The sequence below is a fragment of the Methylobacterium komagatae genome, assembly GCF_042661665.1.
Classification (GTDB): domain Bacteria; phylum Pseudomonadota; class Alphaproteobacteria; order Rhizobiales; family Beijerinckiaceae; genus Methylobacterium; species Methylobacterium komagatae.
The window spans coordinates 618,866-676,536 of the sequence record NZ_JBHSWN010000001.1 but is presented as its reverse complement, the minus strand read 5'-3'; the positions used below and the strand labels follow the sequence as shown (position 1 = coordinate 676,536).

At 67.5% G+C, this 57,671-nt stretch carries 47 protein-coding genes, 1 tRNA gene and 6 pseudogenes (2 of these 54 running past the window's edge); 42 read left to right on the top strand and 12 right to left on the bottom strand.

Features of this window, described 5'->3' with window-relative positions; all coding sequences use genetic code 11:
* Positions 1–135: the beginning of a VOC family protein gene (locus ACFQE0_RS03380; protein ID WP_378967055.1), read on the bottom strand. Its footprint begins 309 nt before the window's first position; only the first 135 of its 444 coding nucleotides appear in the window; its start codon is at positions 133–135; the stop codon falls past the left edge of the window.
* 113 nt (positions 136–248) lie between these two features.
* Between ACFQE0_RS03380 and ACFQE0_RS03375 the strand changes: the two genes are divergently transcribed.
* On the top strand, positions 249–914 hold the full coding sequence (locus tag ACFQE0_RS03375; protein ID WP_378967053.1) for a L,D-transpeptidase: 666 nt from the start codon (positions 249–251) through the stop codon (positions 912–914).
* 3 nt (positions 915–917) lie between these two features.
* Here the strand turns inward: ACFQE0_RS03375 and ACFQE0_RS03370 are convergent, their stop codons facing one another.
* On the bottom strand, positions 918–1,106 hold the full coding sequence (locus ACFQE0_RS03370) for a hypothetical protein (RefSeq protein ID WP_378967051.1): 189 nt from the start codon (positions 1,104–1,106) through the stop codon (positions 918–920).
* Positions 1,107–1,258: 152 nt separating this feature from the next.
* Between ACFQE0_RS03370 and ACFQE0_RS03365 the strand changes: the two genes are divergently transcribed.
* Positions 1,259–1,771, top strand: a complete 513-nt coding sequence (locus ACFQE0_RS03365; protein WP_378967048.1) for a thermonuclease family protein — start codon at positions 1,259–1,261, stop codon at positions 1,769–1,771.
* Positions 1,772–2,066: 295 nt separating this feature from the next.
* Here the strand turns inward: ACFQE0_RS03365 and ACFQE0_RS03360 are convergent, their stop codons facing one another.
* The gene (locus ACFQE0_RS03360; RefSeq protein WP_378967046.1) at positions 2,067–2,975 is read right to left on the bottom strand and encodes a LysR family transcriptional regulator; all 909 of its coding nucleotides are present in this window, start codon (positions 2,973–2,975) and stop codon (positions 2,067–2,069) included.
* 138 nt (positions 2,976–3,113) lie between these two features.
* Between ACFQE0_RS03360 and ACFQE0_RS03355 the strand changes: the two genes are divergently transcribed.
* The 7 genes from ACFQE0_RS03355 to ACFQE0_RS03325 all read left to right on the top strand — a co-directional run bounded on the left by ACFQE0_RS03355 (position 3,114) and on the right by ACFQE0_RS03325 (position 13,108).
* Positions 3,114–4,628 (top strand): ABC transporter substrate-binding protein, encoded by a 1,515-nt coding sequence (locus tag ACFQE0_RS03355; RefSeq protein WP_378967044.1) that lies wholly within the window; start codon positions 3,114–3,116, stop codon positions 4,626–4,628.
* Positions 4,629–4,641: 13 nt separating this feature from the next.
* Entirely contained in the window at positions 4,642–5,556 is a 915-nt protein-coding gene (locus ACFQE0_RS03350; protein WP_378967041.1) for an ABC transporter permease, read from the top strand.
* Entirely contained in the window at positions 5,556–6,509 is a 954-nt protein-coding gene (locus ACFQE0_RS03345) for an ABC transporter permease (protein ID WP_378967039.1), read from the top strand. The genes ACFQE0_RS03350 and ACFQE0_RS03345 overlap by 1 nt, the downstream gene beginning before the upstream one ends.
* A 49-nt stretch (positions 6,510–6,558) precedes the next feature.
* Positions 6,559–7,980: a M20 family metallopeptidase gene (locus ACFQE0_RS03340; RefSeq protein WP_378967036.1), complete on the top strand. Its 1,422-nt coding sequence runs from the start codon at positions 6,559–6,561 to the stop codon at positions 7,978–7,980.
* 2 nt (positions 7,981–7,982) lie between these two features.
* Complete coding sequence (locus ACFQE0_RS03335; protein ID WP_378967034.1) at positions 7,983–9,605, top strand: ABC transporter ATP-binding protein; 1,623 nt, start codon at positions 7,983–7,985, stop codon at positions 9,603–9,605.
* Positions 9,606–9,768: 163 nt separating this feature from the next.
* Positions 9,769–12,432: a PAS domain-containing protein gene (locus ACFQE0_RS03330; RefSeq protein WP_378967032.1), complete on the top strand. Its 2,664-nt coding sequence runs from the start codon at positions 9,769–9,771 to the stop codon at positions 12,430–12,432.
* Positions 12,410–13,108 carry a response regulator gene (locus ACFQE0_RS03325; protein ID WP_378967030.1) on the top strand — a complete coding sequence of 233 codons (699 nt, stop codon included), beginning with the start codon at positions 12,410–12,412 and terminating at the stop codon, positions 13,106–13,108. Before ACFQE0_RS03330 ends, ACFQE0_RS03325 begins: the two co-directional genes overlap by 23 nt.
* Positions 13,109–13,488: 380 nt before the next feature.
* Here the strand turns inward: ACFQE0_RS03325 and ACFQE0_RS03320 are convergent.
* The 4 genes and pseudogenes from ACFQE0_RS03320 to ACFQE0_RS03305 all read right to left on the bottom strand — a co-directional run.
* Positions 13,489–13,776 (bottom strand): annotated as a pseudogene (locus tag ACFQE0_RS03320) (EthD family reductase); the annotation flags it as partial.
* A 33-nt stretch (positions 13,777–13,809) separates the two neighbouring features.
* Entirely contained in the window at positions 13,810–15,141 is a 1,332-nt protein-coding gene (locus tag ACFQE0_RS03315; protein WP_378967028.1) for an NAD(P)/FAD-dependent oxidoreductase, read from the bottom strand.
* Between the two features lie 116 nt (positions 15,142–15,257).
* The gene (gene maiA, locus ACFQE0_RS03310; RefSeq protein WP_378967026.1) at positions 15,258–15,905 is read right to left on the bottom strand and encodes a maleylacetoacetate isomerase; all 648 of its coding nucleotides are present in this window, start codon (positions 15,903–15,905) and stop codon (positions 15,258–15,260) included.
* Between the two features lie 95 nt (positions 15,906–16,000).
* The gene (locus ACFQE0_RS03305) at positions 16,001–16,864 is read right to left on the bottom strand and encodes an outer membrane protein (protein WP_378967024.1); all 864 of its coding nucleotides are present in this window, start codon (positions 16,862–16,864) and stop codon (positions 16,001–16,003) included.
* A gap of 289 nt (positions 16,865–17,153) precedes the next feature.
* On the opposite strand from ACFQE0_RS03305, the pseudogene tuf reads away from it, so the two are divergent.
* The 15 genes and pseudogenes from tuf (at position 17,154) to greA (ending at position 37,073) form a co-directional block, all read left to right on the top strand.
* Positions 17,154–18,343, top strand: a pseudogene (gene tuf / locus ACFQE0_RS03300) (elongation factor Tu).
* A gap of 136 nt (positions 18,344–18,479) precedes the next feature.
* Positions 18,480–18,556: transfer RNA gene (locus ACFQE0_RS03295), tRNA-Trp, on the top strand.
* Positions 18,557–18,726: 170 nt separating this feature from the next.
* Positions 18,727–19,023 (top strand): preprotein translocase subunit SecE, encoded by a 297-nt coding sequence (gene secE, locus ACFQE0_RS03290; RefSeq protein ID WP_378967022.1) that lies wholly within the window; start codon positions 18,727–18,729, stop codon positions 19,021–19,023.
* 42 nt (positions 19,024–19,065) lie between these two features.
* A complete protein-coding gene (nusG, locus tag ACFQE0_RS03285) occupies positions 19,066–19,599 on the top strand; it encodes a transcription termination/antitermination protein NusG (RefSeq protein ID WP_378967020.1) in 534 nt (177 codons plus the stop codon).
* A gap of 127 nt (positions 19,600–19,726) precedes the next feature.
* Positions 19,727–20,176 (top strand): 50S ribosomal protein L11, encoded by a 450-nt coding sequence (rplK, locus tag ACFQE0_RS03280; RefSeq protein ID WP_238248985.1) that lies wholly within the window; start codon positions 19,727–19,729, stop codon positions 20,174–20,176.
* 10 nt (positions 20,177–20,186) lie between these two features.
* Positions 20,187–20,885, top strand: coding sequence for a 50S ribosomal protein L1 (rplA, locus tag ACFQE0_RS03275; protein WP_378967018.1), 699 nt, complete (start codon positions 20,187–20,189; stop codon positions 20,883–20,885).
* A gap of 149 nt (positions 20,886–21,034) precedes the next feature.
* Complete coding sequence (locus tag ACFQE0_RS03270) at positions 21,035–22,678, top strand: B12-binding domain-containing radical SAM protein (RefSeq protein WP_378967015.1); 1,644 nt, start codon at positions 21,035–21,037, stop codon at positions 22,676–22,678.
* Between the two features lie 978 nt (positions 22,679–23,656).
* Positions 23,657–24,175 (top strand): 50S ribosomal protein L10, encoded by a 519-nt coding sequence (gene rplJ / locus ACFQE0_RS03265; RefSeq protein WP_378967013.1) that lies wholly within the window; start codon positions 23,657–23,659, stop codon positions 24,173–24,175.
* A 51-nt stretch (positions 24,176–24,226) separates the two neighbouring features.
* Positions 24,227–24,607 carry a 50S ribosomal protein L7/L12 gene (gene rplL / locus ACFQE0_RS03260; protein ID WP_378967011.1) on the top strand — a complete coding sequence of 127 codons (381 nt, stop codon included), beginning with the start codon at positions 24,227–24,229 and terminating at the stop codon, positions 24,605–24,607.
* Positions 24,608–24,849: 242 nt separating this feature from the next.
* Positions 24,850–28,974, top strand: a complete 4,125-nt coding sequence (gene rpoB / locus ACFQE0_RS03255; protein ID WP_378967008.1) for a DNA-directed RNA polymerase subunit beta — start codon at positions 24,850–24,852, stop codon at positions 28,972–28,974.
* Positions 28,975–29,143: 169 nt separating this feature from the next.
* A pseudogene (gene rpoC, locus ACFQE0_RS03250) lies at positions 29,144–33,351 on the top strand (DNA-directed RNA polymerase subunit beta').
* Between the two features lie 251 nt (positions 33,352–33,602).
* Positions 33,603–34,613, top strand: a complete 1,011-nt coding sequence (locus tag ACFQE0_RS03245; RefSeq protein WP_378975237.1) for a cell wall hydrolase — start codon at positions 33,603–33,605, stop codon at positions 34,611–34,613.
* A gap of 282 nt (positions 34,614–34,895) precedes the next feature.
* Positions 34,896–35,477 (top strand): hypothetical protein, encoded by a 582-nt coding sequence (locus ACFQE0_RS03240; RefSeq protein WP_378967006.1) that lies wholly within the window; start codon positions 34,896–34,898, stop codon positions 35,475–35,477.
* Between the two features lie 89 nt (positions 35,478–35,566).
* Positions 35,567–36,553, top strand: coding sequence for an acrylyl-CoA reductase (NADPH) (acuI, locus tag ACFQE0_RS03235; RefSeq protein ID WP_378967004.1), 987 nt, complete (start codon positions 35,567–35,569; stop codon positions 36,551–36,553).
* Positions 36,554–36,596: 43 nt separating this feature from the next.
* Complete coding sequence (greA, locus tag ACFQE0_RS03230; protein WP_378967002.1) at positions 36,597–37,073, top strand: transcription elongation factor GreA; 477 nt, start codon at positions 36,597–36,599, stop codon at positions 37,071–37,073.
* Here the strand turns inward: greA and ACFQE0_RS03225 are convergent.
* Positions 37,063–37,947, bottom strand: a complete 885-nt coding sequence (locus ACFQE0_RS03225; RefSeq protein ID WP_378966999.1) for a LysR family transcriptional regulator — start codon at positions 37,945–37,947, stop codon at positions 37,063–37,065. The genes greA and ACFQE0_RS03225 overlap by 11 nt on opposite strands.
* 119 nt (positions 37,948–38,066) lie before the next feature.
* On the opposite strand from ACFQE0_RS03225, the gene wrbA reads away from it, so the two are divergent.
* On the top strand, positions 38,067–38,663 hold the full coding sequence (wrbA, locus tag ACFQE0_RS03220; protein ID WP_378966997.1) for an NAD(P)H:quinone oxidoreductase: 597 nt from the start codon (positions 38,067–38,069) through the stop codon (positions 38,661–38,663).
* A 173-nt stretch (positions 38,664–38,836) separates the two neighbouring features.
* Here wrbA and ACFQE0_RS03215 read toward each other — a convergent pair whose 3' ends face one another.
* Positions 38,837–39,835, bottom strand: a complete 999-nt coding sequence (locus ACFQE0_RS03215; protein ID WP_378966994.1) for an L-threonylcarbamoyladenylate synthase — start codon at positions 39,833–39,835, stop codon at positions 38,837–38,839.
* 122 nt (positions 39,836–39,957) lie between these two features.
* Between ACFQE0_RS03215 and ACFQE0_RS03210 the strand changes: the two genes are divergently transcribed.
* From ACFQE0_RS03210 to yciA, 11 genes and pseudogenes are all read left to right on the top strand, one after another.
* Positions 39,958–41,697, top strand: a complete 1,740-nt coding sequence (locus tag ACFQE0_RS03210; RefSeq protein ID WP_378966992.1) for an acyl-CoA dehydrogenase — start codon at positions 39,958–39,960, stop codon at positions 41,695–41,697.
* Positions 41,698–41,707: 10 nt separating this feature from the next.
* Positions 41,708–42,466, top strand: coding sequence for an enoyl-CoA hydratase-related protein (locus ACFQE0_RS03205; RefSeq protein WP_378966990.1), 759 nt, complete (start codon positions 41,708–41,710; stop codon positions 42,464–42,466).
* Positions 42,467–42,505: 39 nt separating this feature from the next.
* Positions 42,506–43,315, top strand: coding sequence for an SDR family NAD(P)-dependent oxidoreductase (locus ACFQE0_RS03200; protein WP_378975235.1), 810 nt, complete (start codon positions 42,506–42,508; stop codon positions 43,313–43,315).
* A 231-nt stretch (positions 43,316–43,546) separates the two neighbouring features.
* A pseudogene (locus tag ACFQE0_RS03195) lies at positions 43,547–43,950 on the top strand (helix-turn-helix domain-containing protein).
* 143 nt (positions 43,951–44,093) lie between these two features.
* Positions 44,094–45,272, top strand: a complete 1,179-nt coding sequence (gene metK, locus ACFQE0_RS03190) for a methionine adenosyltransferase (protein ID WP_378966988.1) — start codon at positions 44,094–44,096, stop codon at positions 45,270–45,272.
* A gap of 7 nt (positions 45,273–45,279) precedes the next feature.
* Entirely contained in the window at positions 45,280–46,032 is a 753-nt protein-coding gene (gene trmB / locus ACFQE0_RS03185) for a tRNA (guanine(46)-N(7))-methyltransferase TrmB (RefSeq protein WP_378966986.1), read from the top strand.
* Between the two features lie 133 nt (positions 46,033–46,165).
* The gene (locus tag ACFQE0_RS03180; protein WP_378975233.1) at positions 46,166–47,872 is read left to right on the top strand and encodes a sensor histidine kinase; all 1,707 of its coding nucleotides are present in this window, start codon (positions 46,166–46,168) and stop codon (positions 47,870–47,872) included.
* Between the two features lie 250 nt (positions 47,873–48,122).
* On the top strand, positions 48,123–49,664 hold the full coding sequence (locus tag ACFQE0_RS03175; protein WP_378966984.1) for a DEAD/DEAH box helicase: 1,542 nt from the start codon (positions 48,123–48,125) through the stop codon (positions 49,662–49,664).
* Between the two features lie 93 nt (positions 49,665–49,757).
* The gene (locus ACFQE0_RS03170; RefSeq protein WP_378975231.1) at positions 49,758–49,943 is read left to right on the top strand and encodes a YegP family protein; all 186 of its coding nucleotides are present in this window, start codon (positions 49,758–49,760) and stop codon (positions 49,941–49,943) included.
* 136 nt (positions 49,944–50,079) lie between these two features.
* Positions 50,080–50,217: a hypothetical protein gene (locus ACFQE0_RS03165; protein WP_378966982.1), complete on the top strand. Its 138-nt coding sequence runs from the start codon at positions 50,080–50,082 to the stop codon at positions 50,215–50,217.
* Between the two features lie 8 nt (positions 50,218–50,225).
* Positions 50,226–50,636, top strand: a complete 411-nt coding sequence (gene yciA, locus ACFQE0_RS03160; protein WP_378966980.1) for an acyl-CoA thioester hydrolase YciA — start codon at positions 50,226–50,228, stop codon at positions 50,634–50,636.
* Here the strand turns inward: yciA and ACFQE0_RS03155 are convergent.
* A complete protein-coding gene (locus tag ACFQE0_RS03155; protein ID WP_378966978.1) occupies positions 50,629–51,198 on the bottom strand; it encodes a superoxide dismutase family protein in 570 nt (189 codons plus the stop codon). The genes yciA and ACFQE0_RS03155 overlap by 8 nt on opposite strands.
* Positions 51,199–51,292: 94 nt before the next feature.
* Here ACFQE0_RS03155 and ACFQE0_RS03150 point away from each other — a divergent pair, with 94 nt between their 5' ends.
* The 4 genes from ACFQE0_RS03150 to ACFQE0_RS03135 all read left to right on the top strand — a co-directional run bounded on the left by ACFQE0_RS03150 (position 51,293) and on the right by ACFQE0_RS03135 (position 54,713).
* Complete coding sequence (locus ACFQE0_RS03150) at positions 51,293–52,024, top strand: TlyA family RNA methyltransferase (RefSeq protein ID WP_378966976.1); 732 nt, start codon at positions 51,293–51,295, stop codon at positions 52,022–52,024.
* A complete protein-coding gene (locus tag ACFQE0_RS03145; protein ID WP_378966973.1) occupies positions 52,021–53,256 on the top strand; it encodes a class I SAM-dependent RNA methyltransferase in 1,236 nt (411 codons plus the stop codon). Before ACFQE0_RS03150 ends, ACFQE0_RS03145 begins: the two co-directional genes overlap by 4 nt.
* Positions 53,257–53,310: 54 nt before the next feature.
* Positions 53,311–53,577, top strand: a complete 267-nt coding sequence (locus ACFQE0_RS03140; RefSeq protein WP_378966971.1) for a hypothetical protein — start codon at positions 53,311–53,313, stop codon at positions 53,575–53,577.
* 131 nt (positions 53,578–53,708) lie between these two features.
* Positions 53,709–54,713: a magnesium transporter CorA family protein gene (locus ACFQE0_RS03135; RefSeq protein WP_378966968.1), complete on the top strand. Its 1,005-nt coding sequence runs from the start codon at positions 53,709–53,711 to the stop codon at positions 54,711–54,713.
* 290 nt (positions 54,714–55,003) lie between these two features.
* On the opposite strand, the gene ACFQE0_RS03130 is transcribed toward ACFQE0_RS03135, so the two are convergent.
* Together ACFQE0_RS03130 and ACFQE0_RS03125 are read right to left on the bottom strand one after the other, a co-directional pair.
* Entirely contained in the window at positions 55,004–55,435 is a 432-nt protein-coding gene (locus ACFQE0_RS03130; protein WP_378966966.1) for a CBS domain-containing protein, read from the bottom strand.
* 140 nt (positions 55,436–55,575) lie between these two features.
* Positions 55,576–56,393 (bottom strand): annotated as a pseudogene (locus ACFQE0_RS03125) (rhomboid family intramembrane serine protease).
* Between the two features lie 284 nt (positions 56,394–56,677).
* Between ACFQE0_RS03125 and ACFQE0_RS03120 the strand changes: the two are divergent.
* Positions 56,678–57,285, top strand: a pseudogene (locus ACFQE0_RS03120) (PAS domain-containing protein).
* Positions 57,286–57,387: 102 nt separating this feature from the next.
* Positions 57,388–57,671, top strand: the beginning of a protein-coding gene (locus ACFQE0_RS03115) for a PilZ domain-containing protein (RefSeq protein ID WP_378966964.1). It continues 352 nt past the right edge of the window; 284 of the gene's 636 nt are visible here — the first part of the coding sequence; its start codon is at positions 57,388–57,390; the stop codon falls past the right edge of the window.

Genomic DNA, 57,671 nt, shown 5'->3' with positions numbered 1-57,671 from the left:
CACGTCCCGGTAGAAGGCGTTCGACCGCTCCCAGTCGCTGACGTGGATCACGCAATGGTCGAGATGGATCGCCGGTCGCAGATCGAGCGGCGGCGCCTCGATGGTGTTCTCGGGCTCGATCTGGGTCTCGGGCATGGGCGCCTCCTGCCGGTAGGGACGATCTAGGGCGGAAGATGCGGCGCAAAAGCTACATCGGCGCGGGCGGGATCGGGTTAGGCAAGCAAATCAAAGTTGAAGAAGGAAAGGTCATGGCCGCAACGCGCCCGAACAACCGTCACCGCATCAGGACGGCATGTCTGGCGTTGCTGGCCGCCCTGCCACTCGGCGCCTGCCAGACCCGTCAGGCGCAGCTCGCGCAGGATGACGATTCGGCCTGGTACATCGGCGCGAAGGCCGACAAGCCCTTCGACATTCCCCTGGTCGATACCGGCCGGCTCGATCCGAAGTACCGTCGCCAGACGGTCGCCTATACCGGCCTGGAAGCGCCCGGCACCATCGTGGTCGACATCGACCAGCGGCAGCTCTTCCTCGTGCAGGAGGGCGGCACGGCCCAGCGTTACGGCGTGGGCGTGGGTAAGGCGGGCTTCTCGTGGAAGGGTGAGGCGCGCGTCGGCCGTAAGGGCGTGTGGCCGGATTGGAGCCCGACCCCGACCATGGTCTCGCTGCATCCCGATCTGCCGCGGACCCGCAAGGGCGGCCTCGATAACCCCCTTGGGGCGCGGGCGCTGTACCTCTATCAGGGCAACCGCGACATCCTGTTCCGCATCCACGGAACGAACGAACCGTGGAGCATCGGCGAGCAGATGTCCTCGGGCTGCGTGCGCATGCTGAACGAGGACGTGGCCGATCTGTTCGAGCGCGTGCCCGTCGGCACCCGCGTCATCGTCAAGCGCGGCGGTCGCGACCGCGTCTGATTCTTAGCTCGATGGGCGGGCCGAGGCGCGCGGCGCATCGGCCTGCGATCCGTCGCTGCCCAGCACCGTCGCCGCCGTAAGACCGCCGCGCCGCCCCTCGTCCGGGTTCGGCGGGCCGATGACATGCGCGGTGGCGACCATGAGAGCCAGGGTCGCGGCGAGGCCGTAGGCGAGGGTGGTGAGCGTCCGCATGCAATCTTAACGGACCGCCAATGGCACCGTTCCCGCCGGGGCAACGCCGTCTTCCGGTTAAGTCAACGTTTCGACAAAACCGCCACAAACATCGTCCACGGACTGTCGCTTCCGGCGTCAGCCCGACAAGCAGTGTGGATCTGGACCTTTCAATGCGGAGATTTGTTCTCGCCCTCGCCCTCCTCGGTTGCGCCCCCTGTGCCGCGGAGACCCTTGCTGGTCCCGCCACCGTGGTGGACGGCGACACGCTCGAGCTCCGCGGAGTCCGCGTCCACCTGTATGGCATCGACGCGCCGGAGGAAGGCCAGTTGTGCGAGACCGCCGCGGGCCGCTCCTATCCCTGCGGACACGAAGCCACCCGCCTGCTTCGCAAGCGGATCGGGGAGGGGCCGGTGACCTGTGAAGCACACAAGCCTGACGCGAAGGGGCGGGCCCAGGCGACCTGCAAAGTCGGCGGTGAGGATCTGTCGGCGTGGCTCGTGAGCCAAGGTTATGCGCTCGCCAGCCGCTCGGTCTCGACGACCTATGTCCGGCAGGAAGCGCGCGCCTGGGCGACCCGCAAGGGAATCTGGGCGGGCACCTTCGAGCCCCCGTCCGATTGGCGCCACGACCGGCTCCGTATGGAGGCGACGGCCGCGCCGGGCGTCGAGCGGGCGACACGCTAGCTTAGGGGAACCCGACCAGGGCTACAGCCAGGATCAGGAGCACGAGGCCGCTGCCCATCAGGAGAAGCGCGGCCCGGCCCGTCTCATCCGTCCGGCGGCCCGCGCCTTCGCTCACCGGATCAATCCGGCGAGCATGGCGGTGCAGCCGAAGCAGAACGATACCAGGGCCGCTGCGAGCAGGGCCCAGTCGATCCGACGCGATCGGGTGCCGTCGTATTCGTCTTCGAGCATCGTCCCGTTCTCCGTGCGATCAAAGTGGGACGGGCATGTTTCCAACCTATGTCGGCGGATCATCTCACGCGGGCGTGTCCAAGGGCGGCGGTAGGGCTGCCCGAATGCGGCTGACGAACGCCTGGACAGAGCGGGGCAAACGCCGCCCGCGTAAGGATTGAATCTGGATTCGCCGGGTCAGCGGCACCCGCGAGCGAATCGGCAGGCTGACGATTTCGTTGTGGCGAAGGGGCGTCTGCACCGGCAGGGCCGACATCAGCGCGAGCCCGCGCGAGCGGCGCACGAAGGGCAGAAGCGCCGACAGGACGTTCGCCGTCAGCACCGGCTCGACCACGATCCCTTCCGCCTGACACGCCGCGTCGAAGACGAGCCGCACGGTCGTGTCCCGCGTCGGCAGAGCGAGGGGAAAGTTCAGCATGTCCGACAGCGAGAGTTCCTGTTCCTTTGCCAGTGGATGGTGGGGCGCGGCCAAGGCGATCATCTCGACCGTGCCGTCGTAGAGGACATCCACCCCCTCCACCGGTGCCATGGCGAAGGTGATCGCGATATCCGCCTCACCCTGCGCGACGAGATGGGTCGCCTGGGCCGGAGGCAGCATCGTCACCTCGAAGCGGATGCCCGGATAGTCGGCATGGAAGTCCGCGATGACGGTGGGGATGATGTCGAGGGCGAAGCCCTCCGAGCAGGCGACCCTGACCCGGCCCCTCGCCAATCCCTCGATCTCGCGGATCTCCATGACGACCTGATCGGCCCGTACCAGCACCTGATGAGCGTGGCGGGCCAGAAGCTCGCCCGCGGGGCTGAGCGACATGCCGCGCGGCAGGCGCTCGAACAGCACGCAATCCAGTTCGGCTTCGAGGTTGGCGATCTGGCGGCTGATCGCCGAAGCGGCCACGTTCAAGGTGGACGAGGCGGCCGCGATGGAGCCCGTGCGGGCAACCGTGAGGAAGTAGCGCAGGCTCGTCGTCTGCATTCCGCCTCCGTTGCCGCTTCGGCAATGCTCCCTTCGCTAAATTGTACTTGTTGCGAAGGCTTCTGCACAACATGCTGGCAAGGTCAAAAATTCAGCAAACGAGACCGCCCCGAAACCCCAGTAGGGAAGCCGATTCGAATGCTTGTACGCACCCTTGCCGTTGCCTTTGCCGCGAGCCTCGTGGCCGGACCCGCCCTCGCCGGTAAAGCGAACGACACGTTAGTCTACGCGTCCGATTCGGAGCCAGAGAACGTCAGCCCCTACCATAACAACCTCCGCGAGGGTGTTATTCTGGCGCGAAACTGCTGGGACACTCTGATCTACCGCAACACACAAACCGGCGCTTACGAGCCGATGCTCGCCACGAGCTGGAAATGGGTCGACGATACGACCCTCGATCTAGTGATCCGCGAAGGCGTTACCTTCCACAACGGTGATCCACTCGGTCCCGAAGATGTGGCCTTCACCTTCAACTATGTCCTGACGCCCGAAGCGCGCACCGTGACGCGCCAGAACGTGGACTGGATGAAGTCCACCGAGGTGACGGGCCCGCATTCGGTCCGCATCCACCTCAAGCAACCTTTCCCGGCGGCCCTGGAATATCTTGCGGGACCGACGCCGATTTTTCCGGCCGCCTATTTCAAGAAGGTCGGCCTCGACGGGTTCGCCAAGGCGCCCATCGGCAGCGGGCCCTACAAGATCACGGCGGTCGAGAACGGCCGCAGCGTGAAGATGGCGCGCTTCGATAAGTACTGGGACGGCAGCCCGCTGGGTAAGCCGAAGATCGGCAAGCTCGAATTCCGCATCATCCCCGATGGCGAGAGCCGGATGGCCGAATTGATGACCGGCGGGGTCGATTGGATCTGGCGGGTGCCGAGCGATCAGGCCGACCAGCTCAAGGCCGCCCCGAACCTCACCGTGCTCAATGCCGAGACGATGCGAGTCGGCTTCCTTCAATTCGATACCCTCGGCCGGGCCAAGGAAAACTCGCCCCTCAAGGATGTGCGCGTCCGGCAGGCGATCTCCTACGCCGTCGATCGCAAGGCGATGGTCGACAACCTCGTGCGCGGCAATTCCCGCGTGATGAACTCGCTCTGCTACATTGAGCAGTTCGGCTGCACCGATCAGGGCGTGACGCGCTACCCCTATGATCCGGCCAAGGCCAAGGCGCTCCTGAAGGAAGCCGGCTATGCGAATGGCTTCGAGATCGATCTCGGCGCCTATCGCGAGCGGGACTATGCCGAGGCGGTGATCGGCTATCTGGGTGCAGTCGGCATCAAGGTGCGCCTGAATTACCTGCGCTATGCCGCGTTCCGTGATGCTCTGCGGGCGGGCAAGGTCTCCATCGGTTATCAGACCTGGGGCTCGTTCTCGGTGAACGACGTCTCCGCCTTCGACGGCGTCTATTTCCGCGGCGGCGAAGAGGATCTGACGAAGGATCCGGAGGTCATCACCGATCTCCAGACGGGCGACACCTCCCTCGATCCGGAAAAGCGCAAGGCCGCCTATGCCAAGGCGCTGGGGCGGATCGCGGCGCAGGCCTACGCCCTGCCGATGTTTTCCTACGCCACCAACTACGCCTTCACATCGGACCTGAACTTCACCGCCCAGCCCGACGAGGTTCCGCGCTTCTACGCGGCGTCGTGGAAGTAGTGGGGCGCGGGCCATGATCGCCTTCACGATCCGGCGCATCCTCGTCGCCATCGCCGTCGCCTTCACGGTGGCCGTGGCGAGCTTCCTGCTCCTGCACCTGTCGGGCGATCTCGCCACCTCCATTGCCGGTCCCGACGCCTCGGGGCCGCAGATCGAGCAGATCCGCCGCGATTACGGGCTGGACCAGCCTCTGGTCACGCAGTTCCTGGCTTGGGGGTGGAAGGCGCTTCACCTCGATTTCGGCAACTCGTTCTACTTCCGCGAGCGGGTGATCGACCTGCTGGCCGCCCGGCTGCCGATCACGCTCTTCCTCGGTGTCATCGCGCTGGCCGTGGCGCTTCTGGTGGCGATCCCGCTGGGCGTGGTGGCGGCGGTGCGCCGCGATACCTGGATTGACCGGCTCGCCCTCTCGGTCTCGGTGCTGGGCCAAGCCATGCCGAGCTTCTGGTTCGGCCTGACGCTGATCCTGATCTTCTCCGTGAACCTTCGCTGGCTACCGGTCTCGGGCAATGCGACGTGGAAGCACTTCGTCCTGCCCGCCGTGGCGCTCGGCTACTACGCGATGCCCGCCGTGATGCGGCTCACGCGGAATGGCATGCTGGAAGTCCTGTCCTCCGATTACGTCCGCACGGCCCGGGCCAAGGGCCTGCCCCCGCGCAAGATCCTGATACGGCACGCCCTGCGCAACGCCGTGATCCCGGTCATCGCGCTGGCGGCGGTGCAGTTCGGCTTCATGCTCGGCGGCTCCATCGTGATCGAGGCGGTGTTCTCCCTCCAGGGACTCGGGCAGCTCGCCTGGGAATCCATCGCCCGCAACGACTTCCCCGTGGTCCAGGCGATCGTGCTGGTGCTGGCGATGATCTACATCGCCCTGACCCTGGCCGCCGACCTGCTGAACGCGCTCCTCGATCCGAGGCTTCGCCAGTGATGACCCTGCCCCGCGACTCCGCGGCCCTCGCCGCAGCCACCCTGCCGCAGGAACCGGAGGCGCAGGTCGCTCCGGTCCAGGCTCCCGCCGCCATCCACTCACCCGGTGCTCTGGCGCTGCGCCGGGGCCTGCGCCACGGGGGATGCCTGATCGGCGGCGGCCTCCTCGCTCTCATCGTCCTGGCAGCGCTCACCGCGCCGCTCATCGCGCCCCACGACCCCTATGCCCAGGACGTGTCCCGGCGGCTGATCCCGCCGATCTGGCAGGCCAAGGGCACCTGGGACCACATCCTCGGCACCGACAAGCTCGGGCGCGATTATCTTAGCCGCCTGCTCTACGGCAGTCAGATCTCGCTGCTGATCGGCATCTCGGCCGCCCTGATCTCCGGGATCATCGGTACCGTTCTGGGGGTCTGCGCCGGCTATTTCGGCGGCCGGGTCGATGCTGTGGTCAGCTACATCGTCACCACTCGCCTCGCGCTTCCCGTGGTGCTGGTCGCGCTCGCCATGGCCTCCCTCGTGGGCGGCTCGCTCAAGGTGGTGGTGCTGGTGCTGGGCTTCCTGCTCTGGGACCGCTTCGCCGTAGTCGCCCGTGCGGCCACGCAGCAGATCCGCAACCAGGATTTCATCAGTGCGGCCCGCGCCTCCGGACTCACCTCCCTGCGGATCGTCCTGCAGGAGATCCTGCCGAACATCGCCAACGCCCTGATCGTGGTGGCGACGCTGGAGATGGCCCACGCGATCCTGCTGGAAGCCGCCCTGTCCTTCCTCGGCCTCGGCGTCCAGCCGCCGCTGCCCTCGTGGGGTCTGATGATCGCGGAGGGCAAGCAGTACATGTTCTTCCAGCCCTGGGTGATCACCATCCCCGGCGTGGCGCTGCTCATCCTCGTGCTCGCCATCAACCTCCTGGGCGACGGCCTGCGCGACGTCACCGCCCCCGAGGCCCGGAACTGAGCGGCCCCCGCTCGTTCGTCTGCCCCTCCGACTTTCCCCGAGACAAGCCATGACGCGCGACGACGCCATTGCCAGGGCCACGGCCGATTTCGACGCGGGCGGTTACCTCGGCCTCCTGCGCGAGGCGGTGGCGATGCCGACCGAAAGCCAGAAGCCCGGCCAGGACGAGGCCCTGCACGCCTATCTCGCCCGCTTCCTGGATCCGCTCACCGAACGCCTCGGCTTCCAGGAGCGGCGAATCCTGCCCAACCCGGATGGCGTCCACGGCCCGCTCTTCATCGCCAGCCGCCAGGAGGGCGCGGACCTGCCGACCGTGCTCATCTACGGCCACGGCGACACGGTGCGGAACTACCCCGAGCAATGGCGCGAGGGCCTCGACCCTCTGGCCGTGACGGTGGAGGGCGACCGCTGGTACGGGCGCGGCACGGCGGACAACAAGGGTCAGCACATCCTCAACCTCGTGGCCTTGGATCATGTGATCCGGTCACGGAAGGGTCGGCTCGGCTTCAACGTGACGTTCATCGTGGAGATGGGCGAAGAGCTGGGCTCGCCGGGCCTGCGTCCCTTCTGCCGGGAGCATGCCGAGGCGCTGGCGGCCGACGTGCTGATCGCGTCCGACGGGCCGCGCCTCAGTGCCGAGCGGCCGACCCTGTTCCTCGGCTCACGCGGGGCGTTCAATTTCGAGCTGGCGGTCGAGCTGCGCGACGGCGGCCACCATTCCGGCAATTGGGGCGGCCTGCTGCGTAACCCCGGTACGGTGCTCGCCAATGCCATCGCCTCGCTGGTCGATGGGCGGGGCACCATCCTCGTGCCGGGCTTGCGTCCGCCACCGATCCCGCCGGGCGTGCGCGCCGCCCTCGCCGACATCCGCGTCGGCACCGATCCAACCGCGCCGACAATCGATGAGGATTGGGGCGAGCCGGGCCTCTCCCCCGCCGAGCGGGTCTTCGGGTGGAATGCCCTCGAAGTGCTGGCCTTCCGCACCGGTGATCCGGACGGGCCGGTCAACGCCGTGCCGCCTCATGCGAAGGCGACCTTGCAACTGCGCTTCGTCGTCGGCACGGAATGGCAGTCGCTGATCGAGAACGTCCGCACCCATCTCGACGCCCACGGCTTCCCCATGGTCGCGGTGCGTCCGGCGAGAGGGTCCGAGGTGTTCATGGCGACCCGCCTGCCGGTGGAAGATCCGTGGGTGACCTGGGCACTCGGCTCGATCGAGGCGAGCAGCGGCAAGGCGCCCGCCCTGCTGCCGAATCTCGGCGGATCGCTGCCGAACGACGCCTTCTCCGAGATCCTGGGCCTGCCGACCCTGTGGGTGCCCCATTCTTATCCCGCCTGCCAGCAGCACGCCCCGAACGAGCACCTGCTCGGCTCGCAGGCGCGGGAATCGATGGCGATCATGGCGGGCCTGTTCTGGGACCTGGGCGAGGATGGGCCCGCCATCTTGCGCCGCCGCACCGAGGGAGCCTGACCATGTCCGAGCCCGAACGGTCCGCCGCCATCGTCCGCATCCGCGACCTGACCATCGCCCTGCCGAAGGGGGCCGACCGGCCCTACGCCGTCGAGGGGCTGAACCTCGATCTCGAGGCGGGCAAGATTCTGTGCGTGGTGGGTGAATCGGGCTCGGGCAAGTCGATGAGCGCCTATGCGCTCACCGGCCTGCTGCCGCGCTCCCTGAAGGCCGCGCGCGGCTCCATCACCTTCGAGGGCCGCGATCTCCTCACCCTCGGCGAGACGGAGTGGCGCGATCTGCGCGGACGCCGCGTGGCGATGATCTTCCAGGAGCCGATGACGGCCCTGAACCCGGTCATGCGCATCGGCGACCAGATCGCGGAGATGTACGAGGCGCACGGCCTGTTCACCAAGGCCGAGCGCCGGGAGAAGGTGGTGGCGCTCGCCACCGAGGTCGGCCTGCCGAACCCGCAGGAGATCGTGCGGGCCTATCCGCATCAATTGTCCGGTGGCCAGCGGCAGCGGGCGATGATCGCCATGGCGCTCGCCCTCGAACCCTCGGTGCTGGTGGCCGACGAACCGACCACGGCCCTCGACGTGACCACCCAGGCGCAGATCCTGAAGCTGATCCGCGAATTGCAGCAGCGACGCGGGATGAGCGTGATGTTCATCACCCACGATTTCGGCGTGGTGGCCGACATCGCCGACGAGGTCGCCGTGCTCCAGCGGGGCAGGCTGGTGGAGGCGGGGCCCGCCGCGCAGGTCCTGCACGACCCGCAGGCGCCCTACACCAAGAAGCTGCTCGCGGCCGTGCCGACGCTGAACCCGCCGAAGCGCGAGCCGCTCGACGGCGCGCCCGTCGCCCTCTCGATCAGCGGCTTGCGGAAGACCTACGTCACCAAGGCCCGTCTGTTCGGCCCGCCCCGCGTGGTCAACGCGGCCAATTCCGTCACCTTCGACGTACGCCGGGGCGAAACCCTGGGGCTCGTGGGCGAATCCGGTTCCGGCAAGTCGACGACGGCGCGCCTCGCCATTCGTCTGATCGAGCCCGATGGCGGGACGATCCGGGTCGGCGACCTCGACTATTCGGCCCTGAAACCCGCCGACCTGCGCAGCGAGCGCCGCCGGATCCAGATGATCTTCCAGGATCCCTTCGCCTCGTTAAATCCGCGCCGCACGGTCGGCCAGATCATCACCGCCGGGCCCATCGCCCATGGCGTGCCCGGAAAGCAGGCCCGCGCCAAGGCCGAGGAACTGCTCGCCCTGGTCGGCCTCGATCCTACGGCCTACGACCGGTATCCCAACGCCTTCTCCGGCGGCCAACGCCAGCGCGTCGGCATCGCCCGCGCCCTCGCGATGGAGCCGGATGTGCTCGTCGCGGACGAGGCGGTCTCGGCCCTCGACGTGTCGGTGCAGGCGCAGGTTCTGGATCTTCTGGAGGACCTGAAGAAGCGCCTGTCGCTCGCCATGCTGTTCATCACCCACGATCTGCGCGTCGCGGCGACAATCTGCGACCGGATCGCGGTGATGCATCGCGGCGCGGTGGTGGAGATGCGTCCCACGGCGGACCTCTTCGCCTCGCCGCAGCACGATTACACCCGTAACCTGCTGGCGGCTGTCCCGGGGGCGCAGGCGGCCGAGTAGCCCGGCGTGGCAGTACCTGTCATTCGCCAAGCCTAAGCAATTTCCCTCGACCGTGCTGCTGTCGTCCTTCCGTCTCGTGCGGCGGGCCGATATTGAGGACGGGCGTCGCCGTACTGCATGGCACGCGGCGGAAGTCTGGCGGGGACAGGGTAGGTCGCAGCCCATGAGGCACGACATCGAACAGCGTCCCGGCGAGAGCGACGTCACGCCCGGGCGCGACGAGGCCGCGCGGGTCGAGGCGATGGCCGCGCTCGGGCTTCTCGGCACCGCGCCGGAGCCGCATTTCGAGGCGGTCTGCCGGGTGGCCAAGCGCATCTTCGGCGTCGCGGGCTCCTTCGTCGCCCTGATGGGTGACGAGAAGGTCTGGCTGAAGACCCCCTGCGAGTTGATCCCCACCACCGCGCCGCGGCGGCAGACCTTCTGCCATTTCACCGTCGAGAAGGGCGTGCCCATCGTCGCCCGCGACACCTGGGAGCATCCCGATTTCAAGGACCTCGCCGGGGTCAGGGGCGAGCGCGGCATCCGCTTCTACGCCGGCATCCCGCTCGCCCTCGAGCCCGGATTGCCGGTTGGCACCTTCTGCCTCGTCGATACGCAGCCGCGTGACTTCACCGAGGATGAGGAAGCCACCTTCTCCGATCTCGCGGAAACGGTGATCGCCCATCTCCGGCTTGCCCTGGTCAAGGCCGAGCGCGCCAAGGTCGATGCGGTGGTGGAGGAGCGCGAAGCCGTCATCCTCAAGCAGAACGGCGAGATCGAACTGCGCGCCCGCGCCCAGGAGAGCGCCGACGCGCAGCTGATGATGGCCGAATGGCTGGCTTCGATCGGCACGTGGAACCTTTCCCTCGCGGAAAAACGGGTCGCGTGGTCGCCGGGCCTCTACCGGATCTGCGGGCTCGACCCCGCAGAGTCGCCGCCCGACTTCGAGCGACTGGCGAGCCTCTACCATCCGGACGACCGCGACCGCGTGAGGGCGCTGGTGCGGGAGACGCTCTCCTCCGGCGGCTCCTTCGCCTATGAGGCACGGATCCTGCGGCCGGATGCGACCCTGCGCGATGTGGTGGTGCGCGGTGTGGCCCAGACTGATCCTGACGGGGCGGTCACGGGTCTGGTCGGCGTTCTCATCGACGTCACCGAGATGCGCCGGGTGCAGGATGCCGTCCGCCGCAGCGATGTGCGCTATCGAGGCCTCGCGGAGAGCCTGCCGCTCCTCGTCTGGACGATGCGGGTCAGCGACGGCGAGGCGACCTACCTCAACGCGCAGTTCCGCACCTATTACGGCCCGATCGGCGCGAGCCGCGCGGAGCGCCTGTCGCGCAACCATCCGGATGACGCCCCCGCCATGGAGGCCGCCTGGACCAAGGGGCTCGCCAGCGGCGTCGGCTATTCCGGCCAGTGGCGGATCCGCCGTCATGACGGCGTGTACCGCTGGCACCAGATCTCGATCTCGCCCATCCTGCTCGATGCCAACGGGGACATCCTCGAATGGCTCGGCACGGCGCTCGATGTCGATGACATCGTCACCGCGCGCATCGCCGTAGAGGATGCACGCCAATTGCTCGGCCTCGCCCTGGAGGCGGCGGGCGCAGGCACCTGGGATTGGGACATGCAGACCGGCGTGGTCTCCCTCGATCCCGCGAGCGCGCGGATGCATGGGCTCGATTGTCCGGCGAACGGGCCGCGCCTCCTCAGCGCCGCGACCTGGACGAGCCTGCTCAATCCCGACGATGCCGCCGATGCCTGGAACGAGGTGCGCCGGTCGATCGATTCGCGCAGCACCTACGCCGCGCAGTTCCGTGTCGGCGACCGCTGGATCTACGGGCGCGGGCGCACGGTGTTCGGGGCCGACGACCGGCCGGTGCGCATGGTCGGCCTGCATCTCGACATCACCGATTCCAAGGCGACCGAGGCGGCCCTTCGTGCGGCCAACCACGATGCCGAGATGGCGCGGGCGGAGGCCGAGCGGGCGAGCGCGGCCAAGAGCAACTTCCTCGCGGCCATGAGCCACGAGATCCGCACGCCGCTCAACAGCATCATCGGCTATGCCGATCTGCTGCTCGAAGGGGATACGATCCACGGTGAGGATCGCCGCCGTCTTTCCCTCATCCAGAATTCCGGCGCGGCCCTGCTGACGGTCGTCAACGACGTGCTCGACTTCTCGAAGGTCGATGCGGGCGAACTGACCCTCGAATCCCTGTCCTTCCCGCTCGTCGGCATGATCGACGCGGCGATCTCCATCGTGCGCGGGAGCGCCCTGAAAAGCGGGCTCGCGATCAATGTCGATCTCGATCCCGCGTTGCCCCGGTTCGTCGTGGGCGATTCGGGTCGGTTGCGGCAGGTGCTGCTCAATCTCCTCAACAATGCGGTAAAATTCACGCCCGAGGGCTCCGTGACGCTCAGTGTCCAGCGCGAAGGCGAGGGGACCGTGTCCGGTGGCGGGACGGGCGAGGCCCTGCGCTTCTCGATCACCGATACGGGGATCGGCATCGCGCCGGCCGACCAGGTCCGTCTGTTCCGCCGGTTCAGTCAGGTCGATGATTCGATCAGCCGCCGCTTCGGTGGCACCGGCCTCGGACTTGCCATCTCGCACCAGGCTCGTGGAGCTGATGGGCGGGACGATCGGGGTCACGAGCGGCGAGGGCGTGGGCTCCACCTTCTGGTTCACCCTCGTCCTGCAACGGGGCGACGAGCCAAGCCACGAAGGCCCCCAGGCGAAAGCCGAGCCTACGGCGGCCGGGACGCAGCCCGGACTTCGGCTTCTGCTCGCCGAGGATGTCGCGATCAACCGCGAACTCGCCTGTGCCGTGCTCGAAGCCCAGGGCTATGAGGTGGCTGTCGCGGTCGATGGGGAGGAGGCCGTCACGGCGGTCGAGTCGGCCTTCGCCGCGGGACGCGGTTTCGATCTCGTTCTCATGGACGTGCAGATGCCGGGGGTCGACGGGCTGGCGGCCACGCGGCGAATCCGCAATCTCGCCGGGCCCGCCCGCGACGTGCCGATCGTGGCGATGACGGCGAACGTCCTGCCCGAGCAGATCGAGGATCTGATCCGCGCCGGGATGGACGATCACGTGGGCAAGCCGTTCAAGCGGCAGGATCTCTTCGACACCATCGGGCGCTGGACCGAGCCCGGTGCGCGCCAGCGCCATGCCCGGTCGGTGCCGAGCGCCCCACCCAAGGTCGATCCGCAGATCCTCGACTCGGAAGTGCTCGACGGGATGCGTCTGCGCTTCGGCCCGGAGCGCGTCGACGGTCTGTTGGATATGCTGGCGGGGGAGTTATCGCAGCGTTTCCGCACGGCGGCGAACGACCGGAGCGAGATTGCCCACGATGCCCACGCCATGGTCTCGGCGGCGGGCATGCTGGGCTTCGCGGGGCTGTCGGAGCTGTGCCGCGAGTTGGAAGCCGCCGCCCATGCCGGGAGGGATCTCTCCCCGCTGATCCGGCGGCTTGAGGTTCAGCGATCCAAGGCGCTCAGGGCCATCCGGACAATCCGCGCCGCGTGAGCGCGGAGGCTCCCGCCGTCGTCATCGCTTCGCTGACGCGTGCAACGACGACGGTGCGCTTCAGCCTGCCTCGGCTTCGTCTTCTATCGGATCGCTCGTCCATGCCGTCGCGAAGGCCGCGAGTTCGCGGGAATCGGCGAAGGCGGCGACGCTGAGCGTCCGGGGGTCGGCGTGCCGCCCGGATAGGGGCTCAGCATCACCGGCACCTGAACCAGTTTGGCTCCCGGCGCCTTGGCGTCGATCCAAGCCTGCGCCTCCGGGGTGAACCGGTCCGGTGCCGCGAGCGCCCGCGCGTCGCCGCGCAGGACCAGCACATAAGTACCGAGGGAGGGATCAGCCTCCTTTACGGCCTCGATGACGTCGATCATGCGAACTCGTTCGAGCTGCACCTGCGCCTGGGCATCGGTGAAGTTTGGGATGTCGGCGAAGATCTCGGCGCCGTGGGCGGCGGCGGCCGTGGCGAAGGCGTCGGCCGATTCGAACTTGAGCAGGGCCATCACCTGGAACGGCGCCTGCCCGCCATCCGGCGTGCTCGTGCCGGTGACGACGGTGGCCTCGTGCAGGCCCATGCCCGACCAGCGCTCGCGCACCAGCGGCATATGGGTGTTCAGGTAGTAGCCCATGTCGAACTTCGGTCCGGCCGGGTACATCACGCTGATGAGGATCATGGCGTTCTCCCTTTCTGTTTTGTGTCGTTGCACTTAGTGGAGCTTAACCCGCGAGACGGTCCGCCGGGTGAGCGCGCGGGCCATCGCGTCGATCGTGGTCTTGATCGTCCCGTGCAGGGCGCGCTCGTGCATCTTGTAGAGCGAGCGGTACATCATCCGCGCGAACAGGCCGACGATCAGCATGTTCTGGCCGCGGATGAAGCCCATCAGGCTTCCCACCGTGGAGTAATGGCCCAGCGACACGAGCGAGCCGAAATCCCGATACTTGAACGGCTTGAGCGGCTTGCCGGCGATCTTGGCCTCGATCTGCCCGACGAGGTGAGTCGCCTGCTGATGCGCCGCCTGCGCGCGGGGCGGGATCGGCCGATCGGAGCCCACTTCCACCAGATAGGCGCAATCGCCCATGGCCAAGATGTCGGGGTCGCGGGTGGTCTGAAGGGTCGGCGTCACCACAAGCTGGTTGGTGCGCGTGGTCTCCAACCCGCCGATGTTCTGAAGGAAGGGCGGAGCCTTCACGCCCGCCGCCCAGACGACGAGTTCTGAGGGCAGGAAGGTGCCATCGGCCAGCGCCACGCCGTCGGCCCGCACCTCGGTCACCCGCGCCTTGAGGCGCACGTCGACGCCGATCTTGCGCAGGAGCTGCATGACTTCGGCCGAGAGGCGCTCCGGCACGGCCGGGAGCACCCGGTCGGCCGCCTCCACCAGGGTGATGCGGATGTCCTTGTCCGGGTCGATCCGGTCGAGACCCGTAGCCACCACATGGCGCAGGGTGCGGTGGAGTTCGGCGGCGAGTTCGGTGCCGGTGGCGCCCGCGCCGATCACCGTGACGTGCAACTGGCCGGGCCGCACCGGTCCATCCTGCGTGTGCGCCCGCAGGCTCGCATTCACGAGGCGCTGGTGGAAACGCACCGCCTGCTCCTGCGTGTCGAGGGCGATGGCGTGCTCGGCGACGCCGGGCGTCCCGAAATCGTTGGTCGTGGAGCCCACCGCGATCACCAGCGTGTCGTAGGCGACCTTGCGCTCGGGCGTGACCTGCCGACCCTCGGCATCGAAGCTCGGCGCTAGGGTGATCTCTCGCGCCTCCCGATCGAGGCCGGTCATCTGGCCGATCCGGTAGCGGAAATGGTGCTGGTGCGCGTGGTGGAGGTAATCGACCGCGTGGTGGCCGACATCGAGGCTCCCGGCGGCGACCTCGTGCAGAAGCGGCTTCCAGATGTGGGTCCGCGCCCGGTCGACCAGAGCGACCTCTGCCTGATTCTTCTTTCCGAGGCGATCGCCGAGCTTGGTCACCAGCTGTAGGCCGGCGGCGCCTCCGCCGACGACGACGATACGATGAGGACCGGACGCGCTTGCCGTTGAACCCATGGATGCCTCGGAGATCACGGCGCGGGATGTCCACGCCGCCGACTGGGATGTTGAATAGACCGGCGCGGCGGGAGTTTGCCAGTTATTCCCTCATTCCGCCGCGCCGCGTTGTCGCGTCAGCCCTGCGGAGCGCCCGGCTGGCGCAGGGGATGCGCCTCCGCGAAGGCCGGGATGGCGAGGCAGGTCTCGGCGATCCGCTTCACGGTCGGGAAGGGTGCGGTGTCCACGGCGAAGATGCCCGTGCCGACCCACAGGCTCACGAGGCACAGATCGGCGTGGCTCACGGCGTCGCCCTGGCAGAATCGGCCCGTTCCGGCCTCCGTCGCGAGTCGCTTCTCCAGCGTCGTCAGGCCGCTCGTGAAGGCGTGGCGCACGAAGGTCATCATGCGATCCTTCGGCAGGCCGTACTCCTCCATCAGGAAGTTGCGCACGCGTGGCACGTAGAGCGGATGGGTGTCGCAGGCGACGAGTTGCGCGAGCGAGCGCGACCTGGCCCGTTCACGGGCATCCTCCGGCAGGAGGCGCTGGCCGCCCTTCGTCTCCTCGAGGTAGTCGAGGATGGCGAGGGATTGGGTGAGCGGGGGCCCGTCGCCGTCGAACAGCGCGGGCACGGCGCCTTGCGGATTGATCGCGCGGAAATCCGGCTTGTGCTGGTCGCCCGCATCGAGGTCGATGAAGGTTTCCTCGTAGGCCAGCCCCTTGAGCTTCAGGGCGATTCGCACCCGGAAGGCGGCGGCCGACCGCCAGTTGCCGTACATGTGCATGCGACGCGCCTTCCCCCTGTTCACGCGAAAAGGGGCGGGCGCCGTGTCCGGCACCCGCCCCCCTGTCGGCCGGGGATTGCTCCCCGCCCGTGATCCTAGAAGCCGCCGAACTTGTAGTTGAAGCCGGCGCGGACGATGTTGCCCTCGGTCTTGAAGCGCGAGAGGTAGGCGCCGGTGCCGACGCCCGGGATGGCGTTGACCAGCACGTTCTGCGAGCCGAGGTCGTAGTGGATGTACTCGGCCTTGATGGTGATGGCGTCGTACTTGATGCCGAGATAGCGGCCAACGGCGAAGGTGTTCAGGAAGCTGTCGGTCGGCAGGGCGAACTCGATGCCGCCGCCGTAGGCGTAGCCGATCTTGAAGTCGTCGTAGCGGCCAGCGAACTGCAGGGTACCGGCCGGGTTGTAGAAGTTCACGTCGTGGAAGACGTTGCCGTAGGCGAGACCGCCGGTCCCGTACACGAGGAACCGGTCGAAGGCGTAGCCGACGCGGCCGGTCAGGGTGCCGAGCCAGTCGAGGCTCTGACGGTACTGGCTCGGGTTCGGGAGAACGCCACCGGCGAGCGGAGCGCCGAGGATGAAGCGGTTCTTGGTGATGTCCGTCCAGTCGATGCTGTTCGCGACACCGACCACGATGCCGGAGCCCGGCGTGAACTGGTAGTTGTAGCCAGCGGTGCCGCCGATGTTGGCGATGCCGTCCTGCGAGGTCGTCACGAGACCCGGGCGGCGACCGGCCTGCACGTTGCCGGCGGTCACGGCGGTCAGGCCGGTGGTGGTGATGCGCTGGTTGTCGGTGAAGGTGTAGGCCGACTCGAGACCGGCGTAGAAGCCCGTCCAGGTGAAGACCGGCACCGGCGTGAAGACCGGCGGCGGAGCGGCGCGACGCGGAAGGTCGGCGGCGCTGGCGGCGGTGGCGACGAGCGCCGACGCTGCGGTGGCGAGAAGGACTTTCTTGATCATTTGGGCGAGACCCGGAGTTTGTTTTGGCTTGCTCTAAGGTCAAGTTAAACGCCAAGCCGCGGGGCGCCTATGCCTTTGAGGACACAGTAGCGTCCAAAGCGAAGCTGTTGCGGGGCCCTGCGCGCCGGGCCTCGGCGACGGCCCGGCGGAATAAGGTGAATTCGGCTCGGCCCTTGATCCGCGCGGCATGACCCTCTAAGCGGTCGGCGCTTTTAGGCCCCGTCGAGCGTCGGGGCGGCCGAGCAGGATCCGGGGCGCCCCCGCTGCCCCCGCCGCAGGAACGGGAATCATGGGCAAGGAAAAGTTCTCTCGCACCAAGCCGCACTGCAACATTGGGACGATTGGTCACGTCGACCACGGCAAGACGTCTCTGACGGCGGCGATCACGAAGGTTCTGGCGGAGTCCGGCGGCGCGACGTTCACGGCGTACGACCAGATCGACAAGGCTCCTGAGGAGAAGGCGCGCGGCATCACGATCTCGACGGCGCACGTCGAGTACGAGACGACGAACCGCCACTATGCGCACGTCGATTGCCCCGGCCACGCCGACTACGTGAAGAACATGATCACGGGCGCGGCGCAGATGGACGGCGCGATCCTGGTGGTGTCGGCGGCCGACGGCCCGATGCCGCAGACCCGCGAGCACATCCTTCTGGCGCGTCAGGTCGGCGTCCCGGCGCTGGTGGTGTTCCTGAACAAGTGCGACATGGTCGATGACGAGGAGCTCCTGGGCTCGTCGAGCTCGAGGTGCGCGAGCTTCTGTCGAAGTACGACTTCCCCGGCGACGACATCCCGATCACCAAGGGCTCGGCCCTGATGGCGCTCGAGGACAAGGAGCCGAAGCTCGGCAAGGAAGCCGTGCTGAAGCTGATGGAGAGCGTGGACAGCTACATCCCGCAGCCGGAGCGTCCGATCGACCTTCCGTTCCTGATGCCGATCGAGGACGTGTTCTCGATCTCGGGCCGCGGCACGGTGGTGACGGGCCGCGTCGAGCGCGGGATCATCAAGGTCGGTGAGGAAGTCGAGATCGTGGGCATCCGCCCGACGACGAAGACGACGGTGACCGGCGTCGAGATGTTCCGCAAGCTCCTGGACCAGGGCCAGGCGGGCGACAACGTGGGCGTGCTGCTGCGCGGCACGAAGCGCGAGGACGTGGAGCGCGGCCAGGTCGTGTGCAAGCCGGGTTCGGTGAAGCCGCACTCGAAGTTCAAGGCCGAGGCGTACATCCTGACGAAGGAAGAGGGCGGTCGCCACACGCCGTTCTTCACGAACTACCGGCCGCAGTTCTACTTCCGCACGACGGACGTGACCGGCGTGTGCACGCTGCCCGAGGGCACCGAGATGGTGATGCCGGGCGATAGCGTGACCATGGACGTGGTGCTGATCGTGCCGGTGGCCATGGAAGAGAAGCTGCGCTTCGCCATCCGCGAAGGCGGCCGTACCGTCGGCGCCGGCGTCGTCGCCGCCATCAACGACTGATCGCCTTACGTAGCAGGTGTGGAAAGGCCGGCCTGGTGCCGGCCTTTTCCTTTTCGGGCTCTGGAAGGCGCGGCAGCCCTTGCATCCGCGATGCGGTTGCGGCATGGAGCCTTCGCGCCGCGCAAGCGGGGCACACAGGAGTGTAGCTCAACTGGTCAGAGCGCCGGTCTCCAAAACCGGAGGTTGCGGGTTCGAGTCCCTCCACTCCTGCCAGTTCCGGCCCCTGCCGCTCCGTGGTCGACAAGTCTCCTGACTTGCGCTAGAGCGGCTCCGATCCGAGATCTGAAGCGACCGTCGGTGCGGGCCGGAATGGCCCTCGGCGCCGGGCGTTCGCGTTTTTGAACGCAGCCGCAAGGCACGTATCCGTCAACGAATCTGGCGCCATGGCATCGAACGAAGCGACGAAGAAGGTGGACCTCGCCCGCGGCACGAACCGCGGTCGCGATGTCGTGCCGCCCGCCCGTCAGACGCCGCCTGCCAAGGTGCCCCAGAAGCGTGTCGGACCCGGCGAGTTCTTCTCCCAGGTCCGTGACGAGGCCCGCAAGGTCACGTGGCCGTCCCGCCGCGAGACCACCATCACCACGATGATGGTGTTCATCATGGTGGTGGTGACGAGCCTCTTCTTCACCGTGGTCGATCAGGCCATGCGCTTCATCGTCGGCCTGATCCTCGGGCTCTGAGGGGCGTCACGCCCCGGACTTTATCGGAGTTGAGCGAAAGCCGTGTCCAAGCGCTGGTACATCGTCCACGCCTATTCGAATTTCGAGAACAAGGTCGCCCAGTCCATCAAGGACCAGGCCGCGCAGCGCGGGCTGACCGACCTGTTCGACGAGGTGATGGTTCCGACCGAGAAGGTCGTCGAGGTGCGCCGCGGCCGCAAGGTCGATGCCGAGCGCAAGTTCTTCCCCGGCTACGTCCTCGTGAAGTGCGACCTCACCGACGAGGTCTACCACCTCATCAAGAACACTCCGAAGGTCACGGGCTTCCTCGGCGCCGACAAGTCCAAGCCGGTGCCGATCCCGGACGCCGAGGCCGAGCGCATCAAGGGTCAGGTTGCCGAGGGCGTCGATCGCCCGAAGCCCTCGATCTCCTTCGAGATCGGCGAGACCGTCCGCGTGGCGGACGGCCCGTTCGCAAGCTTCAACGGCACCGTCGAGGAAATCGACGATGCTCGTTCCCGCCTGAAGGTGGCTGTGTCGATCTTCGGCCGCGCCACTCCGGTGGAACTCGAATACGCCCAGGTCGAGAAGGTCTGAGCGTAAAACACGCGGGAGATCCGCCCGGCTTCGCCTCCGGGAGCTTCGGTTCGTACCGCGACCTGCAACCGTCCGACCCGCCGCGCCTCGGCAGCGTGGGGGCGGATGAACATTGGGAGCAGTCCCCATGGCGAAGAAGATCACGGGCTACGTGAAGCTTCAGGTCCCGGCTGGCGCCGCCAATCCGTCGCCGCCGATCGGCCCCGCGCTCGGTCAGCGCGGCCTCAACATCATGGAATTCTGCAAGGCCTTCAACGCGAAGACCGCGCAGATGGAGAAGGGCACCCCGATTCCGGTGATCATCACCGCGTATCAGGACCGGTCCTTCACCTTCGAGATGAAGCAGCCCCCGGTCACCTTCTTCCTGAAGAAGGCAGTGGGCCTGAAGATCGGCAAGAAGCCGGCTTCCGGTTCCAAGACCCCGGGCAAGGGCCCGACTGTCGGCAAGATCACCGAAGCGCAGCTGCGCGAGATCGCCGAGAAGAAGATGCCCGACCTCAACTGCGATTCCGTCGAAGCGGCGGTCGCCATGATCCGGGGTTCCGCCCGGGCCATGGGCCTCGAAGTCACGGCCTGAGGAGGGACACATGGCACGCGAAGGAAAGCGCATCCGCGCCGCCCGCGAGGGCCTGGAGCCGACCAAGCTCTACCCGCTCGCCGAGGCGATCAAGCTCGTGAAGGAGCGGGCGACCGCGAAGTTCGACGAGACCGTCGAGGTCTCCATGAACCTCGGTGTCGATCCGCGTCACGCCGACCAGATGGTCCGCGGCGTCTGCAACCTGCCGAACGGTTCCGGCCGGACGGTGCGCGTGGCGGTGTTCGCCCGCGGCGCCAAGGCTGACGACGCCAAGGCCGCCGGTGCCGATATCGTCGGCGCCGAGGATCTCCTTGAGATCGTTCAGGGCGGCAAGATCGACTTCGATCGCTGCATCGCGACCCCGGACATGATGCCGCTCGTCGGTCGTCTCGGTAAGGTGCTGGGCCCGCGCGGCCTGATGCCGAACCCGAAGGTCGGCACCGTCACGATGGACGTGAAGGGCGCCGTCGCCGCCGCTAAGGGTGGCGCCGTCGAGTTCCGCGTCGAGAAGGCGGGCATCGTCCATGCCGGTATCGGCAAGGTCTCGTTCGATGCCGACAAGCTCGTCGAGAACATCAAGGCGTTCGCCGATGCGGTGGCCAAGGCCAAGCCGACCGGCGCCAAGGGAACCTACGTCCAGCGCATCGCCGTCACCTCTACGATGGGCCCGGGCGTGAAGGTCGAGCCGAACACGGTTCTGACCGCATAGTCGTTCGCAGGCTCCTGCGACCTAGCGAAGCGCCCGGCCGGAGACGGCCGGGCGTTTTGCGTTTTGGCTTCGGGAGGAGCGTTTGCAATCGCACTATTCGTGATCGCGGAGGGGGCGCCTTCGCGTTTTGCTGTGCTATCTAGGCGTCCATGCGCAGCACCGTCTCCGTCACGTCCCGTCGACGCATCCTCTGCGTCTTCCCCGCCTACACGCCGTCCTTCGGCACATTCTCCCACGCCTACCCACTCATGGGCGGCGTGAAGGCATTCATGCCGCCCCAGGGGCTCCTCGTCATCGCGGCCTATATGCCCGAGACCTGGGAGTGCCGCTTCATCGACGAGAACATCAAGCGCGCCACCCCGGCCGATTTCGCCTGGGCGGACGCCGTCTTCGTCTCCGGCATGCACATTCAGGAAGGGCAGATCCACGACATTGGTACCCGCGCCCACGAAGCCGGGAAGCTCGCCGTGCTCGGTGGTCCCTCCGTCTCCGGTGCGCCGGAAAAGTACCCGGATTTTGATTGCCTCCACATTGGTGAGATCGGAGATGCCACGGACCGGCTGATCGCCCGCCTCGACGCGGGTGTGGCTCGGCCCGCTGCGCAGGAGACCTACGAGACCGCCGACCGCCTCGCCCTCGCGGACTTCCCGGCCCCAGCCTACGAGGCCGTGCCGCTGAAGCGCTACCTGATCGGGTCGTTGCAATTCTCGTCCGGCTGTCCCTATCGCTGCGAATTCTGCGACATCCCGCAGCTCTACGGACGGCAGCCGCGCCTCAAGACCCCCGAGCAGCTTTGCGGTGAGCTCGACGCCATCGTCAGCCAGCCGGGCCACCCGGCGGTAGTCTACTTCGTGGACGACAACTTCATCGGCAACCGCAAGGCGACGCGCGAGATGCTGCCGGTGCTGGTGGAGTGGCAGAAGAAGAACAACTACCCACTTCAGTTCGCCTGTGAGGCGACCCTGAACATGGCCAAGCAGCCCGAGATCCTCGAGCTGATGCGGCAGGCCAACTTCATGACCGTGTTCGTCGGCATCGAGACGCCGGAAGCGGAGGCTTTGAAGGGCATCGACAAGACGCACAACGCGGCCGTGCCGATGTACGAGGCGATCTCGACCCTCAACTCCTATGGGCTCGAGGTGACGTCCGGCATCATCCTCGGCCTCGATTCCGATACGGACAAATCCGAGCAGAACCTCATCGACTTCATCGATCGCTCGGCGATTCCCGTTCTGACGATCAACCTTCTTCAGGCCCTACCAAAGACGCCGCTCTGGGACCGGCTGGAGAAGGAGGGCCGCCTCATCCACGACGCTGCGCTCGAATCGAACGTGCTGTTCAAGCGCCCGCACGATACGGTGGTGGCGAGCTGGCGCCGGGCCATCGGGCACGCCTATGACCCGGAGAAGATCTTCGAGCGGTTCAAGCATCAGTGCGAGGTGACTTATCCGCACCGGATCACCACGCCGACAGCAGGCAAGCTCACGCTCACCAACCTGCGACGCGGGCTGATCCTTGGCTTCAACATCATCACGCGGGTCGGGCTGTTCTCGGATTATCGCGGGCCGTTCTGGCGGGCTGCGGGCTATGCCCTGAAGCGGGGGCAGATCGAGGCGGTGTTCAACATGGGCTTCGTGGCCCATCACCTGATCCGCTTCACCCGCGAGGCCCTGCGCGGCGAGCACAACGCCTCGTTCTACGCGGCCAAGGCTGCGGAGGCGAAGGAGGCCGAGGAGCGGAGCTGGTGGGAGAATGCCCGGCGTCGATTCGTGCCGGAGCGCGAGGCGGCGTAAGCCGGCCTCGCCGCAGGTTTGTCCCAGCGTCTGGAAAGACATCCGCAAATCGAGTGGATAAGCCGTCGAGGGGAGCAAAGCTCTGCCTCGACGCGCAAAGACGTGTCCTGAGACGAGCCAAAGACGTGACAGCTTAAGACGCTGGTCCTAAGCTTGGCCGATCAGTCGATCACCCTCCGATGCGACGGCTTCGGGCATGGAAGCCTGTGGCGGAGCTGGCCGGCCGCCGCCTGAGAGCAGGCATGTCGGAGGAGGTGAGGACGTTGATCGTGTTTCCGCTGATGGTGAGCATCACTATCGCGAAAACGCGAGATGGGTGGCGGTTCGCCATCCATCTCGCCATGATGATCTAGTCGGATCGTCTGATAAGAGGGCCCGCGGGGTGCCTCCCGCGGTTCCTCGCCAAGAAAGATATCCCCGGTGACCCGAAAAGCAAAGCCATCCGTCGCGCCCCAGCCGACGGCGGCGGACGGCGCATGGCAGCTATTCCGTGCTTCGCCCCTTGCCTGCGGCGGAAAAGTCGCGCTTCGGGCCTTGGCAGGCAGCTTGCTAGGTTCTATACACCGCGCCTCACGCTTTTTCTTTTGATCAAGGGATACGGCCGATAGGCCGGTTTCCGTTCGAAATGTCGTCCGGGTAACCGGACGTCACTGGCCAGCGGGATCCAGAGGGTGAACAGCCTGATGGAGCCTTGCTCGGCCATGTCCTGTCCGAGACTGCAGGCGCTGGTTCGCCAGCTTAATCGCCAAGCCTGCACAGACGGGGATGACCGACGTTTTACGACAGCCGCGCCAGGCTTCGGCCAGGCAGGCAATCGGTTTGAACCAACTCACCCGCAGGGTCCCGTCAGGGGTTCGTCGGGGACAGGGCCGCGAAGCGTCGTTCGGACGTTCACGGTCTTTCGCAAGGCCGAGCACGTCCGGGCGGCATGTGCAACCGGCGGAGCCAATCCAGGTTCCGCCAACCGGAGAGAGCCCAGTGGACAGGACAGCAAAGGCTGATCTCGTCTCGACGCTCAACGGCGTGTTCAATCAGAGCGCCGTCGTCGTCGTGGCCCACTACAAGGGCCTCACGGTTGCCGACATGCAGAAGCTGCGTTCGCAGATGAAGCAGGCCGGCGCCACCGTGAAGGTCGCCAAGAACAGCCTCGCCGGCATCGCTCTGGAAGGCACGGACGTCGCCTCCATCAAGCCGCTCCTGAAGGGCCCGACCCTGCTCGCCTATTCGGGCGATCCGGTCGCAGCCGCCAAGGTCGCGGTCGACTTCGCCAAGACGAACGACAAGCTCGTGATTCTTGGCGGGGCGATGGGCACGACTTCCCTGAACCCCGATGGTGTGAAGGCGCTCGCCTCGCTGCCGTCGCTCGACGAACTGCGCGCCAAGCTCGTGGGCCTCATCCAGGCTCCCGCGACCAAGATCGCTCAGCTCAGCACCGCGCCGGCAGCCAAGCTCGCCCGCGTGTTCGGGGCTTACGCCAAGAAGGACGAGGCCGCCTGAGGCCCCTTCAAAACCCAACCGTTCGAACCGATATCCTGAAAGGACACCAACATGGCTGATCTCGCCAAGATCGTCGACGACCTGTCGTCGCTGACCGTTCTCGAGGCCGCCGAGCTCGCCAAGATGCTCGAAGAGAAGTGGGGCGTCTCCGCCGCTGCCGCCGTCGCCGTCGCCGCTGGTCCGGCCGCTGGTGGTGGCGCTGCCGCTGCCGCCGAGGAGCAGACCGAGTTCACGGTCGTCCTCGCCAGCGCCGGCGACAAGAAGATTGAGGTCATCAAGGAGGTCCGCGCGATCACCGGTCTCGGCCTCAAGGAAGCCAAGGACCTGGTCGAGGGCGCTCCCAAGCCGGTCAAGGAAGGCGTGTCCAAGGACGACGCCGCCAAGCTCAAGGCCCAGCTCGAGAAGGCTGGCGCCAAGGTCGAGCTCAAGTAAGACGGCGATGGGCCGCCAACGGCCCATCACTCTCCGGCGCGCCTCTTGGGGCTGACCGGAACCGGAGCCCGCGGGTGTTCGCACCCGCGGGCTAAGGTCGCTTCGGGCGACCGGTGGGCCCTGGAACGGGTCCAGCGGAATTCGGGACGGGTGGCGTGGTCCGGCGGGGCGCGCGTCACAGCCACGGTGCGGGAGCCTCGAGCTTCCCCGGGCAACGGGCACGCGGAATGGAGCGAGGTCACATGGCCAACACGCTGGTCGGTCGCAAGCGCATTCGGAAGTTCTTTGGCAAGATCAAGGAAGTGACGCAGATGCCGAACCTCATTGAGGTTCAGAAGGCATCCTACGAGCAGTTCCTGATGGTCGACGAGCCGGAGGGTGGCCGCGCCGACGAGGGCCTGCAGAGCGTGTTCAAGTCGGTTTTCCCGATTTCGGACTTCGCCTCGACGGCCCTGCTCGAGTTCGTCCGTTACACGTTCGAGCCGCCGAAGTACGACGTGGACGAGTGCCGTCAGCGCGGCATCACCTTCGCGGCTCCGCTGAAGGTGACGCTGCGTCTCATCGTGTTCGATGTCGATCCGGACACGCAGGCCAAGTCGGTCAAGGATATCAAGGAGCAGGACGTCTACATGGGCGACATGCCCCTGATGACGGAGAACGGCACCTTCATCGTCAACGGCACCGAGCGCGTCATCGTCTCGCAGATGCACCGCTCGCCGGGCGTGTTCTTCGACCACGACAAGGGCAAGACCCACTCGTCGGGCAAGTTGCTCTTCGCTGCGCGCATCATTCCGTATCGCGGCTCGTGGCTCGATGTGGAGTTCGATGCCAAGGACATCGTGCATGTCCGCATCGACCGGAAGCGCAAGCTGCCGGTGACGTCGCTGCTCTACGCGCTGGGTCTCGACGGCGAAGAGATCCTGTCGACCTTCTACAACCGCGTGGTCTACGACCGCGACGGCGCCGACTGGCGTGTGCCGTTCGATGCCGAGCGCATGAAGGGCCTGAAGGCGACCACCGACCTGATCGACGCCGAGTCCGGTGAGGTCGTGCTGGAGGCGGGCAAGAAGCTCAATGCCCGCAACGCCCGTCAGATCACCGAAAAGGGCGTGAAGTTCCTCAAGGCGACCGACGAGGATCTCGTCAGCCAGTATATCGCCGAAGACCTCGTCAACATGCAGACGGGTGAAATCTGGGCCGAGGCCGGCGAGGAGATCACCGAGAAGCTGCTCAAGGCGCTTGACGATGTCGGCGTGACCGAACTGCCCGTGCTCGATATCGACCACGTCAACATCGGCCCGTACATCCGAAACACGCTGGCCGTGGACAAGAACTCGGGCCGCGAAGGCGCATTGTTCGACATCTACCGCGTGATGCGTCCGGGCGAGCCGCCGACGCTCGACACCGCCGAGGCGATGTTCCACTCGCTGTTCTTCGATGCCGAGCGCTACGACCTCTCTGCGGTCGGCCGCGTGAAGATGAACATGCGTCTCGACCTCGACGCCGCCGACACTGTGCGCACCCTCCGCAAGGAGGACATGCTGGCGGTCGTCAAGGCGTTGGTGGAGCTGCGCGACGGCAAGGGTGAGATCGACGACATCGACCACCTCGGCAACCGCCGCGTGCGCTCGGTCGGCGAGCTCATGGAGAACCAGTACCGCCTGGGCCTCCTGCGCATGGAGCGCGCCATCCGCGAGCGCATGAGCCAGGTCGATATCGACACGGTCATGCCGCAGGACCTCATCAACGCGAAGCCCGCCGCTGCGGCGGTGCGCGAGTTCTTCGGCTCGTCGCAGCTCTCGCAGTTCATGGACCAGACCAACCCGCTCTCCGAGGTCACGCACAAGCGTCGTCTCTCGGCGCTTGGCCCGGGCGGTCTGACCCGCGAGCGCGCCGGCTTCGAGGTGCGCGACGTGCACCCGACCCATTACGGCCGCATCTGCCCGATCGAGACGCCGGAAGGCCCGAATATCGGTCTGATCAACTCGCTGGCGACCTTCGCCCGCGTGAACAAGTACGGCTTCATCGAGACCCCGTTCCGCCGCGTGCGCGACGGCGTCGTCACCGATGAGGTCGCCTACCTCTCGGCCATGGAGGAGGCGAAGTACTACGTCGCGCAGGCCAACGCGCAGATGGACGAGGCTCGCAAGCTGACGGAAGACCTCGTGGTCTGCCGTCGCGCCGGTGAAGTCATCGTCGTGGGTCCCGAGCGCGTCGACCTCATGGACGTGTCGCCGAAGCAGCTCGTGTCGGTCGCAGCGGCGCTCATCCCGTTCCTCGAGAACGACGACGCCAACCGCGCCCTCATGGGCTCGAACATGCAGCGCCAGGCGGTGCCGCTGGTCCGTGCCGACGCCCCGTTCGTGGGCACCGGCATGGAAGCGGTGGTGGCCCGTGACTCCGGTGCCGCCATCGCGGCCCGCCGTGCGGGCATCATCGATCAGGTGGACGCCACCCGTATCGTCATCCGCGCCACGGAAGAGGCCGACGCCAACAAGCCGGGCGTCGACATCTACCGTCTTCAGAAGTTCCAGCGCTCCAACCAGTCGACCTGCATCACGCAGAAGCCGCTGGTCCGCGTCGGCGAGTTCGTGAAGAAGGGCGAGATCATCGCTGACGGTCCCTCGACCGAGTTCGGCGAGCTGGCGCTCGGCCGGAACGTGCTCGTCGCGTTCATGCCGTGGAACGGCTACAACTTCGAGGACTCGATCCTGCTCTCCGAGCGGATCGTGAAGGATGACGTGTTCACCTCGATCCACATCGAGGAATTCGAGGTGATGGCCCGCGACACCAAGCTGGGTCCGGAAGAAATCACCCGCGACATCCCGAACGTCTCCGAAGAGGCGCTAAAGAACCTCGACGAAGCGGGCATCGTCTACATCGGTGCCGAGGTCCATGCGGGCGACATCCTCGTCGGCAAGATCACGCCGAAGGGGGAGAGCCCGATGACGCCGGAGGAAAAGCTCCTCCGCGCCATCTTCGGCGAGAAGGCCTCCGACGTGCGCGACACGTCCCTGCGTGTGCCCCCGGGCGTCACCGGCACCATCGTCGAGGTGCGGGTGTTCAACCGGCACGGCGTCGACAAGGACGAGCGCGCCCAGGCGATCGAGCGCGAGGAAATCGAGCGTCTCGCCAAGGACCGCGACGACGAGCAGGCGATCCTCGACCGCAACACTTACGCCCGTCTGGCGGATGTGCTGATCGGTCAGGCGCCGGTGGCCGGGCCGAAGGGCTTCAAGAAGGACACCACGCTCACCCGCGAGCTGATCAACGACTACCCGCGTTCGCAGTGGTGGCAGTTCGCCGTCATCGACGACCGTCTCATGACCGAGATGGAAGCGATGCAGAAGCAGTACGACGAGTCGAAGAAGCGCCTCGAGCAGCGCTTCCTCGATAAGGTCGAGAAGCTGCAGCGCGGCGACGAGCTGCCGCCCGGCGTCATGAAGATGGTCAAGGTCTTCGTGGCGGTGAAGCGCAAGATCCAGCCGGGCGACAAGATGGCTGGCCGTCACGGCAACAAGGGTGTCGTGTCGCGGATCGTGCCGATCGAGGACATGCCGTTCCTGGAGGACGGGACGCATGCCGACATCGTGCTCAACCCGCTGGGTGTGCCCTCGCGCATGAACGTCGGTCAGATCCTGGAGACGCACCTTGGCTGGGCGGCTGCGGGCCTGGGTCGCAAGGTGTCCAAGGCGGTTGATGCCTATCTCAAGACGCAGGACATCGCCCCGCTGAAGCAGGAGATGGAGTCCATCTACTCCCCGTCGGAGTTGGAGGGCCTGTCCGATGAGGATCTGCTGGAGGCGGGCAACAACGTCCGTCGCGGCGTGCCGATGGCCACTCCGGTGTTCAACGGCGCCAAGGAGGCCGACATCGAGCAGATGCTGGAGATGGCCGGGCTGGACCGCTCGGCGCAGTCGACGCTCTACGACGGGCGGACCGGCGAGCCCTTCGACCGCAAGGTCACGATGGGCTACATCTACATGCTGAAGCTGCACCACCTCGTGGATGACAAGATCCACGCGCGGTCGATCGGCCCGTACTCCCTCGTCACCCAGCAGCCGCTGGGCGGTAAGGCGCAGTTCGGCGGTCAGCGCTTCGGTGAGATGGAGGTCTGGGCTCTGGAAGCTTACGGCGCCGCCTACACCCTGCAGGAGATGCTCACCGTCAAGTCGGACGACGTGGCCGGCCGCACCAAGGTCTACGAGGCCATCGTGCGCGGCGACGACACGTTCGAGGCGGGCATCCCCGAGTCGTTCAACGTGCTCGTCAAGGAGATGCGTTCGCTCGGCCTCAACGTCGAGCTGACGTCCTCCAAGAAGGCGGCGAACGACCAGCTGGAGCCCCCGGCCGACGCGGCCGAGTAGCACTCGCAGGACACCTCCCGTGGCGGCGGCAGCGCCGCCACGGTCGAGCGGGGAGGGGAGGAGCCTCCTGCACGACGGCGAGCCGAGCCCTTAGGGCATGGCGCCGGCCCTTTTTTGAAGACGCTGCGGCCCGGCGCGGGGCCGGCGGCGTCGAGCCGAGGAGCGGATCATGAACCAAGAGGTCATGAACCTTTTCAACCAGCAGCCGCAGCCGGTGAATTTCGACCAGATCAAGATCTCGATCTCGTCGCCGGAGAAGATCCTCTCCTGGTCCTACGGAGAGATCAAGAAGCCCGAGACCATCAACTACCGGACCTTCAAGCCCGAGCGCGACGGTCTGTTCTGTGCGCGCATCTTTGGGCCGATCAAGGACTACGAGTGCTTGTGCGGCAAGTACAAGCGCATGAAGTACAAGGGCGTCATCTGTGAGAAGTGCGGCGTCGAGGTGACGCTGGCCCGCGTCCGGCGTGACCGCATGGGTCACATCGAGCTGGCCGCCCCCGTCGCGCATATCTGGTTCCTGAAGTCGCTGCCCTCGCGCATCGGCCTCCTGCTCGACATGGCCCTCAAGGACCTCGAGCGGATCCTGTACTTCGAGTCGTACTGCGTCATCGAGCCGGGCCTCACCCCCCTGAAGGAGCGTCAGCTCCTGACGGAGGAGGAGTACCTGCGCGCCCAGGAGGAGTACGGCGAGGATAGCTTCACCGCCATGATCGGCGCCGAGGCCATCCGCCGGATCCTGCAGGAGCTCGACCTCGACAAGATCGCCAACGACCTCCGCGAGGAGATCGCGGTCACGACCTCCGAGCTGAAGCCGAAGAAGCTCCTGAAGCGCCTCAAGATCATCGAGGCGTTCCAGATGTCCGGCAACAAGCCGGAGTGGATGATCCTGACGGTGATCCCCGTGATCCCGCCGGACCTGCGCCCGCTGGTCCCGCTGGATGGCGGTCGCTTCGCCACGTCCGATCTGAACGACCTGTACCGCCGCGTCATCAACCGCAACAACCGCCTGAAGCGGCTGATCGAGCTGCGCGCGCCGGACATCATCATCCGCAACGAGAAGCGGATGCTGCAGGAGGCCGTCGACGCCCTGTTCGACAACGGCCGCCGTGGCCGCGTCATCACGGGCGCCAACAAGCGCCCGCTGAAGTCGCTCGCCGACATGCTGAAGGGCAAGCAGGGCCGCTTCCGCCAGAACCTCCTCGGCAAGCGCGTCGACTATTCGGGCCGTTCGGTCATCGTGGTCGGCCCGGAGCGAAGCTGCACCAGTGCGGCCTGCCGAAGAAGATGGCGCTGGAGCTGTTCAAGCCGTTCATCTACGCGCGCCTCGATGCCAAGGGTTTCTCGGCCACCGTCAAGCAGGCCAAGAAGCTCGTGGAGAAGGAGAAGCCGGAGGTTTGGGACATCCTCGATGAGGTGATCCGCGAACACCCGGTGATGCTGAACCGTGCACCGACGCTGCACCGTCTTGGCATCCAGGCCTTCGAGCCGAAGCTGATCGAGGGCAAGGCGATCCAGCTGCACCCGCTGGTCTGCGCCGCGTTCAACGCCGACTTCGACGGCGATCAGATGGCCGTGCACGTCCCGCTGTCGCTCGAGGCGCAGCTGGAAGCCCGCGTGCTGATGATGTCGACGAACAACATCTTGCACCCGGCCAACGGCCAGCCGATCATTGTGCCCTCGCAGGACATCGTTCTCGGCCTCTACTACCTGTCGATCGTGGGCGAGGGGCTTCCGGGCGCCTTTGACGCGACCAACAAGCTGAACCCAATGCAGGGTGTCTACGGCAATATCGGCGAGCTCGAGCACGCCCTGGCCGCAGGCGTCGTGAAGCTGCATTCGAAGATCAAGTGGCGCTGGAAGGGCATCGGCCCGGATGGCGAGCCGCTGACCAAGACCTACGAGACCACGCCCGGCCGCGTGATCCTGTCCACCGCCCTGCCGCTGCACCGGAAGGTGCCCTTCGACGTCGTCAACAAGCTGATGACCAAGAAGGAAATCTCGGCGATGATCGACACCGTCTACCGCCACTGCGGTCAGAAGGAGTCGGTGATTTTCTGTGACCGCATCATGGGCCTGGGCTTCACCCACGCCTTCAAGGCGGGCATCTCCTTCGGCAAGGACGACATGGTCGTGCCGGAGAACAAGTGGGAGATCGTCGAGGGCACCCGCACGCTCGTGAAGGATTACGAGCAGCAGTACAACGACGGCCTGATCACCCAGGGTGAGAAGTACAACAAGGTCGTCGATGCCTGGGCGAAGTGCTCGGACAAGCTGGCCCAGGAGATGATGGGCCGCATCTCGTCCGTGCAGAAGGACGACACCGGCGCCGACAAGCAGGTCAACTCGATCTACATGATGAGCCACTCGGGCGCCCGTGGTTCGCCCGCTCAGATGAAGCAGCTCGCGGCGATGCGTGGCCTCATGGCCAAGCCGTCGGGTGAAATCATCGAGACGCCGATCATCTCGAACTTCAAGGAAGGCCTGGACGTTCTGGAGTACTTCAACTCCACGCACGGTGCCCGTAAGGGCCTCGCCGACACCGCCTTGAAGACCGCCAACTCCGGCTACCTGACCCGTCGTCTCGTCGACGTCGCTCAGGACGCGGTGATCCGCGAGGTGGATTGCGGCACCACCAACGGCATCAAGATGCGCGCCATCGTCGATGCCGGCCAGGTGGTCGCCACGCTCGCCACCCGCATTCTCGGCCGCGCCACGGCCGAGGATCTGGTCGCCCAGGACGGCACGGTCATCGTGAAGACCGGCGAGACCATCGAGGAGAAGCACCTGCCGGCGATCACCGCCGCCGGCATCCAGGAGGTGAAGATCCGCTCGGTGCTGGTTTGCGCCACCCGCAGCGGCGTCTGCGCCACCTGCTACGGGCGCGACCTTGCCCGCGGCACGCCCGTCAACATGGGCGAGGCCGTCGGCGTCATCGCCGCGCAGTCCATCGGTGAGCCGGGCACCCAGCTCACCATGCGCACCTTCCACATCGGCGGCGCCGCCCAGATCGCCGACTCGTCCTTCATCGAGTCGAGCTTCGAGGGCACGATCAAGATCCGCAACCGGGCTCTCGCGAAGAACTCGGACGGGGATCTCGTCGCCACCGGCCGTAACGTGGCGGTCGTCATCGTCGGGTCGGACGGGGTCGAGCGGGCGGTTCACCGTCTGCAATACGGCGCTCGTGTCCGGGTGGACGAGGGTGACAAGATCAAGCGCGGCCAGCGTATCGCCGAGTGGGACCCCTACACCCGTCCGATCCTCACCGAGGTCGACGGAATCGTGGCCTACGAGGATCTGTACGACGGCCAGTCGATCACTGAGACGACCGACGAGTCGACGGGTATCGCCAAGCGCGTCGTCATCGATTGGCGCGGTTCCGCCCGCACTTCCGACCTGAAGCCCTCGATGGTGGTGGTCGACAAGGACGGGAAGGCCGTGAAGCTGCCGCGCGGGTCGGATGCCCGTTACGCGCTGCCGGTCGATGCCATCATCGGCTACGATCCGGGGGCCAAGGTGAAGGCCGGCGACATCCTCGCCCGCGTCTCCACCGACTCGGCCAAGACCCGCGACATCACCGGCGGTCTGCCGCGGGTGGCGGAGCTGTTCGAGGCACGGCGCCCGAAGGACGCGGCGATCATCGCCGAGAAGTCGGGCACCATCGCCTTCGGCCGCGACTACAAGAACAAGCGCCGCCTGACGCTGACGCCGCATGACGGGTCGGAGCCGGTCGAGTACCTGATCCCCAAGGGCAAGCACATCCACCTGCAGGATGGGGACGTGGTCGAGATCGGCGACTACATCGTCGACGGTAACCCGGCGCCGCACGACATCCTGGCGATCAAGGGCGTGGAGGAGCTTGCCGCTTACCTCGTCAACGAGATCCAGGAGGTCTACCGGCTCCAGGGCGTGTCGATCAACGACAAGCACATCGAGGTGATCGTCCGTCAGATGCTGCAGAAGGTCGAAGTGACCGATGGCGGCGATTCGGACATCCTCTCGGGTGACCAGATCGACCGGACCGAGCTCGCCGAGTTCAACGAGAAGCTGATTGCCGAGGGCAAGAAGCCGATCCAGGGCGTGCCGGTTCTGCTCGGCATCACTAAGGCGTCGCTCCAGACGAAGTCGTTCATCTCGGCGGCCTCGTTCCAGGAGACCACCCGAGTGCTCACCGAGGCGGCGGTCAACGGTAAGGTCGATACGCTGGAAGGCCTCAAGGAGAACGTCATCGTCGGCTCGCTCATCCCGGCCGGCACCGGTTCGCTCGTCGCCGACATCCGTTCGGTGGCTCGCCGCCGGGACACGATGATCCTTCAGCAGCGCCAGACCGAGAGCGGCATCGACCCGGTCGAGGGCCTCCCGCCCGCCGCCGAGTGATCGAAGCGCCATCACGATAAGGAAAGGGGCGGCCGAAGGGCCGCCCCTTTTTCGTTCTGCCTGCCCGACATCCGCCCGTTAACCACCGGTCAACCATCCCCGCCGATAAATTTCGTGAGGGCCACCTCCCGCCGTGATGGGCGGACAGCGTGGCGGTTGCGGCACATCGGAACGGTTCGGCAGTGGCGGCGACGAGACGAGCGCGACCGGAGACCAACCTACGCTGGCTATCGGCGGTGTTTACGCCGTGGATGGCCGGGTTGGGCTTGCTGGTTTCCTTCACGGCAAGCGCCGGAACCGAGAGCACGGTCGGCTCGGGTGTGCTCGGCGCCGCCGATATCCGGCGTGTCGCTCCGGCCATGCCGCCCGGCACCGCGCTGATCGGCGCGGCGATGCGCCGGATCGGCGAGGATCCGCTCCACCCCGAGCCCGTCGCCTTCTCCCGCGAAGCGGGCCTCGCCATGCTCTTCGGCGATGTGACCGGCGGCGTCAGCGGTCTGCTTACCACGGGCCCGGCCGTTTGGGACGCCGAGGCCGAGCAGACCTACAGCTTCATCCCCGTTCCCGATCTCGGGCTGACCACCGGCACCGACAGCGCCGCGTCCACCGGCGCCGCCAGCGCCGACCAGACCGGCGACGAGAACGAGAACCGCTTCGACGGTTCTACCCCCGCCGTGCCGAAGGCCGTCGCCCTGTCCTCGACCACGCCCGCCCCGGCGGATGCGATCCCTGTCGAGATCACGGCCGCGAGCCTCGTGATGCCGGATTATCCCCTCCGCAGCGGACAAGAGGCCGAGCCTGCGCCGTCCGACACGCCGCGCAGCCGCTATGCCGACCTGATCGACCCGGAGGCGCAGGACAAGGAGACGCGCTGCCTCTCCGAGGCGGTGTATTTCGAGGCTCGTAGCGAATCCGAAACCGGTCAGGCGGCCGTCGCCCAGGTCGTGCTGAACCGGGTGAAGAGTGGTCTCTACCCGCCGAGCATCTGTGGCGTCGTCTATCAAAACCGCCATCGCTACATGGGCTGCCAATTCTCCTTCGCCTGCGAAGGTAAGTCGCTGCGCATCACCGATGCCTCCGCCTGGGACGATGCGAGCCGTGTCGCCCGCTCGGTGCTGGAGGGGCGCACCTATGTCGCCGAAGTCGGCGGCGCGACCCACTACCACGCGAATTACGTGCGGCCCGGCTGGTCGCGCCGGATGCGGAAGCTCGACGTGATCGGTCGCCACATCTTCTACGGCTTGAAGCCCGGCCAGACCTGAACCGGCCTCGGCCCGAAGATGGATTGTCAGCCCCGCTCGGCCCAGGCCGGCGGGGTTTTTCGTTTGGGCTCGATGAGCTGAAGCTCAATCGGTTCCACGCGGCGGCGAGTAACAGTTAACGAACGTACCTACAGCGTCTACGCAGTTGTGCCCATAGATTAATTTTACTCTGATTTGCGGTATCGATTGCGGAATTGATCGAGGTACTGCTTCTTTCGTTGAGCGTAGGGTGCGGCAGCGGCCGTGCCCTTGAGTTTATAGTGCTTAACGAGGTCTGTATCGATGCGTGCCCGGGCCGCCAGTTTGTTCATGATCGCCGCTGCCCTCGGCGGATCGCTTCTCGCCGGACCGGCCTTGGCCGGTGGGTGCTACGGGGCCGAATGCTATCGGTACGCGACGACGCCGCCGGTCTTCGACACGGTGCAGCAGAACGTGTTGGTGCGCCCGCCGCGCACGGTCTACCGCACCGTCCCGCCGGTCTACGACACCGTCGAAGAGCGGGTGATGGTCGCCCCCGGCGGGCGCGTCTGGCAGGAGAGCCGTGGACCCGGCGGTGAGTTGATAGGCTGCTGGGTCGAGACTCCGCCGCGCTTCGCCCTCCGCCGCCGCACGGTCGTCGTGCGCCCGGCCGAGACGATCCCCGAGACCTATCCGCCGGAATACGCCACGGTGAGCCGCCGGGTGCTGGTCGCTCCGGCGCGGGCCGGTTGGGTGCCGGTGAGCGGCGGCTATGGCGGGTACCGCGGTTACGGCGGCCCGGTGGTCGGATCGATCCCGGATGCGTTCGGCATCACGGGCGCTAGCTCCGCCGATATCGGTGTCGGGCTCGGCTTCTCCCGGGGCAGCATCTACGACGGCTACTGAGTGACGAACGGCCCGGATCGGTGATCCGGGCCGCCTTGATTCCGGCAGCCTGCGGCGTACCTCCCCGCCATAAGCGGGAGGGCCGGGCGATGGGCGCGTTCAAGGCGTGGGTTGTCGAGAAGAACGAGGGGGGACAGAGCCTCGCGTTCCGCGACTTCGATGAAGCCGACCTGATGGAAGGCGACGTCACCGTCCGCGTCAGTCACTCGACCCTCAACTACAAGGATGGACTCGCGTTGACGGGCAAGTCGCCCGTGGTGCGCCGCTTCCCGATGATCCCCGGCATCGACTTCGCCGGCACGGTCGAGACCTCGGACCATCCTGATTACAAGCCGGGCGACGCGGTCGTGCTCACCGGCTGGGGCGTCGGTGAGACGCATCTCGGTGCCTATGCCGAGAAGGCACGCGTGAAGGGCGACTGGCTCGTTCCCCTGCCGCAGGGCCTCTCCCCCGAGCAGGCGATGGCGGTGGGCACGGCGGGCTACACCGCGATGCTTGCCCTGATGGCGCTCGACGCCCATGGCGTGACTCCCGCCGATGGGCCCGCCCTGGTGACGGGCGCCTCCGGTGGAGTCGGCTCGGTGGCGGTGGCGCTACTCGCGCGGGCAGGCTGGCATGTGATCGCTTCGACGGGCCGGGCCGGGGAGACGGATTACCTGAAGGGCCTCGGCGCCGCCGACATCCTCGACAGGGCCGAGTTGGAGAAGCCCGGCCGACCGCTGGGCAAGGAGCGCTGGGCGGCGGCGATCGATGCGGTCGGGTCCGCGACGCTCGCCAACGTGCTGGCCATGACCAAGGCGGACGGCGCCGTCGCCGCCTGCGGCCTTGCCCAAGGTATGGATCTGCCGACCTCCGTCGCGCCCTTCATCCTGCGGGGCGTCTCTCTGCTCGGCATCAACAGCGTGACGACGCCTCTGCCCAAGCGGCGCGAGGCCTGGGGGCGGATCGCCCGCGAACTCGACCTCGACAAGCTCGCCGCCATGACGCGCAAAGTGACGCTTCAGGAGGTCGGCCAGCTCGGTGACGAGATCCTCAGCGGCCAAGTCCGGGGTCGCACCGTCGTGACGGTCGGCTGAGACCGGCTGGAACCGTCGCCATAGCGAACGTGTTGATCTCTCCATGAGCGTCGCATTCGTCAAAGAGCCCGAGGGTGGGGAAGCGTTCGAGAACCTTCCCGACCGGCCGATCTCGCCCCACACCAACTTCGTCACACCGGACGGTCTGAAGCAGATCGAAGCCGAAGTGGCGCGGTTGGAGAAGGAGGTCGCCTCCCTCGATCCGAACGACAAGGCGGAGGATTCCCGTATCGGACGGGACCTGCGCTATTGGGCGGCCCGCAAGAACACCGCGCAGCTCGTGGAGTCCAAGGGTGGCGACACGGTGCATTTCGGTGCGACCGTAACGGTGGTCCGCGAGGACGATTCCGGCAAGGAAACGAAGCAGACCTTCCGCATCGTCGGCGAGGACGAGGCCGACCCGCACAAGGGCTCGATCTCCTACGTCGCGCCGCTAGCCCGTGCGATCACCGGCAAGAGTGTCGGCGACGTCGTCGAGGTGAACGGCCACGACGTCGAGATCCTCGAGATCAAGGGCTGACCGCGCGCCCCTCGAATAAGGGCCGCAGCGGCAGCATCGCCGCCGCCATGTGATCCATGAACGCACGGACTCGTGCCGACCGGCGCAAGTCCTGGTGGGTGAGCAGCCAGAGGTCTCGGTCAAGCTCTGGCTCCAACCCGCCGAGCCGTTGCAGACGCGAATCGCCGTCGCCCTCGACGCAGGGCAGGGGGCCGATGCCGATCCCCGAGGCCACAGCCTCCCGCAGCCCCGCCACGCCGTTGAGGCACAGCACGACGCGCTCCGGCGCCGTCCGCTGCCGGATGAACTGCGTGAACAGGCCTCCGGCCACACCCTCGGTGAGGCCGACCCAATCCTCTTCCGCCAGGGGGCCGAAGCTCCGGCCGGCAGCGCCGTAGAGGGCCCAGCCGATCCCGGTCAGGCGCCGGCCCACCAGGGTCTCGTCCGGCCCCCGGCTGGCACGCAAAGCCACGTCTGCGTCCCGGCGGGACAGGTTCAGGGTCTCCTCGGCAAAGATCAGTTCGAGCCGCATGGCCGGATATCTGCGCGAGAAATCCGCCAGGATCGGCATCAGGAACGTATTGGCGAAGCTCGTCGGCGCGGTGATCCGCAACTCGCCCACCATCGCGTCCGATTGCCCGACGATGGCCCGCGCGAAACCATCGATATCGGCCTCCATCCGCGCGGCGACGTCGATCATCGCTTGGCCAGCGGCGGTGGCTTTGTAGCCGCTCCGGTGGCGCTCGAAGAGACATACGCCGAGGGACTTCTCGATGGCGCCGAGCCGCCGGAACGCGGTGGAATGGTCGATGCCGAGCGATTCGGCAGCGCCGGTGAGGCCGTGCCTGTCGGCCACCGCCTTCACCAACCGGAAGTCGTCCCAGCCTGCCTGCATTCCCGCTCCTTGCAAATGCGCAAGGATAGTCTTGCACGCGACGGGCTTTCGGCAAACGGCGGGAGGGGCGATGTCAGCGGCGTCGCGCCCGAGCGGCGCCTTGAAGAGGAGACCTCGCCTTGGCCAAGATCCTTGTGCTGTATTACTCCACCTACGGCCATGTGGAGCAAATGGCCTATGCCGTCGCCGAGGGCGCCCGCGAAACCGGCGCCGAAGTCGTGGTGAAGCGCGTGCCGGAACTGGTTCCGGAAGAGGTCGCCCGGCAGAACCATTTCAAGCTCGACCAGCAGGCGCCCGTCGCGACCGTGGCAGAGCTGGCCGATTACGACGCCATCATCTTCGGCACGCCGACCCGCTACGGCAACATGGCCTCGCAGATGAAGCAGTTCATCGATCAGACCGGCGGCCTCTGGATGAAGGGCGCCCTCGTCGGCAAGGTCGGCTCGGTCTTCACCTCGACCGCCTCGCAGCATGGCGGCCAGGAAACCACCCTCACCAGCTTCCACACGGTGCTGTTCCACCACGGCATGGTGGTGGTCGGCTTGCCCTACGCCTTCCAGGGTCAGGCGGGCGTCGAGGCGGTGAAGGGCGGCACGCCCTACGGCGCCAGCACCATCGCGGACGGCGACGGTTCCCGCCAGCCGAGCCAGGTCGAACTCGACGGCGCCCGCTTCCAGGGCAAGCATGTTGCGGGCATCGCGGCGAAGCTCGCCTGAGCGAACGGCCGGAGGCTGAACCCCGTTCGTCTTCGCGAGCGACGACGGGTCGACCATAAGGCAAAGAAAAGGCTCGGATTGCTCCGAGCCTCGAAAGGTTGAAGGCCGTATGGGGGCTGAGTGGCCTTCCTGAACAATGAACGGGTTGGCGGCCGACTTGTTCCCGGAAAAATTCAGCGCGGCGCCGCAGCCCGGCCGAGCCTGTCGCGGATTGCTTCGCCTAATCCTTCGGTGGGGATCGGAACGACTGCGATCGTCTGTGCGCCCGAGGCGTCGAGGTCGCGCAAGGCCCCGAACAGCCGGGCTGCCGCCTCAACGGTATCGCCTCGCTCGCTGAGGTTCATGGAAGCGTGGGCCTGCTCGAAGCCTTCGGGCCGGAATGCGCCGAACAGGAGAACGGCCTCGCCCTTTGCGATGCGCGTCGCATCGAGGCGTACGCGGGCATTCGGCGCGTAATGTGAAGCGAGGAGCCCCGGCCCGACCGGCGCGTGGGAATCGGCGTCCTCCGGCCCGGCTGGGTCGTAGCCGAGCACATCGCGCAGGCGTTCGCGGGTGATCCCGCCGGGCCGCAGGAGCCGCGCTCGTCCGCTGAGACAGGCGACCACCGTCGATTCCAACCCGACTTGCGTGTCGCCCCCGTCGAGAACGGCGGCGATGCGACCGTTCAGGTCTTCCAGCACATGGGCCGCCCGCGTCGGGCTGACCCGGCCGGAGCGGTTGGCTGAGGGGCCGGCGACGGGCCTGCCGAAGGCGGAAAGCAGGGCGCGGGCCGCCTCGCTGCCCGGAACGCGCAGGGCGACGCTCGGCAATCCGGCGCGGGCGAGATCGCAGACCTGGATCTCCGCCGAGGCCGGAACGACGAGGGTGAGGGGGCCGGGCCAGAACGCCTCCGCGAGTGTGTTCGCTGCCGCATCGAAGACACCCTGCCTCCGCGCGGATTCCGCGTCGGGCAGGTGCGAGATCAACGGGTTGAAGCTCGGGCGGGTCTTGGCCGCATAGATTGCTGCGACGGCCACAGGCTCGGTGGCGTCGCCGCCGAGCCCGTAGACCGTCTCCGTCGGAAAGGCGACGAGCCGCCCGGCGCGCAGGAACGCCGCCGCTTCCGCGATGCCAGCAGAATCGGCCGAGAGGAGCCGGGTTTCGGCCGGGACCGTTGACCCCGGATTGCTCATGCGGGATGCCATCTGCGGCGGCATCGCGCCGCCTCGCGGGTTGAGACGTCAACCGCCCTAGCGCCGGCGGCGGGGCGGGGTCAAACCCGTATCACGCCGGGAGGAGACGGAAAGGACATCCCATGAGCTACCGTGCGCCCGTCTCCGAGATGCTGTTCACCCTGCGCCACGTGTCGGGGTTGGACGGTGTCGATCCCGACGATGCGGAGGCGATCCTGAACGAGGCCGGACGTATCGCGGGCGACGTGCTCGCCCCGCTCAACCGCGTCGGGGACAAGCACGGGACGCAATTCTTGGATGGGACCGTGACCACGCCGCCAGGCTGGCGCGAGGCCTATGCGACCTTCACGTCCGGGGGCTGGAACGGCTTGTCGGCCGATCCCGACCATGGCGGCCAGGGTCTGCCCAAGGCGATCGACGCGGCCTGCACCGAGATGTGGAGCGCGGCGAACCTGTCCTTCGGACTCTGCCCGCTCCTGACCCAGGGTGGCATCGAAGCGCTGGCGGCCCATGGCTCGGAAGACTTGAAGGCGCGCTACCTGGAAAAGCTGGTTTCCGGCGAGTGGCCCGCCACGATGAACCTGACCGAGCCGCAGGCGGGCTCCGACCTCGCCCTGCTGCGCAGCCGTGCCGAGGCGGTCGGCGACGGCTCTTACCGGATCACCGGCTCGAAGATCTACATCACCTATGGCGAGCACGACCTCTCCGAGAACATCGTCCACCTCGTCCTCGCCCGGCTGAAGGATGCGCCCGCGGGCACGCGGGGCATTTCCCTGTTCCTCGTGCCGAAGGTGCTGCCGGACGGCTCGCTCAACGATCTCCGCTGCTCCGGGATCGAGCACAAGCTGGGCATCCATGCGTCGCCGACCTGCTCCATGGCCTTCGGCGACAACGGTGGGGCCACCGGCTGGCTGATCGGTGACGAGAACAAGGGGCTGGCCTGCATGTTCACGATGATGAACGCGGCAAGGCTCGGCGTCGGCGTGCAGGGTGTCGGCCTCGCGGAGGCCGCGACGCAGAAGGCTCTGGCCTATGCGGCCGAGCGTCGGCAGGGCAAGGCGATCGGGTCCGCCGAGGCGACGAGCCCGATCATCGCCCACCCGGACGTCCAGCGCATGCTGCTGACGATGAAGGCCTATACGGCGGTCTCGCGCGCCATCTGCTTCCTCACCGCCGCCGCGCTGGATGCCGCCCACGGGCCGGAAGGCAAGGCGGCCCATGATAGGGCCTCGCTCCTCACCCCGGTGGCCAAGGCGTTCTCCACCGACATCGCCAACGAGGTCGCCTCCCTCGGCGTGCAGGTCCATGGCGGCATGGGCTTCGTGGAGGAGACCGGCGCGGCGCAGTTCATGCGCGATGCGCGCATCCTCGGCATCTACGAAGGGACGAACGGCATCCAGGCCATCGATCTCACCGCCCGCAAGCTGCCCCTCAACGGCGGTGCGACGGCGCGGGCGCAGATCGCCTGGATGCGCAAGGCGGCGGAAGGCCTGCTCAAGAATGCCGCCCCCGCCTTCGGCCACATGGCGGCGCGCCTGCGGGGCGCCATCGAATCCCTCGACCGGGCGACGAGCCACCAACTTGCGGCGCTCGCCTCGAACCGGCCCGAGACGGCGCTCGCCGGGGCGGCACCGTATCTGCGTCTGTTCGGCCTGGCACTCGGTGGCGCGTCCCTCGCCCGTGCGGCCCTGGCCTCGGCGGCGGCGCTCAAGGCGGGCGAGACCGATCCGGCCCATGCCGGTCGCATCGCGCTGGCCCGGTTCTACGCGGAGAACCTGCTCCCGGCCGCGGGCGGATTGGAGGAGGCGGTGCTCGGTGGCGGCGCCTTCACCGACGATGCCGCCCTGGCGCTCGCCGTCTGAGGAGGGGGACATGACCGAACACGTCAAGATCAGCGACGGTGGGAACGGCGTCCGCCTCATCGTCATCGACCGGCCGCAGAAAAAGAACGCCCTGACCGGCGCCATGTACGACGCGATGCGTGTGGCGCTCGAAGAGGCCGACGCGTCGGAGTCGATCCGCGCGGTGGTCTTCGCCGGGCAACCCGGCATGTTCAGCGCGGGCAACGACCTCGCGGACTTCCTCGGCCAAGCGCGGAACGGCTTCAGCGACGCCCCGGCGCTTCGCTTCATCCGGCAACTCGCCCGCACCGACACGCCCATGATCGCGGCGGTGGACGGCATCGCGGTCGGCATCGGTGCCACGCTGACGCTCCATTGCGACCTCGTCTATGCGAGCCCGGTGGCGCGTCTGCGCATGCCCTTCGTGGAACTCGGCCTCGTGCCGGAGGCTGCATCGAGCTACCTGCTCCCGCTTCGGGTCGGGCGGCTGAAAGCCACCGAATTGCTGCTCCTGTCGGAGATGCTGGATGCCGATGCGGCCGTCGCCCTCGGTCTCGTGAACGCGGTGATGCCCGCCGACATGTTGGTGGACCATGCCCTCGCGCAGGCAGCCCGTCTCGCCGCCCTGCCGCAGGGTGCGCTCGCCGCCTCGCGTCAACTGATCCGGGGCGACCGGGACCGGGTCGAGGCCGCCCTCGAAGCGGAGGCGAGGGCCTTCGACGCACAATTGCAATCACCGGAATCGCAGCAACGGCTGCAAGCCTTCCTGTCGCGCTCGAAACCCGCCTGATCCGTGCCCGCGCCCGATCTCTCCGGAAAGATCTGCCTCGTGGCCGGTGCCTCCCGCGGCGTGGGGCGGGGGATCGCGCGCGCGCTGGGGGAGGGCGGGGCGACAGTGATCGTCACCGCCCGGTCGAGCGAGACCGGGCCACGCACCGAGATGCGCTCCGAAGCCGTCGAGGACACGGCGCGCGAGGTCGATCTCGCCGGGGGCAGGGGGCACCATTACCTCTGCGATCACCGATCCGAGCGGGCGGTGGACGAGATGGTGCATTGGGTGCTCCGCCGCTTCGGCCGGATCGATGTCGCCGTCTCCGCCGTCTGGGGTGGCAACGAGGGCTTCGACGGGACGCGTTACGCCGACGGTTCGACCTGGGGCACGCCGTTCTGGCGCCGGTCGGCCGAGCCCTATCTCGCGCTCATGCAGGCCGGGCCGCTGCCCGCGCTGCTGCTGGCCAGAGCGGTGGCACCCGCCATGGTCGCCGCGCGCTCGGGCCTCCTCGCACTCGTCACGTTCGGGGCCGAGGAATCCTATCTCGGAGATGTGTTCTACGATTCTGCCAAAGCGGCCGAGGCCCGGCTCGCTTTCGCCTTCGGGCGGGAGCTGGCGGATCACGGGGTGACGGCACTGGGCCTCTCGCCGGGAACGGTAGCGACCGAGCGCGCCCGTGAGATCGAGCCCGACGAGCCGGACAGCGAGACGCCGCTCTATGCGGGACGTGCTCTTGCAGCGCTCGTGGCCGATCCGGACGTCGCCACCCTGTCGGGCCGGGTTCTTCATGTCGGCGATCTCGCGCGGCACTACGGCTTCACCGATGCCGATGGCACGCAGCCCGCGCGATTGCGTCTTCAGAACTAGGTAACGGCGTCGGCACGGAGATGGCGAGATACAGGCCGCCCTCATCGTTCGATCTGGTACGCAAGACGCCAGTCGGTCATAACCCGACGACCGGCGCGTTCCGCTCCATCGGCGCTGGAGCGGACTGCACCGGCTCGTGCCGTGACAAATTGTCAGCCCGCAGCTAAGCTTGCGGGTGTTCGTGCGTCACTGCGCGGGCTCGGCAGCAGCAGGAGGTCTGAGAGTTTCTCGATGGCAGGCCAGAAGACCGACCAGCGCGACGTTTATATCGGTCAGCGCATCGCCGAACAGCGGCGGAAGGCCTCTCTGACGCAGCGGCGGGTCGCACAGAGCTTCGGCATGTCCGCGGCTCAATTGCAGAAATACGAGAAGGGCACCAACCGCATCAGCGCGGTGCATCTCGACATCTTCTCACGCATGATCGGCGTGCCGATGGAGTATTTCTTCCGCGGTATGCCGAACGTCGATGAGGGGCGCGAGGGATTCGCGGAAGAGGCACAGGCGCCGTTCTCCGAGGGGGGCTGACGGGGCTCGCCGAACTGGTCGGCCGCCACATCAACGAGACGTTCCCGGACGAGGCCCGCCGCGACATCGCCGCCGCCGTCCACGTGCTGGAGCGTCGGCTGCGCACCTGAGCGGACGTCACACTCGTCCTTTATATCGAACGAATTCGGCGGATCGTCTTGACCGTCCGCCGGGCCGGTGGGAAAAGCCCGGTCCCAAGGGTGCGGAGCCAGGTCGGCCAGACGCCCGCTTCCCAAGGCGACGAGATCACCGAATGGCGCGCTCGAACTATCTCTTCACCAGCGAGTCCGTGTCCGAGGGACATCCGGACAAGGTGAGCGACCGCATCTCCGACACCGTCGTGGATGCCTACATCGCCGCCATGCCGGAGGCGCGCCTGGGCGTCGAGACGCTGACCACGACGAACCGCGTCGTGATCGCGGGCGAGGTGCGCGGTCCCGATTCGGTGACCTTCAAGGATCTGGAGGAACTGACCCGCGAGGCCGTGAAGGAGATCGGCTACGAGCAGGACGGCTTCCACTGGAAGAACAACGAGGTGCAGATCTACCTGCACGCCCAGTCCGCCGACATCGCCCAGGGCGTCGACGCGGCCGGTAACAAGGACGAGGGCGCAGGCGACCAGGGCATCATGTTCGGCTACGCGTCGGACGAGACGCCCGAGCTGATGCCGGCTCCGCTCTTCTACGCCCACAAGATCCTCAAGGACCTTGCCGACGCCCGCAAGGCGAAGCAGGGCGATGCCGCCAAGCTCGGGCCGGACGCCAAGAGCCAGGTGACCGTGCGCTACGAGAACGGCCGCCCGGTCGAGGTCACGCAGATCGTGCTGTCGACCCAGCACCTCGACGAGAGCCTCGATTCGGCCGACGTGCGCGCCATCGTGGAGCCCTACATCCTCAAGGCCCTGCCGCAGGGTTGGGTGAACGAGGGCACCGTTTGGCACGTCAACCCGACCGGCAAGTTCGTCATCGGCGGCCCGGACGGCGATTGCGGCCTTACCGGCCGTAAGATCATCGTGGACACCTATGGTGGCGCGGCCCCGCATGGTGGCGGTGCCTTCTCCGGCAAGGATCCGACGAAGGTGGACCGCTCGGCCGCCTACGCCGCGCGCTACCTCGCCAAGAACGTCGTGGCCGCCGGTCTCGCCTCGCGGGCGACGATCCAGCTGTCCTACGCGATCGGCGTGTCCAAGCCGCTGTCGATCTATGTCGACCTGCACGGCACCGGGAAGGTGGACGAGGCCAAGCTCGAAGCCGTCCTGATGGACGCCATCGACCTCTCGCCCCGCGGCATCCGCACGGCGCTCGGCCTCAACAAGCCGATCTACGCCCGCACCGCCGCCTACGGGCATTTCGGCCGGGCCCCCGAGGCGGATGGCGGCTTCTCCTGGGAGCGCACCGACCTCGCCGACAAGCTGCGCTCGACCCTCGCCTGACCCTGCCATGATCGGGAGGGCGGATGTCCCTCCCGCGCCGGAGGGTAACGAAGAGACCGGATCGGAGGAGGCGGAGCGCGCCTTCTTCGGCCGCCGCAAGGGCAAGCGCCTGCGGGACGCCCAGGAAACCCGCCTGGAGACCCTGCTCCCCGCCCTGAGGATCGACCTGCCGCCGGGCGGCCGGATCGACCCGCTCACGCTGTTTCCACAGATGAAAGCCGGGCCGGACGAGGTCTGGCTCGAGATCGGCTTCGGCGGTGGCGAGCATCTCGCCGCACAAGCCGCCGCGCATCCGCGCATCGGGTTCATCGGCGCCGAGGCGTTCGTGAACGGGGTGGTCAAGCTCCTGGCCGATGTGGAGGCGCGCGGCCTCGACAATGTCCGCGTCCGTGACGGGGATGTGGCTCCGTTGCTCGCCCGCCTGCCGGATGCCTGCCTCGGGCGCGTCAGCCTGCTCTATCCCGATCCCTGGCCCAAGCGGCGCCAGCGCAAGCGACGTTTCGTCTCGGACGAGTCGCTCGCTCAGATCGCCCACCTCCTGAAGGATGGCGGCACTTTTCGCTTCGCCAGCGATATCGACGATTACGTGGGCTGGACCCTGGCGAGGGTGGCCCGTAACCCCGATTTGCACTGGGGCGCGGCCTCCTCCCGCGATTGGCTCGAGCCTTTTCCAGGCTGGCCTGGCACCCGCTACGAGGCGAAGGCGATCGCCACGGGGCGGCGCCCGACCTACTTGGAATTCGTTCGGAATCCCCGCTGACAACGCAAGTCCGACATAAGGTCAGACTTGCCGCCGCCACGCTTGAGCCCCATCCTTGGGGCGCGGGGTGGTCGGCGATGGCGGCAGCCGAGAACGTCTGGCTCGGGCGTGTCGCGTGTCCAAGGGTTCTGGCGTGACGGGAAGGGCACAGCACGACCCCATCGACGTTGATGCGCGCCGCTCGGCTTTCGACGGCGCCCTTGTCGGGCTCGCCCTTCTGTCGAGCGACGGGAACACGGTCGTCGTCGCCAACCCGGCCTTGCACGCCCTGTTGGCCCGGCCCTCCGGTAGCCTCGACGGCGCACCCTCCACTGATCTCGCGGCCGGACCGTCCTCCCTCCATTCCGGCATCCGCGTCTGGCGCCGGGCCGATGGCGTCGAGATCGACGTCCGGGTCCGCCGCTCCGGCGACACCCTCGTGGTTGAGGCTGTCGATCCCGACGAGGCCGCCCATTCCGAGGCGAATCGCGACGCCATGGCCGATGCCGGGCTCGGCGAGTGGCGCTGGGACCGGGCGAGCGGCTACGTCACCCTGTCCCACAGGGCCGCCCGTATTCTCGGCCAGCCGCCCGGCCGGTCGGTGACCTGGGGCGTGCTGCGGCCGTTTCTCATCGAGCCGGAGCGCGTCGCCCTGCTGGTCGAGCAGGCGGTGACGAGCCTCGAACCCTACCGGTTCGAAACCCGCCTCGCCATCGAGGGGCGTGGCGTCGTGGTGCAGGTGAGCGGGCAAGCCCTCACCGACGAGAACGGCGCCTTCACCGGCATGGTCGGCGTGGTGCAGGACATCACCACCCGGATCGAGACCCGCAGCGAGTTGCAGGCGCACGATCACCGCCTGCGCGCCGCCACGGCCGTGGCCCGGCTCGGCATCTTCGAATGGCACATGCTCGACGACCACGCGGTGTGGGAGAACGATCGCATGTTCGAGATCTTCGGGCACGCCCCCGAGGACGGCACGATCGGCAAGACCGATTTCCTGAACGGTATCCTCCACCCGGAGGACCGGGCTTCGGTTCGCAAGGCGATCTCAGCGGCCTTGCGCGAAGACCGCGATCTGCACATCAGCGGGCGTATCCGGCGCAAATCCGATGGGGCATGGCGCACCATCGACATGGCGGGCCGATTCGAGCGCGATGCGCCCGACCGGCTTCCCCGCCGTCTCATCGGCGTGGTCGCAGACGTGACCGACCGGCGCCTCGCCGAGGAGCGGCAGACCCTGCTGATCCGCGAATTGCACCACCGGGTGAAGAACACCCTGGCTACGGTACAGGCCATCGTCGGCTCGACCGCCCGCACGGCGACCGACATCGACAGCTTCTACGAGGCCTTCGTCGGGCGGATCAAATCGCTGGCCCACACGCATTCGGTGCTGACCGAGGCGACGTGGCAGACGGCTTCGCTCACCGGGCTCCTCCTGAATGAGTTGCGCCCCTATGCCGAGGTGGCGGAGGCGGGCGGCGAGGATGGGCGCGTCGTCCTCGAAGGGGCGCCGATCGATCTGCCATCGGACATCGCCGTCCCCATCGGCATGGCGATCCATGAGTTGACCACCAACGCCGCGAAATACGGAGCCCTGTCCAACCGCACCGGCCGCGTCACTGTCGCGTGGGACCTGGAGCCGGGCGGCCCCGCAGGGACGTTGCGCCTGACATGGCGCGAGACGGGAGGCCCACCGGTCCAGCCGCCTCGCCGTCAGGGCTTCGGCTCGCGGCTCCTGCAGCGGGTGTTGATCACCCAGGTCCAGGCCGAGGTCACAACCGACTACGCGCCGGACGGTTTTTCGCTGACCATGCGGGCGCCCCTGCCGAAGCGGAATGCCAGCCTCAACCCGCTGGCGTAAAAGGTCCCCGCCATTGACTTCCACACCGCACCGCAGCATATGCGGGGTGCAGCGTCAGCGGTCGCATCGACGGACCGCCTGAGGGGGCTGCGTGACGGACGGGCTTCAGCGCCGCGGTCCGGCCCCCTCTTCATAACGTGCATGCACCCGGACGGCCCCATCACGCGGGCTTTCCCCACTCGACGGACCGCCCTGACGGCGCCGCCGCCCTTCGCGCGGCGCGGCCGGTCCTGCTGCGACGGATACCGACTTGACCCAATTTTCCGACTTCGGCCTCGCTCCGCCCGTGCTCCGGGCGCTCGACGAGGCCGGTTACACGGCGCCGACCCCGATCCAGGCGCAGGCGATCCGCCCCGCCATGGAAGGCCGCGATCTCTGCGGCATCGCCCAGACCGGCACCGGCAAGACCGCCGCCTTCGCCCTGCCTATCCTGCACCGCCTCAGCCTTGAGAACCGCCGCGCGCCGCGCCGCGGCTGCCGCGTGCTGGTGCTTTCCCCCACCCGTGAGTTGGCCAACCAGATCGCGGATTCCTTCTCCGATTACGGCAAGCACCTGCCCTTCACGAACACCGTGGTGTTCGGTGGCGTCACCATCGGCCGCCAAGAACGGGCACTGGCGCCGGGCGTCGACATCCTCGTCGCCACGCCGGGCCGCTTGATCGACCTCGTCGATCGCCGTTCGCTCACCCTGGAGGGTGTCGAGATCCTCGTCCTCGACGAGGCCGACCAGATGCTCGACCTCGGCTTCATCCACGCCCTCAAGCGCATCGTGCGGATGCTGCCGGAGCAGCGCCAGAGCCTGTTCTTCTCGGCCACCATGCCGAAGAACATCGCCGGTCTCGCCGCCCAGTACCTCTCCGATCCGGTGCAGGTCGCGGTGACGCCGGTCGCCACCACGGCCGAGCGCGTCGAGCAGCAGGTCATCTTCGCCCATACCGGCGCGAAGCAGGCCCTGCTCGGCCATATCCTGCGCGATCCGGCGATCGACCGGGTGCTGGTCTTCACCCGCACCAAGCACGGCGCCGACCGTGTGGTGCGCGGCCTCGACAAGGTCGGCATCGCGGGTGCAGCGATCCACGGCAACAAGAGCCAGCCCCAGCGTGAGCGGGCCCTTCAGGCGTTCCGCGACGGCGAGTGCCGGGTGCTGGTCGCCACCGACATTGCCGCGCGCGGCATCGATGTCGAGGGTGTCAGCCACGTGGTGAACTTCGATCTGCCGAACGTGCCGGAGAGCTATGTCCACCGCATCGGCCGTACGGCCCGTGCCGGCAAGGACGGTCTCGCCATCTCGTTCTGCAATGACGAGGAGCGGGCCTACCTGCGCGACATCGAGCGTCTGACCCGTCAGAAGGTGCCGGTCGTCGGCTTCCCCGAGGGCTTCGTGGCTCCGTCCGGTGAGGCAGCCGCCGAGATCGCCCGTGAGGAGGCTCGCCGTCCCCCGCGCCAGCAGCAGCAACCGCGCGGTGGCCGCCAGCAGGACGGCCGCGGCCGTCCCGGCCAGGGCCGTCCGCAGCAGGGCCGCCCCGAAGGCGGTCGTCCCGCCGGACAGGGCCAGGGCCGTCCGGCCCAGCATGGCCAGGGTCGCCCCGCTCAGGGTGGTCGCCCCGCCCAGCAGGGCCGTCCGGCACAGGGCGGTCGCCCGGCACAGGGTCGCGACGGTCAGGCCCGCGACGCCCGTCCGCAGCAGCCCCGGTCCGGTCGTGACAACCGTCCGCGTCAGGGCGAGGGCGGTGGCCGCGCCAACAATGACGGCCGCAGCATCGGCTGGCTCGACCGCGCCCCGCGCTCGTAAGCGACCCGTCTTCCGTACGGCCGCATCGCAATTATCTTGAAGGCATCCGCCCGCGACGCTCCACGCGTCGCGGGCGCTTTCTGGGAGATCGCGATGCGCTTCGAACTCTACCGGGATGCCGGCGGCCAATGGCGCTGGCGCCTGCGCGCCCGCAACGGCGAGATCGTCGCCGAATCGGGCGAGGGTTATGTCCGCCGCGAGGATTGCGAGCACGGCATCGACCTCGTGCGCCAGAGCGCCGAGGCGAAGATCGTCGATATGACGACGCAGATCGCGTGAGGATCGGAACTGTGTGACGGGACGGGCGGGGTGCCACCTCCGCCCATCGCGCCTCTCGACGACCTGCGCTATGGTGCCGTTTCGGCACGGTCGGCGTCAGATCCGGCTGGCCGCGAGGAAACGCGGACTTTTCGCCATGAACGATATCGCCGAGCGGCATGCGGAGGCGCGCCCGTCGCGTGACCTCTGGCAATCGATCCCACTCGATTGCATCCTGTCCGCTCTGTTCGTGTTCGTCGCGGCGGGGCTCACGCTCGCCGGGGTGTTTCCCTGAGGGCGGTCATGCAGGATTCTGAGCCGGTGCCCGGGCATGCCGACGAGGAGATGCCGCAGGGCGATCTCACCGTGCGCACCATCGCCATGCCGGCTGACACCAACGCCAATGGCGACATCTTCGGCGGCTGGGTGCTGTCGCAGATGGATCAGGCGGGTGGCATCGCGGGGGTGGAGCGGGCGCGCGGCCGGGTCGTGACCGTGGCGCTCGACGGGATGACGTTCCTCCGCCCCGTCGCGGTGGGCGACGTGCTCTGCGTCTATACCCGCGTGTCTCACGTCGGACGCACCTCGATGAAGATCGAGGTCGAGGCCTGGGCGCGCCGTTTCCGCACCCAGCATCGCGAGAAGGTGACGCGGGCGACCTTCACCTTCGTCGCCATCGACGACGAAGGCCGCCCGCGCGCGATCCCTACTTGATCACGCCGCAGGCGATCCGGTCGCCCGCGCCGCCGATCGGCTGGGTGGTGTGATCGTCCTCGTTGGCGTGGATGATCAGCGCCGAGCCATCGCCGTCCTTCAGCCCGCCTTCGCCGGTCAAGGCGGTCTCAGACGAGAGCTCGGCATTGGCCGAGCCATCCTGGTTGGCGAAGATGTTGGGCAGGTCGCCCTCGTCCGGCCCATCCGGGTTGAGCAGGCCATGCTTGCTCTGATCGTGGTTCACATGGGCCTTGGAGTTCATGAACTTCGCGTCCGAGCAATCGCCGACCGCGTGGAAATGGAGTCCGTGCCAGCCGGGCGGCAGGCCGCCGGGCTGGATGGTCACGCGCATGACCAGGGTGTTCGCCCCGTCGCGGATCGCGAGCTTGCCGATCGTGTCGCCCTTGGCGTTCTTGATCGCGCTCTCATAGGTCTCGGGGGCCGCGGGCTTGGCGGCGTCCTTCGCCGGTTCCTTGGCAGGCTCCTTGGCGGGCTCTTGCGCCATGGCTCCGCCTGCCGCGAGGCATCCCAGTGCTGCGAGCAACGTCAGCGTGCGTGTCATACGATAGCCCTCTTGTCTGGCCGCGGTTAGGTAGGGGTCGCGAGCGGCGCCGACAGGGTGTCGCGCAATCCGCCCCCCGCGAGACCGGAGAGTGATGAACCGCGAGCGCCAAAGGGCCGACCTCTTCCTGGTGGAGCAGGGGCATTTCGAGAGCCGGGCCAGGGCGCAGGCCGCGATCCGCGCGGGCCGCGTGCGGGTGGATGGGCGCGTCCTCGGCCGCGCGTCGGAGACGATCCCGCCGGGCGCCCTCGTGGAGGCCGAGCCGGAGCATCCCTTTGCCTCGCGCGGCGGGCTGAAGCTCGCCGCCGCCCTCGAGGCCTTCGGGATCGACCCGTCCGGTCTTCCCTGCCTGGATGTCGGTGCCTCGACGGGCGGCTTCACCGACGTGCTGCTCTCGCGCGGCGCGAGCCTCGTCCACGCGGTCGATGTCGGCCGGGAGCAACTGCATCCGCGCCTGCGGGGGGATGCGCGGGTGCGAAGCCTCGAGGGGGTCGACATCCGCAGTCTCGGAATCCTCGATCCGGTGCCGAAGCTCGCCAGCATCGATGTCAGCTTCATCTCGCTGCGCCTCGTGTTGCCTGCAGTGCTGCCGCTCCTGGCGCCCGGTGCGACTCTAGCGGCGCTGATCAAGCCGCAATTCGAGGCGGGCCGCGAGCGGGTGGGGCGCGGCGGGATCGTGCGCGACCCGCTGATTCACGCGGAGGTCTGTGAGACGGTGCGTGCCCTGCTCGAAGCGAGCGGCGCCGCGATCCTGGGCCTCGTCCCGTCGCCGGTCGAGGGCGGCGACGGCAATACCGAATTCCTGATTGGGGCCAAGCTGCCGTGAGTGAGAGCGTCGAGATCATCCGCCTGGGGGCGAAGGGCGACGGCATCGCCGATGACGGGACGATGGTGCCCTACACCCTTCCCGGCGAACGCGTGGGGATCCGGCGGGAGGGACAGCGCGCCGAATGCCTCGCCATCGAGCGCGCCGCACCGGACCGGGTCGAGCCCTTCTGCCCCTACTTCATGCGCTGCGGCGGTTGCCGCACGCAGCATCTGGCCCGCGATGCCGAACTCGCCTGGAAGCGGGGCATCGTCGCGGGGGCCCTGTCGCAGGCGGGGCTCGACATCGAGCCGCAACCCGCCCTCGACGCTCATGGCGAGGGGCGGCGGCGCATCACCCTTCATGTCCGCTTCGTCGAGGGACGGACGGAAGCCGGGCTGATGGCGGCCCGCAGCCACGCCCTCGTGCCCCTCGACCTGTGCCCGATCACCGTGCCCGCCCTGCACCGCGCGCCGGATGTCGCCCGCGCCCTGTCCGTCCCGATCGGAGGCGGGCGCAAGCCCCTCGACGTGGCCGTGACCGCGACCGACCAGGGGCTCGACGTGGACCTGCGCGGCCACGGGCCGGTCTCTCCCGGCGCCAACGCGGCCCTGGTGCGGCTCGGCGGAGAACTTGGCCTCGCGCGCCTGTCCCTGCATGGCGAGCGGATCATGGAGGCCGAACCGGTTAGCGTTCCGGGAGAGGCCGGGCGCCTCTACCCGTCGCCCGGCGGCTTCCTCCAGGCGACGGCGGCGGGGCAGGCGACGCTCACCCGCCTCGTGCTCGAAGCCCTGGGACCGAAGGTGAAGCGGGTAGCCGATCTGTTTTGCGGCTGTGGCCCCCTGGCACTCGCCATGGCGACCAAGGCCTCCGTCCACGCGGTGGAGAGCGAGGCAGCAGCGCTGGCGGGTCTCGATCGTTCGCTGCGGGCGGCCAAAGGGCTCAAGGGCATCACAATGGAGCGACGGGACCTGTTCCGCCGTCCGCTGCTTCCCCTCGAACTCAACGCCTACGATGCCGTGGTGTTCGATCCGCCCCGTGCCGGCGCCGAGGCGCAGGCACGCCAACTCGCGGCGTCGAAGGTGCCGCTCGTGATCGGCGTCGCCTGCGATGCGGGGACGTTCGGTCGGGACGCGGCGATCCTCGTGGCGGGCGGCTACCGGCTCGAGACGGTGACGCCGGTCGACCAGTTCCGCCACGCCGGCCATATCGAGATGGTCGGCGTTTTCCGGCGGGACAAAGCCAGGCGCTGATCCGACGCAACTGGCGCGTCCATCGCACGTTTTCCCGGCGACGGAGATACGACGATGGCCGCCAAGCTCGCTTCCCTTCTGATTGCTTCGCTGCTCCTGCCCGGCGCTGCGTTCGCGCAAAGCCGTGTGGCGCCGGATGAAACCGGGACGGGTGGCGGACCCGGCTCCACCATCACCGCGCCGTACACGAACAGCCTCGGTGTGACGAAGCCGCCGGGTACTTCCCTCGGCGCAGGCGAGGTACGCCCCGTGCGCGAAGAGCGGCGGGAGCGCGCCCTGACCGACCGGATCGAGAGCAGCATCTGTAAGGGTTGCAACTGACGCAGCCTCCGGCGCGACTGTCACGGAACCTTCAAGAAACGGCGCCACATGCGCACGGCCCCTTGCGCCTCCCGCTCGCCTGCGGGATGCGGGGTCCGCCACAGACGCCGCGTCCCTGAAGAGATTCCCGCGTGATCTTCATCCATCAGCTTGTGACGGAGGCAGGCCAGCACCTGCTCGAGCGCCGGGCCGTGAACCTTCAGGACGTGATCCCGGAGACGGCGCTCTGGCTCGACCTGATCCGCCCGACACGGGAAGAGGAGCTGAAGGTCGAGGAATTCGCCGGGATCGAGGTGCCGACCCGCGAGGAAATGAAGGACATCGAGCCGTCCGAGCTTCTCTATGTGGAGGATGGCGCCCGCTACATGACCGGCCGGGTGCTGTCGAAGGTGAGCGACTCGGAGGAGCCGGGGCTCGCGGGCATCACATTCATCCTGCGCGGCAACCGCCTCATCACGGTCCGCCACGAGGAGCCGCAGGCGTTCCGCATGTTCGCCCAGCGGAAGGGCCGGGCGACCGGCAACGGCCAGGCGGTCGCGGCCTCGGGCGATGCGATCCTCGCCGGGTTGATCGAGGCGGTGATCGACCGGGCGGCGGACGTGCTTCAGCTCCAGGGCGAGCGCATCGACCGGCTTTCAGGCTCGATCTTCGAGGTTCAGGAGGATCCGAGCGCCCGCAACACCGCCCTTCAGGACACGCTCCGTGCCCTTGGCCGCCACGGGGATCTCATCTCCAAGCAGCGCGAGAGCCTCGTGTCCATGGAGCGCATCCTGTTGTCGCTCTCGGCGACCTACCGGAGCAACAAGGCTCCACGCGACCTGCGTGAGGATGTCCGCTCCACCCTGCGCGACCTTCAATCGCTGGAAGAGCACGCCACCTTCCTCTCGACCAAGATCCAGTTCCTGCTCGATGCGACGCTCGGGCTCGTGAACCTGGAGCAGAACAATATCATCAAGCTGTTTTCGGTCATGGCCGTGGTGTTCATGCCGCCGACGTTGATCGCGTCGATCTACGGCATGAACTTCAAGTCCATCCCCGAACTCGATTGGTCGTTCGGCTATCCGATGGCGGTGGTGATGATGGTGGTGGCCGCCGTGCTGCCCTACGCCTTCTTCCGCTGGAAGAAGTGGCTCTAGCAGGCTGCTGAAGACGTCTGGCGAGGTAAAATAGAGTTCTGCAAGCCGTCCCGGACGGCTGCCGAGGGTTCCCTCTCCCGGCTTGCGGGGATTACGGCAAAATTCAAAAGCTCCTTCGTCTTTGCGAGCGAAGCGAAGCAATCCAGGGATCCGCCACATTTTCAGACTGTCGCGCTGCCCTGGATTGCTTCGCTGACGCTCGCAAAGACGGTGAGGATGTCCCGGATCCCTAGTTCCGCAACGATTCCTGTAGGCGGGGAGAGGGGGCGCCCCGTTTCGGACGGCCGCTCTCAGGCCGTGGTGATGTATTCCCGCAGGGCTTGGTGCTCGGCCTCGACGGTGGCGATCCGGCGGGCGACCACGTCGCCGATGGAAACGATGCCGATCAGGCGCCCGTCCTCGCAGACCGGCAGGTGGCGGAAGCGCCCGTTGGTCATCAGCTCCATCACGTCCTCGATCGTCGCCGAGCGATTGCAGTGCGTGACGTTGGTCGTCATGTGGTCGCTGACCGGTGCATCGAAAGTCGCCGCACCGAGCCGCGCCAGGGCGCGCATGATGTCCCGCTCGGAGACGATGCCCGCCACGGTACCGTCAGCATGGGCGACCACAAGGGCGCCGATCCGCTTCTCCGCCAGACTATGAATGACGTCCCCGAGGGTCTTGTCCGGGCTCACGGTGGCCACGGACGTTCCCTTCTCTGCCAGAATACGTGCGACGGTCATCGACCCCTCCCTTTCAGCCGGTTGGGCGCGCCGTCAGCCCCGGCGCGCCGGTTGCGACATCGGGCCGGGTTCGTCCCAGCTCTCGATCACGGGAGTGTGTGGCCGTTCTGTCGCCCTGGCAAGGCCACCTGTTGCGCCGATCAGGCCCGTGGGGGGCTTTTCCGGTCGAGAAGGGGGAAGAGCAGGAAGCCCGCGATGAAGCCGCCGAGATGCGCATCCCAGGCGATCGCGGCGCTTTCGGCCCCCAGCGGCAGGCTGACGAGGCCGAAGAGCAGGTTGGTGACGAGCCAGATCGCCAGAAACGACACCGCCGTCCGGTTGCGCAGCAATTCGGGAATGGTCTCGGCTGGGCGATGCACCGGCATTTGCCAGGGCTGGGCGCCATAGGCCGAGGCCGGGGGCTGAAACACGAAGCGCGCGGCCGCCGCCATCAGGGCCGAGATGCCCGCCGACGCGCCGACCAGGGGCGTGGCGCTCAAGGGATCGATCAGGATGTGCAGCACGCCGCCCGCGATGATGCCGGCGAGCGCGATGGCGCCAAAGCGCCACGCCCCGCAGCGGCGGGCGACGGGGGAGCCGAACGCCGCGAGCCAGACACTGTTGAACAGCACGTGCATCCACGAGCCGTGGAGCAGGGCATAGGTCGCCAGCGTCCAAGGCTCCAGGCTCTGCTGGCCGGTGACGTAGCGGGCGAAGGCCTCGCGCATCGCCCCGAGTTGCGCATCGCCCGATCCCGCCGCCTGAATCACCTCGGCCACCCGCGACGGGTCGAACCACACCGTCCACCGGGCCGGGACCAAGGCGAGGTCGAGCACGACCGAGATGTCGCGCACGTCGGAGAGCAGGTACTCACGAATCGCCTGGATGACGATGAGCACCGCAATCGAGGCGGTGACCACGCCCGGCATGTTGAAAACGGGTGTGCGGCTTTGGCGGGGAAGTCGGGCGAAGCGTCCATGGCCCCACATGTTGCCGACATGTGGTTGCAGGCAAGACCATGCCGCGTTCTGAGGTAGAATCCTGAGGGGTCAAACCCTTCTCAGGGTTGCGTTGTATGGATCGTCACAGGCTTCAGTGGCGATCAACCTTAACCAAAGCGTAACTCGCCGGATGCATCGGCGCGACCGAGGGCATAGGGATTGCGGAATGGGCCGGTAACCGCCCGATGCGCGGTCGGGGACGTCTTTCGGACGTCTCGGAACGGGCATCTTCGAGGCACATTTGTACCGATCCGGGACACACATGAAGCATCCCACAAGTCATCTGCTTCACGCTTACTGGGAAAAGCTCCGGGGCGATCGTGCCGCCCCCGAGCGGGCCGAAATCGAGCCCGGCGAGATCCGCCATCTCCTGGCGGACAGCCTGATCCTGGGCTGGACGTGCCGGCGCGCTCCGCCGTCATCCGCCTCGCGGGGACGCGCGTCTGCGCCCTGTATGGGAGGGAGCTGCGCGGGCAACCCTTCTCCGCTCTTTGGGGTGACAGGGCCGGGGACGCATGGCGTCTCGCGGAAACGGTCGCCCTGGATACGCTCGGCGTCGTGGCGGGCCTGCGCGGCGTGAACCGCGCGGAGGAGGGGGTCGATCTCGAACTTCTCCTGCTCCCCCTGCGCCACCGGGGCCGTCCCCATGTCCGCGCCCTCGGGGCGCTGAGTTTCACCGGCGCGCCGCCCTGGCTCGGCCTGAAGCCGGTAGAGCGGGCGGAAACCACGTCGCTGCGCATCCTCGCCCCGCGCAACCGCGGCGCCCGGCCGCCGGCCGGTCCGCATGAGGGCCTGCGCCGCGCCCTGATGCCCGAGGATGCTCCAGTCCGGCGCGGGCATCTGATGGTCCATCCGGGCGGACGCGCCTGATTTCGTGCGCTAGATCCTCGATCCTTCGTCCGGTGAAGGCTTTCCGTAACCGGTGCCACTTATGATTCAACCTACGATGGATTCTCGACGACTGATCTAGGCATGCTCGCGGTGGATGGCGGCCCACTCCAGACCCTCAGGATTCGCGGCGTCGGCAACGAAGCCTCCGACCTGCGCCAGCACCAGCGCGTCAAGGTCGCGGTCCTCGGGCGATACATGCTGTCCGACCGGCGTGAATATCCGTGCCAGACCGTCGACATGTCCCCCGGTGGCGTCCGCCTGACCTGCGCGGTCCAGGGTGAGATCGGCGAGCGCGTCGTCCTCTATCTCGAATTCATCGGGCGCATCGAAGGTGTCGTGGCGCGGCACACCAAGGGCGGCTTCGC

Bases quoted from the DNA above. Each gene is read 5' to 3' on its own strand.
- secE (WP_378967022.1), top strand. From the start codon at position 18,727: ATGGCATCGAACGAAGCGACGAAGAAGGTGGACCTCGCCCGCGGCACG.
- ACFQE0_RS03365 (WP_378967048.1), top strand. From the start codon at position 1,259: ATGCGGAGATTTGTTCTCGCCCTCGCCCTCCTCGGTTGCGCCCCCTGT.
- ACFQE0_RS03210 (WP_378966992.1), top strand. From the start codon at position 39,958: ATGAGCTACCGTGCGCCCGTCTCCGAGATGCTGTTCACCCTGCGCCAC.
- metK (WP_378966988.1), top strand. From the start codon at position 44,094: ATGGCGCGCTCGAACTATCTCTTCACCAGCGAGTCCGTGTCCGAGGGA.
- ACFQE0_RS03360 (WP_378967046.1), bottom strand. From the start codon at position 2,975: ATGCAGACGACGAGCCTGCGCTACTTCCTCACGGTTGCCCGCACGGGC.
- acuI (WP_378967004.1), top strand. From the start codon at position 35,567: ATGGGCGCGTTCAAGGCGTGGGTTGTCGAGAAGAACGAGGGGGGACAG.
- ACFQE0_RS03305 (WP_378967024.1), bottom strand. From the start codon at position 16,864: ATGATCAAGAAAGTCCTTCTCGCCACCGCAGCGTCGGCGCTCGTCGCC.
- ACFQE0_RS03350 (WP_378967041.1), top strand. From the start codon at position 4,642: ATGATCGCCTTCACGATCCGGCGCATCCTCGTCGCCATCGCCGTCGCC.
- ACFQE0_RS03270 (WP_378967015.1), top strand. From the start codon at position 21,035: ATGCGCAGCACCGTCTCCGTCACGTCCCGTCGACGCATCCTCTGCGTC.
- ACFQE0_RS03170 (WP_378975231.1), top strand. From the start codon at position 49,758: ATGCGCTTCGAACTCTACCGGGATGCCGGCGGCCAATGGCGCTGGCGC.
- ACFQE0_RS03330 (WP_378967032.1), top strand. From the start codon at position 9,769: ATGAGGCACGACATCGAACAGCGTCCCGGCGAGAGCGACGTCACGCCC.
- ACFQE0_RS03205 (WP_378966990.1), top strand. From the start codon at position 41,708: ATGACCGAACACGTCAAGATCAGCGACGGTGGGAACGGCGTCCGCCTC.
- maiA (WP_378967026.1), bottom strand. From the start codon at position 15,905: ATGCACATGTACGGCAACTGGCGGTCGGCCGCCGCCTTCCGGGTGCGA.
- trmB (WP_378966986.1), top strand. From the start codon at position 45,280: ATGATCGGGAGGGCGGATGTCCCTCCCGCGCCGGAGGGTAACGAAGAG.
- ACFQE0_RS03315 (WP_378967028.1), bottom strand. From the start codon at position 15,141: ATGGGTTCAACGGCAAGCGCGTCCGGTCCTCATCGTATCGTCGTCGTC.
- ACFQE0_RS03375 (WP_378967053.1), top strand. From the start codon at position 249: ATGGCCGCAACGCGCCCGAACAACCGTCACCGCATCAGGACGGCATGT.
- ACFQE0_RS03155 (WP_378966978.1), bottom strand. From the start codon at position 51,198: ATGACACGCACGCTGACGTTGCTCGCAGCACTGGGATGCCTCGCGGCA.
- rplK (WP_238248985.1), top strand. From the start codon at position 19,727: ATGGCGAAGAAGATCACGGGCTACGTGAAGCTTCAGGTCCCGGCTGGC.
- ACFQE0_RS03245 (WP_378975237.1), top strand. From the start codon at position 33,603: ATGGCCGGGTTGGGCTTGCTGGTTTCCTTCACGGCAAGCGCCGGAACC.
- ACFQE0_RS03225 (WP_378966999.1), bottom strand. From the start codon at position 37,947: ATGCAGGCAGGCTGGGACGACTTCCGGTTGGTGAAGGCGGTGGCCGAC.
- ACFQE0_RS03165 (WP_378966982.1), top strand. From the start codon at position 50,080: ATGAACGATATCGCCGAGCGGCATGCGGAGGCGCGCCCGTCGCGTGAC.
- ACFQE0_RS03150 (WP_378966976.1), top strand. From the start codon at position 51,293: ATGAACCGCGAGCGCCAAAGGGCCGACCTCTTCCTGGTGGAGCAGGGG.
- ACFQE0_RS03140 (WP_378966971.1), top strand. From the start codon at position 53,311: ATGGCCGCCAAGCTCGCTTCCCTTCTGATTGCTTCGCTGCTCCTGCCC.
- ACFQE0_RS03355 (WP_378967044.1), top strand. From the start codon at position 3,114: ATGCTTGTACGCACCCTTGCCGTTGCCTTTGCCGCGAGCCTCGTGGCC.
- rpoB (WP_378967008.1), top strand. From the start codon at position 24,850: ATGGCCAACACGCTGGTCGGTCGCAAGCGCATTCGGAAGTTCTTTGGC.
- ACFQE0_RS03345 (WP_378967039.1), top strand. From the start codon at position 5,556: ATGACCCTGCCCCGCGACTCCGCGGCCCTCGCCGCAGCCACCCTGCCG.
- ACFQE0_RS03335 (WP_378967034.1), top strand. From the start codon at position 7,983: ATGTCCGAGCCCGAACGGTCCGCCGCCATCGTCCGCATCCGCGACCTG.
- greA (WP_378967002.1), top strand. From the start codon at position 36,597: ATGAGCGTCGCATTCGTCAAAGAGCCCGAGGGTGGGGAAGCGTTCGAG.
- ACFQE0_RS03370 (WP_378967051.1), bottom strand. From the start codon at position 1,106: ATGCGGACGCTCACCACCCTCGCCTACGGCCTCGCCGCGACCCTGGCT.
- ACFQE0_RS03130 (WP_378966966.1), bottom strand. From the start codon at position 55,435: ATGACCGTCGCACGTATTCTGGCAGAGAAGGGAACGTCCGTGGCCACC.
- rplL (WP_378967011.1), top strand. From the start codon at position 24,227: ATGGCTGATCTCGCCAAGATCGTCGACGACCTGTCGTCGCTGACCGTT.
- ACFQE0_RS03340 (WP_378967036.1), top strand. From the start codon at position 6,559: ATGACGCGCGACGACGCCATTGCCAGGGCCACGGCCGATTTCGACGCG.
- ACFQE0_RS03215 (WP_378966994.1), bottom strand. From the start codon at position 39,835: ATGAGCAATCCGGGGTCAACGGTCCCGGCCGAAACCCGGCTCCTCTCG.
- yciA (WP_378966980.1), top strand. From the start codon at position 50,226: ATGCAGGATTCTGAGCCGGTGCCCGGGCATGCCGACGAGGAGATGCCG.
- rplA (WP_378967018.1), top strand. From the start codon at position 20,187: ATGGCACGCGAAGGAAAGCGCATCCGCGCCGCCCGCGAGGGCCTGGAG.
- ACFQE0_RS03240 (WP_378967006.1), top strand. From the start codon at position 34,896: ATGCGTGCCCGGGCCGCCAGTTTGTTCATGATCGCCGCTGCCCTCGGC.